The organism is Curtobacterium sp. AC268 (assembly GCF_979258745.1).
Window position 1 is genome coordinate 1,659,697 of record NZ_OZ409878.1, and the last position, 54,785, is coordinate 1,714,481.

General features: G+C 69.0%; 57 protein-coding genes and 1 pseudogene (1 of these 58 running past the window's edge). 34 read left to right on the forward strand and 24 right to left on the reverse strand.

Features of this window, described 5'->3' with window-relative positions:
- Positions 1-30: 30 nt before the first annotated feature.
- Positions 31-675 (forward strand): GntR family transcriptional regulator, encoded by a 645-nt coding sequence (locus ACZZ9K_RS07785; RefSeq protein ID WP_463443758.1) that lies wholly within the window; start codon positions 31-33, stop codon positions 673-675.
- An 82-nt stretch (positions 676-757) separates the two neighbouring features.
- On the opposite strand, the gene ACZZ9K_RS07790 is transcribed toward ACZZ9K_RS07785, so the two are convergent.
- Positions 758-1,336: a TetR/AcrR family transcriptional regulator gene (locus ACZZ9K_RS07790; RefSeq protein WP_463443759.1), complete on the reverse strand. Its 579-nt coding sequence runs from the start codon at positions 1,334-1,336 to the stop codon at positions 758-760.
- A gap of 146 nt (positions 1,337-1,482) precedes the next feature.
- Positions 1,483-1,932 carry a hypothetical protein gene (locus ACZZ9K_RS07795; RefSeq protein ID WP_111100403.1) on the reverse strand — a complete coding sequence of 150 codons (450 nt, stop codon included), beginning with the start codon at positions 1,930-1,932 and terminating at the stop codon, positions 1,483-1,485.
- Positions 1,933-2,248: 316 nt separating this feature from the next.
- Here ACZZ9K_RS07795 and ACZZ9K_RS07800 point away from each other — a divergent pair, with 316 nt between their 5' ends.
- The 6 genes from ACZZ9K_RS07800 to ACZZ9K_RS07825 all read left to right on the forward strand — a co-directional run bounded on the left by ACZZ9K_RS07800 (position 2,249) and on the right by ACZZ9K_RS07825 (position 7,805).
- Positions 2,249-3,148 (forward strand): ATP-binding cassette domain-containing protein, encoded by a 900-nt coding sequence (locus ACZZ9K_RS07800; RefSeq protein WP_463443760.1) that lies wholly within the window; start codon positions 2,249-2,251, stop codon positions 3,146-3,148.
- An 8-nt stretch (positions 3,149-3,156) separates the two neighbouring features.
- Entirely contained in the window at positions 3,157-3,870 is a 714-nt protein-coding gene (locus ACZZ9K_RS07805; protein WP_463443761.1) for a hypothetical protein, read from the forward strand.
- Between the two features lie 184 nt (positions 3,871-4,054).
- Positions 4,055-4,354: a hypothetical protein gene (locus tag ACZZ9K_RS07810; RefSeq protein WP_301602200.1), complete on the forward strand. Its 300-nt coding sequence runs from the start codon at positions 4,055-4,057 to the stop codon at positions 4,352-4,354.
- A 226-nt stretch (positions 4,355-4,580) separates the two neighbouring features.
- Positions 4,581-6,047: a DUF6421 family protein gene (locus ACZZ9K_RS07815; RefSeq protein WP_463443762.1), complete on the forward strand. Its 1,467-nt coding sequence runs from the start codon at positions 4,581-4,583 to the stop codon at positions 6,045-6,047.
- Complete coding sequence (locus ACZZ9K_RS07820) at positions 6,044-6,727, forward strand: SDR family NAD(P)-dependent oxidoreductase (protein WP_463443763.1); 684 nt, start codon at positions 6,044-6,046, stop codon at positions 6,725-6,727. Before ACZZ9K_RS07815 ends, ACZZ9K_RS07820 begins: the two co-directional genes overlap by 4 nt.
- Positions 6,728-6,731: 4 nt before the next feature.
- Positions 6,732-7,805 carry a threonine aldolase family protein gene (locus ACZZ9K_RS07825; protein ID WP_463443764.1) on the forward strand — a complete coding sequence of 358 codons (1,074 nt, stop codon included), beginning with the start codon at positions 6,732-6,734 and terminating at the stop codon, positions 7,803-7,805.
- A 57-nt stretch (positions 7,806-7,862) separates the two neighbouring features.
- On the opposite strand, the gene ACZZ9K_RS07830 is transcribed toward ACZZ9K_RS07825, so the two are convergent.
- The gene (locus tag ACZZ9K_RS07830) at positions 7,863-9,359 is read right to left on the reverse strand and encodes a CitMHS family transporter (RefSeq protein ID WP_138801863.1); all 1,497 of its coding nucleotides are present in this window, start codon (positions 9,357-9,359) and stop codon (positions 7,863-7,865) included.
- Between the two features lie 153 nt (positions 9,360-9,512).
- Between ACZZ9K_RS07830 and ACZZ9K_RS07835 the strand changes: the two genes are divergently transcribed.
- The 5 genes from ACZZ9K_RS07835 (at position 9,513) to ACZZ9K_RS07855 (ending at position 13,506) form a co-directional block, all read left to right on the forward strand.
- A complete protein-coding gene (locus ACZZ9K_RS07835; protein WP_463443765.1) occupies positions 9,513-11,234 on the forward strand; it encodes a sensor histidine kinase in 1,722 nt (573 codons plus the stop codon).
- Positions 11,231-11,893 carry a response regulator gene (locus tag ACZZ9K_RS07840; protein WP_138801865.1) on the forward strand — a complete coding sequence of 221 codons (663 nt, stop codon included), beginning with the start codon at positions 11,231-11,233 and terminating at the stop codon, positions 11,891-11,893. The genes ACZZ9K_RS07835 and ACZZ9K_RS07840 overlap by 4 nt, the downstream gene beginning before the upstream one ends.
- 40 nt (positions 11,894-11,933) lie before the next feature.
- Positions 11,934-12,611: a ribonuclease FAU-1 family protein gene (locus tag ACZZ9K_RS07845; RefSeq protein ID WP_301600021.1), complete on the forward strand. Its 678-nt coding sequence runs from the start codon at positions 11,934-11,936 to the stop codon at positions 12,609-12,611.
- A 46-nt stretch (positions 12,612-12,657) separates the two neighbouring features.
- Positions 12,658-13,071, forward strand: a complete 414-nt coding sequence (locus tag ACZZ9K_RS07850; RefSeq protein WP_138801867.1) for a hypothetical protein — start codon at positions 12,658-12,660, stop codon at positions 13,069-13,071.
- A gap of 96 nt (positions 13,072-13,167) precedes the next feature.
- A complete protein-coding gene (locus tag ACZZ9K_RS07855; RefSeq protein ID WP_138801868.1) occupies positions 13,168-13,506 on the forward strand; it encodes an SdpI family protein in 339 nt (112 codons plus the stop codon).
- 60 nt (positions 13,507-13,566) lie between these two features.
- Here ACZZ9K_RS07855 and ACZZ9K_RS07860 read toward each other — a convergent pair whose 3' ends face one another.
- Positions 13,567-14,814: an endo-1,4-beta-xylanase gene (locus tag ACZZ9K_RS07860; protein ID WP_463443766.1), complete on the reverse strand. Its 1,248-nt coding sequence runs from the start codon at positions 14,812-14,814 to the stop codon at positions 13,567-13,569.
- Between the two features lie 457 nt (positions 14,815-15,271).
- Here ACZZ9K_RS07860 and ACZZ9K_RS07865 point away from each other — a divergent pair, with 457 nt between their 5' ends.
- Positions 15,272-15,706: a hypothetical protein gene (locus tag ACZZ9K_RS07865; protein WP_138801870.1), complete on the forward strand. Its 435-nt coding sequence runs from the start codon at positions 15,272-15,274 to the stop codon at positions 15,704-15,706.
- Between the two features lie 110 nt (positions 15,707-15,816).
- Here the strand turns inward: ACZZ9K_RS07865 and ACZZ9K_RS07870 are convergent, their stop codons facing one another.
- The gene (locus tag ACZZ9K_RS07870) at positions 15,817-16,323 is read right to left on the reverse strand and encodes a hypothetical protein (RefSeq protein WP_463443767.1); all 507 of its coding nucleotides are present in this window, start codon (positions 16,321-16,323) and stop codon (positions 15,817-15,819) included.
- A 253-nt stretch (positions 16,324-16,576) separates the two neighbouring features.
- Between ACZZ9K_RS07870 and ACZZ9K_RS07875 the strand changes: the two genes are divergently transcribed.
- Together ACZZ9K_RS07875 and ACZZ9K_RS07880 are read left to right on the forward strand one after the other, a co-directional pair.
- On the forward strand, positions 16,577-17,086 hold the full coding sequence (locus tag ACZZ9K_RS07875) for a hypothetical protein (protein WP_138801872.1): 510 nt from the start codon (positions 16,577-16,579) through the stop codon (positions 17,084-17,086).
- A gap of 189 nt (positions 17,087-17,275) precedes the next feature.
- Complete coding sequence (locus tag ACZZ9K_RS07880) at positions 17,276-18,109, forward strand: ornithine carbamoyltransferase (protein WP_138801873.1); 834 nt, start codon at positions 17,276-17,278, stop codon at positions 18,107-18,109.
- 121 nt (positions 18,110-18,230) lie between these two features.
- Here ACZZ9K_RS07880 and ACZZ9K_RS07885 read toward each other — a convergent pair whose 3' ends face one another.
- Positions 18,231-18,746, reverse strand: a complete 516-nt coding sequence (locus ACZZ9K_RS07885; protein ID WP_463443768.1) for a GNAT family N-acetyltransferase — start codon at positions 18,744-18,746, stop codon at positions 18,231-18,233.
- 218 nt (positions 18,747-18,964) lie between these two features.
- On the opposite strand from ACZZ9K_RS07885, the gene ACZZ9K_RS07890 reads away from it, so the two are divergent.
- The 4 genes from ACZZ9K_RS07890 (at position 18,965) to ACZZ9K_RS07905 (ending at position 22,317) form a co-directional block, all read left to right on the forward strand.
- Positions 18,965-19,390, forward strand: a complete 426-nt coding sequence (locus ACZZ9K_RS07890) for a hypothetical protein (RefSeq protein ID WP_143882736.1) — start codon at positions 18,965-18,967, stop codon at positions 19,388-19,390.
- Between the two features lie 155 nt (positions 19,391-19,545).
- Positions 19,546-20,172, forward strand: coding sequence for a hypothetical protein (locus tag ACZZ9K_RS07895; protein WP_138801875.1), 627 nt, complete (start codon positions 19,546-19,548; stop codon positions 20,170-20,172).
- Positions 20,173-20,222: 50 nt separating this feature from the next.
- A complete protein-coding gene (locus tag ACZZ9K_RS07900) occupies positions 20,223-20,747 on the forward strand; it encodes a hypothetical protein (RefSeq protein WP_463443769.1) in 525 nt (174 codons plus the stop codon).
- A 250-nt stretch (positions 20,748-20,997) separates the two neighbouring features.
- Positions 20,998-22,317 carry a family 20 glycosylhydrolase gene (locus ACZZ9K_RS07905; RefSeq protein WP_463443770.1) on the forward strand — a complete coding sequence of 440 codons (1,320 nt, stop codon included), beginning with the start codon at positions 20,998-21,000 and terminating at the stop codon, positions 22,315-22,317.
- Between the two features lie 65 nt (positions 22,318-22,382).
- Here ACZZ9K_RS07905 and ACZZ9K_RS07910 read toward each other — a convergent pair whose 3' ends face one another.
- Positions 22,383-23,324 carry a LysR family transcriptional regulator gene (locus ACZZ9K_RS07910; RefSeq protein ID WP_463443771.1) on the reverse strand — a complete coding sequence of 314 codons (942 nt, stop codon included), beginning with the start codon at positions 23,322-23,324 and terminating at the stop codon, positions 22,383-22,385.
- A gap of 120 nt (positions 23,325-23,444) precedes the next feature.
- Here ACZZ9K_RS07910 and ACZZ9K_RS07915 point away from each other — a divergent pair, with 120 nt between their 5' ends.
- Together ACZZ9K_RS07915 and ACZZ9K_RS07920 are read left to right on the forward strand one after the other, a co-directional pair.
- The gene (locus ACZZ9K_RS07915; RefSeq protein ID WP_463443772.1) at positions 23,445-24,404 is read left to right on the forward strand and encodes a putative oxygenase MesX; all 960 of its coding nucleotides are present in this window, start codon (positions 23,445-23,447) and stop codon (positions 24,402-24,404) included.
- A gap of 37 nt (positions 24,405-24,441) precedes the next feature.
- Positions 24,442-25,491, forward strand: coding sequence for a methionine synthase (locus ACZZ9K_RS07920; protein ID WP_071245101.1), 1,050 nt, complete (start codon positions 24,442-24,444; stop codon positions 25,489-25,491).
- 121 nt (positions 25,492-25,612) lie between these two features.
- Here ACZZ9K_RS07920 and ACZZ9K_RS07925 read toward each other — a convergent pair whose 3' ends face one another.
- From ACZZ9K_RS07925 to ACZZ9K_RS07950, 6 genes are all read right to left on the reverse strand, one after another.
- Positions 25,613-26,083 (reverse strand): DUF1648 domain-containing protein, encoded by a 471-nt coding sequence (locus ACZZ9K_RS07925; RefSeq protein ID WP_463443773.1) that lies wholly within the window; start codon positions 26,081-26,083, stop codon positions 25,613-25,615.
- Positions 26,083-26,931 carry a serine hydrolase domain-containing protein gene (locus tag ACZZ9K_RS07930; protein ID WP_463443774.1) on the reverse strand — a complete coding sequence of 283 codons (849 nt, stop codon included), beginning with the start codon at positions 26,929-26,931 and terminating at the stop codon, positions 26,083-26,085. Before ACZZ9K_RS07930 ends, ACZZ9K_RS07925 begins: the two co-directional genes overlap by 1 nt.
- Positions 26,912-27,883 (reverse strand): HTTM domain-containing protein, encoded by a 972-nt coding sequence (locus tag ACZZ9K_RS07935; RefSeq protein WP_463443775.1) that lies wholly within the window; start codon positions 27,881-27,883, stop codon positions 26,912-26,914. Before ACZZ9K_RS07935 ends, ACZZ9K_RS07930 begins: the two co-directional genes overlap by 20 nt.
- On the reverse strand, positions 27,880-28,479 hold the full coding sequence (locus tag ACZZ9K_RS07940) for a DUF5819 family protein (RefSeq protein ID WP_463443776.1): 600 nt from the start codon (positions 28,477-28,479) through the stop codon (positions 27,880-27,882). The genes ACZZ9K_RS07935 and ACZZ9K_RS07940 overlap by 4 nt, the downstream gene beginning before the upstream one ends.
- A gap of 52 nt (positions 28,480-28,531) precedes the next feature.
- Positions 28,532-28,864 carry a hypothetical protein gene (locus ACZZ9K_RS07945; protein WP_071405895.1) on the reverse strand — a complete coding sequence of 111 codons (333 nt, stop codon included), beginning with the start codon at positions 28,862-28,864 and terminating at the stop codon, positions 28,532-28,534.
- 433 nt (positions 28,865-29,297) lie between these two features.
- Positions 29,298-29,795, reverse strand: a complete 498-nt coding sequence (locus ACZZ9K_RS07950) for a hypothetical protein (protein WP_214521892.1) — start codon at positions 29,793-29,795, stop codon at positions 29,298-29,300.
- Between the two features lie 699 nt (positions 29,796-30,494).
- On the opposite strand from ACZZ9K_RS07950, the gene ACZZ9K_RS07955 reads away from it, so the two are divergent.
- From ACZZ9K_RS07955 to ACZZ9K_RS07970, 4 genes are all read left to right on the forward strand, one after another.
- Positions 30,495-31,406, forward strand: a complete 912-nt coding sequence (locus tag ACZZ9K_RS07955) for a CPBP family intramembrane glutamic endopeptidase (protein WP_463444744.1) — start codon at positions 30,495-30,497, stop codon at positions 31,404-31,406.
- A 124-nt stretch (positions 31,407-31,530) separates the two neighbouring features.
- A complete protein-coding gene (locus ACZZ9K_RS07960) occupies positions 31,531-31,956 on the forward strand; it encodes a hypothetical protein (protein ID WP_463443777.1) in 426 nt (141 codons plus the stop codon).
- Positions 31,957-32,372: 416 nt separating this feature from the next.
- Complete coding sequence (locus ACZZ9K_RS07965; RefSeq protein ID WP_463443778.1) at positions 32,373-33,608, forward strand: acyl-CoA dehydrogenase family protein; 1,236 nt, start codon at positions 32,373-32,375, stop codon at positions 33,606-33,608.
- 220 nt (positions 33,609-33,828) lie between these two features.
- Positions 33,829-34,701 carry a carboxypeptidase-like regulatory domain-containing protein gene (locus ACZZ9K_RS07970; RefSeq protein WP_463443779.1) on the forward strand — a complete coding sequence of 291 codons (873 nt, stop codon included), beginning with the start codon at positions 33,829-33,831 and terminating at the stop codon, positions 34,699-34,701.
- A 165-nt stretch (positions 34,702-34,866) separates the two neighbouring features.
- On the opposite strand, the gene ACZZ9K_RS07975 is transcribed toward ACZZ9K_RS07970, so the two are convergent.
- The 5 genes and pseudogenes from ACZZ9K_RS07975 to nrdH all read right to left on the reverse strand — a co-directional run bounded on the left by ACZZ9K_RS07975 (position 34,867) and on the right by nrdH (position 39,164).
- Positions 34,867-35,043 carry a hypothetical protein gene (locus tag ACZZ9K_RS07975; RefSeq protein WP_463443780.1) on the reverse strand — a complete coding sequence of 59 codons (177 nt, stop codon included), beginning with the start codon at positions 35,041-35,043 and terminating at the stop codon, positions 34,867-34,869.
- Between the two features lie 155 nt (positions 35,044-35,198).
- Positions 35,199-36,174, reverse strand: a pseudogene (gene nrdF, locus ACZZ9K_RS07980) (class 1b ribonucleoside-diphosphate reductase subunit beta).
- A gap of 90 nt (positions 36,175-36,264) precedes the next feature.
- Positions 36,265-38,370 carry a class 1b ribonucleoside-diphosphate reductase subunit alpha gene (gene nrdE, locus ACZZ9K_RS07985; RefSeq protein ID WP_110864196.1) on the reverse strand — a complete coding sequence of 702 codons (2,106 nt, stop codon included), beginning with the start codon at positions 38,368-38,370 and terminating at the stop codon, positions 36,265-36,267.
- 17 nt (positions 38,371-38,387) lie between these two features.
- Complete coding sequence (nrdI, locus tag ACZZ9K_RS07990) at positions 38,388-38,804, reverse strand: class Ib ribonucleoside-diphosphate reductase assembly flavoprotein NrdI (RefSeq protein ID WP_027465945.1); 417 nt, start codon at positions 38,802-38,804, stop codon at positions 38,388-38,390.
- 126 nt (positions 38,805-38,930) lie between these two features.
- On the reverse strand, positions 38,931-39,164 hold the full coding sequence (gene nrdH / locus ACZZ9K_RS07995; RefSeq protein ID WP_017886897.1) for a glutaredoxin-like protein NrdH: 234 nt from the start codon (positions 39,162-39,164) through the stop codon (positions 38,931-38,933).
- Between the two features lie 355 nt (positions 39,165-39,519).
- Here nrdH and ACZZ9K_RS08000 point away from each other — a divergent pair, with 355 nt between their 5' ends.
- Positions 39,520-40,725: an MFS transporter gene (locus tag ACZZ9K_RS08000; RefSeq protein ID WP_463443781.1), complete on the forward strand. Its 1,206-nt coding sequence runs from the start codon at positions 39,520-39,522 to the stop codon at positions 40,723-40,725.
- Between the two features lie 220 nt (positions 40,726-40,945).
- The gene (locus tag ACZZ9K_RS08005; RefSeq protein WP_463443782.1) at positions 40,946-41,764 is read left to right on the forward strand and encodes an aldo/keto reductase; all 819 of its coding nucleotides are present in this window, start codon (positions 40,946-40,948) and stop codon (positions 41,762-41,764) included.
- 5 nt (positions 41,765-41,769) lie between these two features.
- On the opposite strand, the gene ACZZ9K_RS08010 is transcribed toward ACZZ9K_RS08005, so the two are convergent.
- The gene (locus tag ACZZ9K_RS08010) at positions 41,770-42,108 is read right to left on the reverse strand and encodes a hypothetical protein (RefSeq protein WP_463443783.1); all 339 of its coding nucleotides are present in this window, start codon (positions 42,106-42,108) and stop codon (positions 41,770-41,772) included.
- 118 nt (positions 42,109-42,226) lie between these two features.
- Between ACZZ9K_RS08010 and ACZZ9K_RS08015 the strand changes: the two genes are divergently transcribed.
- From ACZZ9K_RS08015 to ACZZ9K_RS08030, 4 genes are all read left to right on the forward strand, one after another.
- Positions 42,227-43,051 carry a hypothetical protein gene (locus tag ACZZ9K_RS08015; RefSeq protein ID WP_463443784.1) on the forward strand — a complete coding sequence of 275 codons (825 nt, stop codon included), beginning with the start codon at positions 42,227-42,229 and terminating at the stop codon, positions 43,049-43,051.
- 63 nt (positions 43,052-43,114) lie between these two features.
- On the forward strand, positions 43,115-43,636 hold the full coding sequence (locus ACZZ9K_RS08020; RefSeq protein WP_138801891.1) for a ribonuclease H family protein: 522 nt from the start codon (positions 43,115-43,117) through the stop codon (positions 43,634-43,636).
- A gap of 58 nt (positions 43,637-43,694) precedes the next feature.
- On the forward strand, positions 43,695-43,895 hold the full coding sequence (locus ACZZ9K_RS08025) for a type II toxin-antitoxin system VapB family antitoxin (RefSeq protein ID WP_111232839.1): 201 nt from the start codon (positions 43,695-43,697) through the stop codon (positions 43,893-43,895).
- Positions 43,895-44,299 (forward strand): PIN domain-containing protein, encoded by a 405-nt coding sequence (locus ACZZ9K_RS08030; protein ID WP_027465940.1) that lies wholly within the window; start codon positions 43,895-43,897, stop codon positions 44,297-44,299. Before ACZZ9K_RS08025 ends, ACZZ9K_RS08030 begins: the two co-directional genes overlap by 1 nt.
- A gap of 7 nt (positions 44,300-44,306) precedes the next feature.
- Here the strand turns inward: ACZZ9K_RS08030 and ACZZ9K_RS08035 are convergent, their stop codons facing one another.
- Both ACZZ9K_RS08035 and ACZZ9K_RS08040 read right to left on the reverse strand, forming a co-directional pair.
- On the reverse strand, positions 44,307-44,558 hold the full coding sequence (locus ACZZ9K_RS08035) for a DUF6458 family protein (protein ID WP_027465939.1): 252 nt from the start codon (positions 44,556-44,558) through the stop codon (positions 44,307-44,309).
- Positions 44,559-44,622: 64 nt separating this feature from the next.
- Positions 44,623-47,193 carry a DEAD/DEAH box helicase gene (locus ACZZ9K_RS08040; protein WP_463443785.1) on the reverse strand — a complete coding sequence of 857 codons (2,571 nt, stop codon included), beginning with the start codon at positions 47,191-47,193 and terminating at the stop codon, positions 44,623-44,625.
- Positions 47,194-47,315: 122 nt separating this feature from the next.
- Here ACZZ9K_RS08040 and ACZZ9K_RS08045 point away from each other — a divergent pair, with 122 nt between their 5' ends.
- The gene (locus tag ACZZ9K_RS08045; RefSeq protein ID WP_301600815.1) at positions 47,316-48,329 is read left to right on the forward strand and encodes an LLM class flavin-dependent oxidoreductase; all 1,014 of its coding nucleotides are present in this window, start codon (positions 47,316-47,318) and stop codon (positions 48,327-48,329) included.
- Positions 48,330-48,840: 511 nt separating this feature from the next.
- On the opposite strand, the gene ACZZ9K_RS08050 is transcribed toward ACZZ9K_RS08045, so the two are convergent.
- On the reverse strand, positions 48,841-51,321 hold the full coding sequence (locus ACZZ9K_RS08050; RefSeq protein WP_463443786.1) for a glycoside hydrolase family 3 protein: 2,481 nt from the start codon (positions 51,319-51,321) through the stop codon (positions 48,841-48,843).
- Between the two features lie 176 nt (positions 51,322-51,497).
- On the opposite strand from ACZZ9K_RS08050, the gene ACZZ9K_RS08055 reads away from it, so the two are divergent.
- Together ACZZ9K_RS08055 and ACZZ9K_RS08060 are read left to right on the forward strand one after the other, a co-directional pair.
- Positions 51,498-52,088: a TetR/AcrR family transcriptional regulator gene (locus tag ACZZ9K_RS08055; RefSeq protein WP_027465935.1), complete on the forward strand. Its 591-nt coding sequence runs from the start codon at positions 51,498-51,500 to the stop codon at positions 52,086-52,088.
- A 113-nt stretch (positions 52,089-52,201) separates the two neighbouring features.
- Positions 52,202-53,065, forward strand: a complete 864-nt coding sequence (locus ACZZ9K_RS08060; protein WP_071245140.1) for an NAD-dependent epimerase/dehydratase family protein — start codon at positions 52,202-52,204, stop codon at positions 53,063-53,065.
- Positions 53,066-53,068: 3 nt separating this feature from the next.
- Here ACZZ9K_RS08060 and ACZZ9K_RS08065 read toward each other — a convergent pair whose 3' ends face one another.
- Both ACZZ9K_RS08065 and ACZZ9K_RS08070 read right to left on the reverse strand, forming a co-directional pair.
- Entirely contained in the window at positions 53,069-54,655 is a 1,587-nt protein-coding gene (locus ACZZ9K_RS08065) for a DUF7059 domain-containing protein (protein ID WP_463443787.1), read from the reverse strand.
- Positions 54,652-54,785 carry the 3' end of an ArsR/SmtB family transcription factor gene (locus tag ACZZ9K_RS08070; RefSeq protein ID WP_071245119.1) on the reverse strand. It continues 232 nt past the right edge of the window, so 134 of the gene's 366 nt are visible here — the last part of the coding sequence; its start codon lies beyond the right edge, outside the window; the stop codon is at positions 54,652-54,654. Before ACZZ9K_RS08070 ends, ACZZ9K_RS08065 begins: the two co-directional genes overlap by 4 nt.

Consider the following 54,785-nt stretch of genomic DNA (forward strand, 5'->3'; position numbering starts at 1 on the left):
ACAAACGCCACCCGTGCCAGGATCGGTGCCATGACCCGAACTGTCGGCGGCGCTGACTCCACGGCCACGCGGTTGCGCACCATGATCGCGTCGGGCGGGTTCTCCCCCGGGGCGCAGCTGTCCGAGGAACGGTTGAGCGACCAGCTCGGGGTCTCACGGAACACCCTGCGCGAGGCCTTCCGGCTGCTCGCCCGCGACCGTCTGGTCGAGCACGTGTTCAACCGCGGGGTCTTCGTCCGCCGGCTCTCCGCCGCCGACGTCACCGATCTCTACGCGGCTCGGCGGGTGCTCGAGGAGGCAGCCGTCCGCGCCTGCACCCCCGACGCACCGGCACTCACCGAGGCCGCCGCAGCGGTCGCCGACGCCCGGGCAGCAGCGTCCGCGGGTGACTGGGGTGCGGTCGGGACCGCCGACATCCGCTTCCACGCCGAGCTCGTGCGCGCGGTGCCGAGCGAGCGGATCCACGCCCTGATGGACGGCCTGCTCGCCGAGATGCGGCTCGCCTTCCTGACCACCGCGGACCCGGCCTCGTTCCATGCCGACTTCGTCGAACGCAACGACGCGATCGTGTCCGCGTTGCGCGGTGGCGACCAGGACGCCGCCTCGGCGCTGCTCGCCGACTACCTCGACGACGCGGAGCGGACGCTGCGGGTCGCCGCCGGCGCAGCCGACTGAGGGGCGGCCAGGAGGCCCGGTGCGGCCCTGTCCCGCACGCTCTGTCCCAGCGCGCTCATGCTGGTGCTCGCGGACCTCTCGGTCAGGACTTCCCGCCGAGCAGGGCGGCGACCGCGTCCACCACGACCTGGCGACGCCGCGGCGGCGTCACGGCCTGCACCAGCGGCTCGTACTCTGGAGCGGTCGCGCTCCAGAACGCCGCGGTGTGCAGCACGAGTCCGAGCAGCACCGCCGGACGGAACGCCCGCGGCAGGACCCCGGCGCGCTGCGCGTGCTCGACCTCGGCCACCGCGTCGGCGTAGCTCGTCGCGACGGACTCGAGCGGGATGTCGGCACGCTCGAGCCGGTGCCACGTCGCGAGCCGCTGGGCCCAGGGGCGACGGACGTACGAGTCGTGCACCCGGCCGGCCCAGGCGGCGAGGTCGGCGGTGTCGAGCGGGGCCTCGGCGAACGTCTCGGTCACGGTGTCGGCGACGAGGGCGTCGAACAGCCCCTCCTTGCTGCCGAAGTAGTGGAAGACCTGCGCCTTGTTGCTCGACGCTGCGGCACCGATCCGTTCGACCCTGCCAGCGGCCAGTCCGACCGCGGCGAACTCGTCCCGCGCGGCGAGCAGGAGGCGGGCGCGCATCGCGTCAGCGGCTGGGGGCGTGAATCGGGCCATGGCGACCACCGTACCGAGCGATGAGCGCGTTGGTCATATTTCAAAACTTTGCACATCAGCAGGTGAAACGTTGGTAACGTGCTGCCCGTACAGCGTGCCGGTCGACCAGGACCGGCACATACGGATCGCGAAGGAGCAATCATGTATCAGCGCAAGCGGCGGAGCTGGGCAGCGTCGACAGGAGTCGTAGCCTGCGTCACGGCAGCAGCTGTCCTCGGCACATCCGTGCCCGCGACGGCTGCGGTGGCCCCGGCATCGACGCCGGTCTCCGCGTCGAGCAGCGCACCGACCCACGGCCCGACAACCACTCGCAGCGCGGCCGCGACCGGTGCCCCCGCTTGGGCGCGGCCCCTCTCCAAGACCGCAGCACCGGCGGGGTCATCCGATCGTGTCGGCGAGACCGAGCGGAGCTGGATATCGCTCATCCGCACTGCGATCAATGCGTTGAAGAAGGTCCCCGCGCTGTGGAAGAAGCTTTCGGACGGTGTCAAGAAGTCGTTCGCAACCTTCCAGCGCACTGCGTGGCCCGCGATCAAGGCTGCCGTAGGGACGATCAGCACGCTCATCACGGCCTGGGACATCTGGAAGTACTTCAACTGACCCAGCTTCGAAGGGGTGGTGACTGCACCACCCCTTCGAAGCCCCAACGTAAGGAGGGGTTGTGGCTGCAAGGAAATCTCGTTTACGACCACTGCTCAGCGCTGGACTCGCAGCGACGGCCGTCCTGCTCGGGGCCACCTGTGTCGTCCTCGTTGCCGCCGGGTGGCCGCTCTCGGTGGCGGCCGGAGCGGCCGGCCTCAGCGCAGCGGGCTTTGCTGGCATCGTCGAACCGAGGAGCAAGGTGGCACCAGCCGCCTTCTTGGTCTGCGTCGGAGCGATCGGGGCAGCACTTCTGCTCGATCAGCTGATGTCGTGACCGATCCGATCGAACTTCGTCGGGTCGGTAAGACCTACGGCAAACGCATCGTGCTCGATGACGTCTCCTTCTCCTGTCCCGAGGGGACGATCACAGCGTTCTGTGGGCCGAACGGCGCCGGCAAGTCCACCGCCTTGAAGATCCTCACCGGAATCACCCGAGCCGATGTCGGAGCCGCGTTCGTGAACGGGCGGGAACTCCAACAGCTCTCCGATCCGGCCCGCTTCCTCGGTTGCCTGCTGGACGCGTCAGCCTTCCACCCAGGTCGATCCGTCCGCGAGACTCTTCGGCTCACAGCTTTCACGATCGGCGAGCCCTTCCAAAGGGTCGATCAGTGTCTCGAGATGGTTGGCCTGTCAGAGGTTGCCGCCAGACGAGTCGGGAAACTCTCCCTTGGCATGCGTCAGCGACTCGGTTTGGCGCACGCGCTACTCGGGCACCCGCGTGCCCTCGTGCTGGACGAACCGTCCAACGGCCTGGATCCCGAAGGAATGCGTTGGCTCGACAACCTGCTGCTCCACTTCGCGGAGCAGGGAGGAACAGTCCTCGTCTCCACTCATCAACTCGCGGCAGTGGAACGGACCGCCGACCGCCTGGTAGTGATCTCCCGCGGACGGATCGTGGATGAAACCCGACTCGATGATCTTCGGACACAAGCCGGACGCACCTTCGTCGTCGCTGAAGATCTTCCGCGCTTTGAGCAGGCACTCCGACGCGTCGGCAGCCACCCCTTCCCCACAGGAGCAGGCTTGCTCGTGGACCTTGCACCAGAGGAGGTCGGTCGTGCTGCGCGGGATGCACGAATCGCGCTCCTCGAGCTCAGGAGCGAGGACATCCGGCTCGACGCGTACCTGGCATCCCTCACCGCCACGGAGTACGAGGGGAGGATGGCGTGATCCGTTTGGTGCTCGTCGAGATGCGACGCGCTCTCGACACACGCGGCCCCCGATGGGCATTCGCAGTCGCAGCTGTCAGCGGAGTGGTGCTGTCCTTCCTTATCGGGTGGGAAACGAAGACGTTCGTCGCTTTCGTGGCGGGACTCAGCGTGGCTCTTCCCCTGCTCATGGGTCTCCTGGCTGTCATGGCGTTCACGGCCGAATGGACCACGCGTGCGGCGTTGACGACGTTCTCGATCACGCCACGACGCCAGCGGATCCTCGGCGCCCGCTACGTCGCGGTCTTGATCCTCGGCGTCTCGACGCTCGTCGTCATCCACCTCCTCGCTGCCGTGGTCTTCGCCGTCACACGGCCCACCTCAGCCGCTTCTGTCTTCGACATCGCGGTCTTCCGGCAGTTCTGGGAGATGCTCGCGACGACGATCGCCGCGACGCTCACCGCGACGGCTGTGGCGGGCCTGGTGCTACGAACAGCGCCCGCACTCGTCATCGCTGTGTTCGGTCCGTTGTTCCTCACGATCGGCCTCGCGTTCACACCAGCCCTCCTCAATTGGCTGAATCCATACGCCTTCGCGTCGTGGCTCGCGGCGCCTGGGCTCGACTGGACGATCGCCTCGGAAACCCGCGTCGGCGTCGGCCCCGCAATGACGTCGTTCGTCGTTTGGACCGCGCTTCCACTCGCGCTCGGGTGGTTCCGACAGCTCCGCGCAGAACCGCGGTGATGCATCTCCCGGCGGCCCACACCGGGCCAACACCCAGGAACTCGCTCGGCGGCGTCACGAAGGCAGTCCGGATCATCTGGGGCGCGTCCTTCAGCTGGGAGAAGATCCGGGCCCTCGGCGGGGCTGCGGCTGCGCTGGGGGCTGAGATCCTCGGCATCGCGGCAGTGAAGCGAGGGTGCTTCCGATGAGGCGCCGGGCGCCAGCCTTCATCGTCCTCTTCGGGATCGTGTCGACGGTCGGCGCCTGGCTCTCGCTCGATCTGCTCTACGCGTGTTTGGCAGCGCTCGCGACGATCACGTACGCCGCCTTCGCTCCGAGCATCGTCGGGAGTACGCCGATCCCCCCGGGGTCAGCACCAGACCCGGCACAGGTGCGGAGCTGGCGTGAGACCCATCCGGACTCGACGGTGAGCGAAGCGATCTATGCCGTCACCAAGCGTGAGCACATCGACTCGGCGACCCGTGGGGACATCGACTCCGGGTGAACCGCCCAGCGCCGCTGACTCCGACCTCGCTGACCGCCCACGCACGGCTGGCGACGGATCCGTGTGCGCAGCAGTCGGATCCACGCGCGAGCACCGCGACGACGCACGATTCCACCGGAGATGGGCAACTTTGCGTCCCCCGAACTTCCCTAGGCTCGAGACGATCCGGTAACGCGCACCACTCGTCCGCAGATCCGCGGCCGACCCCAATGACGGGAGGTTCGACATGTCCCAGTTCGTCCAGAAGATCTCGCAGGACGCCATCGTCGGAGAGCCCGAGGTCGTCGAGGACCACCTGTCGGTGCGCGAGATCGCCGCCCACCCCGCCTGGCTCCGGCTCAAGCGTGCAGTCGTCGCCCTGCAGGCCCTGCAGACGCAGGACGGCTCCGTCCCCGAACCGTCCGACCACGCCGCTGCCGCCGGCCACGTCGCGGTGATCGTGCCGGCCGTCGCCGAGCTGGCGCCGCACTTCCCGCACGACGCCGCGTTCCTGCAGGTGCTGCAGCTCGACTTCGCTCGCTGGCAGGAGCAGGGCTTCGGCGTTCCCGACTTCCTGGACTCCCTCACCGCGTTCCAGCCGCAGCAGCACCGCGTCGACGGGCTCGGCCACCTGGTCGTGTTCCCGATGGTCACGCAGAACGGCAGCACCTCGCGGTTCGTCGAGGCGGTCCTGGTCGAGGTCATCTGGCCGGAGTTCATCGCCGAGCTCGAGGCCGGCGACCACGGCAACGCGTTGTTCGTCGCGCTGCGGTTCGTCGACTTCACCCCGGGGTACGACACGAACTCGGCGGTGCTGTTCCCCGAGACCGTCGCGATGCGCACGGTCCCCGCCTTCACGTGGGGCGCGATCTTCCAGGACCGCGAGGCCGCCCGCTACCGCCGGGTCGTCCGTACCGCCGCCGACGTCACCAAGCTCGAGCTGCCGGCCGAGGCCGCTGCGATGCTCGACGACCAGCAGCTGACCGAGCGGGTCTTCGTGATGTGGGACATCATCCACGACCGTTCTCACATGCGCGGGGACCTGCCCTTCGACCCGTTCATGATCAAGCAGCGGATGCCGTTCTTCCTCTACTCGCTCGAGGAGCTCCGGTGCGACCTGACCGCGTTCCGCGAGTCCGTGCGTCTGGAACGCGAGCTGTCCGCCGGACCCGACACGGGCCTCCAGGACGCGCAGCGCGCCATCCGCGACCACGCGCGCCTGGTGCAGTACGCGGTCGTGTTCGACCGCATCTTCCGCTTCGCGATCACCGGCAGCCGCGTCCGCAACTACGACGGACTCGGCGGCCAGCTGCTGTTCGCCTGGATGCACCAGCACGGCGTCCTGCACTGGACGGACACGCAGCTGACCATCGACTGGCCCGAGGTGCCGGACGTGATCATCGCCCTGAGTGACGAGATCAACGAGCTCTACCGGCGCTCGATCGACCGGCCGAAGTCGGTGCACTGGCTCGCCGCGTACGAGATGCTGACCCGCACGCTCACGCCGCACCCGGCGTCGAAGTGGGCGCGTGGCCTGCCCGACGAGACGCTCGCCGGACCGCCGCGCGGCTACACCGACGCGGTGCTCGACGACGAGTTCCCGCTGTCGATGTTCTACGAGGCCCTCGACAAGAAGATGGCGACCGTCATCGCGTCCACCGCCGGCATCACCGGCACCACGGACGCCGAGCTCGTCGGCGAGGCCGCCGCGTGACCGACGACTCGGTGGCCGGTCGCCTGGTGCTGATCGCCGGCGCGACCAGTGCCAGCGGCGCGGCCGTCGCGCGCGCACTCACCGCCGCCGGTGCGTCCGTCGTCGCGGTCGGCACCAGACCCGACGCCCTGGAGGCCCTGCGCGCGTCCGTCCCGGGCGTCACGACCCGCACGTGCGACCTGTCGGACCTCGGTGCGGTCACCGCGTTGGCCGACGACGTCCACGCGGACGCCGGCCGCGTCGACGGACTGGTCCACCTGGTCGGCGGGTGGCGCGGCGGTGGCAGCATCGTCGGCCAGTCCGACGCGGACTGGGACTTCTTCGACCGTGCCTTCCGGACCCTGCGGAACACGACCCGGGTCTTCCACGACGACCTGGTGGCGTCCCCTGCCGGGCGGCTCGCGTTCGTGTCGTCCACCGCGGTCGACTCCCCCACCGCCGGCGCCGCGAACTACGCGGCGGCGAAGGCCGCGTCCGACGCCTGGGTCCGGGCCGTCGCCCAGGGGTTCCGGAAGGAGGCGCCGGAGACCGCCGCGGCCGCCGTGTTCGTCGTCGGTGCGCTGTCCGGCCTCGAAGCGCAGCTCGGAGCCGAGGTCGTCCGGCTCTGGGACACGCCACCGGCCGACGTCAACGGTGCCCGCATCCCGCTCACGGCGCCTGATCCCTCGAACCTAGGATGAACGAGTGACCCTCCGACTGCACGACCTGGACCTGCGGGGCTTCGCCTCGGACAACTACGCCGGCGTCCACCCCGAGATCCTCGCCGCCATCGCCGCGGCCAACGACGGCCACCAGATCGCCTACGGCGAGGACGCCTACACCGCACGTCTCAACGAGGTGATCCGCGAGCACTTCGGGTCGCAGGCCGAGGCGTTCCCGGTGTTCAACGGCACCGGCGCGAACGTCGTCGGCCTGCAGTCGATGCTGCCGCGGTGGGGAGCGGTCGTGTGCACCGCGACCGCGCACATCCACACTGACGAAGCCGGTGCGCCCGAGCGCGTCGCCGGCATCAAGCTCCTGCCGGTCGAGGCGCCCGACGGCAAGCTGACGCCCGAGCTCATCGACCGCGAGGCCTGGGGCTGGGGCGACGAGCACCGTGCCCAGCCGCTCGTCGTGTCGATCACGCAGACCACGGAGCTCGGCACCGCCTACGCGGTGGACGAGGTCCGGACGATCGCCGACCACGTCCACTCGCTCGGCATGAAGCTGCACATGGACGGCGCCCGCATCTCGAACGCCGCGGCGTCCCTCGGGGTGCCCCTGCGCGACTTCACCACCGACGCCGGTGTCGACGTGCTGAGCTTCGGCGGCACGAAGAACGGCATGCTCTACGGCGAGGCGATCGTCGTGCTGAACCCGTCGGCGTCTGAGGGGTTGCACTACCTGCGCAAGATGAACATGCAGCTCTCGTCGAAGATGCGGTTCGTCTCCGCCCAGCTGATCGCCCTGCTCAGCGACGACCTGTACCTGCGCTCCGCCGGGCACGCCAACGCCATGGCCGCTCGACTGCGCGGTGCGCTGGAGGCCGGCATCGCCGACGGCAGCATCCGCGGTGTCGGCTTCAGCCAGCTGACCCAGGCGAACGGGGTCTTCGCGACCCTGCCCGCCGGGGTGGCCGACCGGCTGCGGAAGCACTTCCGGTTCTACGACTGGGACGCCAGCCGCAACGAGGTGCGGTGGATGTGCGCGTACGACACCTCGGAGCAGGACATCGACGACTTCGTCGCGGCCCTGACGCGGGAGCTCGACGCCGCCTGAGCCGCCCCGGCGCGCGCTGGGCCGGCTCCGACCGCCGGACCGGCTCCGACCGTCGCGTCACCCGAACGGGATGACCCGCACGACGATCGCCACCACGAGCATCGCCATCGCGACCACGGCGGCCCGCCACAGCACCTTCCGGTGGTGGTCGCCGAGGTTCACGTTGGCCAGCGACACCAGCAGCAGGATCGCGGGGACCAGCGGGCTCTGCATGTGCACCGGCTGCCCGACGACCGACGCGCGCGCCATCTCGGCCGGCGTGATCCCGTACGCCGCGGCGCTCTCGGACAGCACCGGCAGGATCCCGAAGTAGAACGCGTCGTTGCTCATGAAGAACGTCAGCGGCATGCTCAGCACACCGGTGATGCCCGCCAGGTACGGGCCCATCGAGTCCGGGATCACCGCGACGAGCCAGTCGGCCATCGCCGCGACCATCCCGGTGCCGTCGAGCACCCCGATCAGCACCCCGGCGGCGAACACCATCGACACGACGCCGACGATGCTCGGGGCGTGCGCGACGATCTGCGCGGTCTGCTGCTTGAGTTGCGGGAAGTTCACGAGCAGGGCGATCGCCGTGCCGATCATGAACACGAAGTGCAGCGGCAAGAGCCCCAGCACGAGCGCCACCATCACGGCGACGGTCAGCACCAGGTTGAACCAGATCCGCTTCGGCCGCAGGGTCGGACGGTTCGGGTCGAGCATCGTCTCGGCCATGGTGCCGGTGCCCGCGCCGCCCTCGTCCCCCGGCCCGGCGCCGTCCACGCCCTCGCCGTCCGCACGTCGACCGTCGGCCTTCCCACCACGCAGCCCGAGCGCGACCGTGGGGCTCGTGAACATCCCGCCGCCGGTCCCGCCGACCGCCGCGAGCACCCGTGACCCCGCTCGGGCGTTCGCCCGCTCCGGCACCGGCGCGCCCCGTGAGGCCTCGGTGAACTCGATCAGCCCGAGGCGCTTGCGCTCCCGCAGGCCCATCGTCCACGCGAACGTGAAGCACAGCAGCAGCCCCACCACGAGCGACGGCACGAGGGGCACGAAGATGTCCGTCGGGTCGATCTTCAGCGCGGCGGCGGCACGGGCGGTGGGACCGCCCCACGGCACGATGTTGAGCGTGCCGTTCGTCAGACCCGCCACACACGTCATCACGACCGGGCTCATGCCGAGCTTCAGGTAGATCGGCAGCATCGCCGCCGTGACCACGATGAACGTCGTCGAGCCGTCCCCGTCGAGCGAGACCGCACCGGCCAGCAGAGCAGTGCCGAGCACGATCTTCGCCGGGTCGTTGCCGGTCACCCGCAGGATGAACCGGACGAGCGGGTCGAACAGGCCGACGTCGATCATCAGCCCGAAGTACATGATCGCGAACATCAGGAGCGCGGCCGTCGGCGCCAGCGTGCCGATCGCCTCGGTCACCATGTCGCCGAGTCCCAGACCCGCCCCGGCGAACAGTCCGAACACGGTCGGCACGATGATCAGCGCGAGCATGGGCGACATGCGCTTGGTCATGATCAGGACCATGAAGGTCAGGACCATCGCGTACCCGAGGATGACGAGCATCAGGACTCCTTCGTCCGTGTCTGGCAGTCCGGGCACGCTACGACCCGGCCTGGAGGCGCGGCGCGCTTCTGCACATTGGCGCACCATCGCGCGTTGACCGCTTTCTGCGCATTGTGCGCAGGCAGGTCGGCTCGCCCTCCGTACGCTGGGGTCGTGACCGACGACCGTTCACGGCGCCCCAGGCTCCGCTTCGCCACCGAGGTGCTCGTGCTGCAGCTCGCCGTGGTGGTCGCCGTCGTCGCCCTGACCAGTGCCGTGTTCGTCCGGATCGAGGTCACTCGGCTCGAGCGCGCTGCCGAGGGGACCGCACTCGCGATCGCACAGAGCGTCGCCGCGCAGTCCGACGTCCGGGCAGCGGTCGCCCGGCTCAGCGTCGACGGCACCGACCTCGACCCCGCGGTCCTCGCCGACGGGCCCGTCCAGCGTGCGGCACTCGCAGCCCAGCGCCGGACCGGGGCGCTCTTCGTCGTGGTCACCGACGACCGGGGCATCCGCCTGGCCCACCCCGACTCCGACCGGATCGGCGAGATGGTGAGCACCTCCCCCGACGCTGCACTCGCCGGCCGCGAGACCGTGTCCTGGGCGCGCGGCACCCTCGGTGAGTCGGCGCGGGCGAAGGTGCCCGTCTCCGCGCCCGCAGCCGACGGGGCGGAGACGAGCCGGGCCTCCCGGCAGTCCGCCGTCGTCGGCGAGGTGAGCGTCGGCTTCAACCGGGCACGCGTCTACGACACCCTGGTCGAGGACAGCATGCCGGTGATCGGTGCCGGGCTGGCGGCGGTCCTGCTCGCGGTGATCGCCTCGGTGCTGATCCGGCGGCGACTGGTGCGCCTGACGCTCGGGCTGCAGCCCGAGGAGCTCGTGACGCTCGTGCAGAACCAGCAGGCCGTGCTCGGCGGCGTCGGTGAAGGCGTCATCGCGATCGGGCCGTCGGAGATCGTCACCGTCTGCAACCCCGAAGCCGTGCGACTGCTCGGACTGGCCGACCCGGTCGGCCGTCCGGTGGCCTCCCTCGACCTGCCCGCGCCGCTCGGGTCGATGCTCGGCGCTTCGTCGTCGACTGCTGCTCACACCCCGGCGAGCGCCACGATCGTCGCCGGGCACCGGGTGCTGCTCGTCGACGTCCGCACCGTGTTCCGCGACGGACGCGACCTGGGCCGGGTCGCCGTCCTGCGCGACCGCACCGACGTCGAGGCCCTGACCCGACGGCTCGACGCCGTCGGGGCGATGAGCACGGCGCTCCGCGCGCAGCGCCACGAGTTCGCGAACCGGCTGCACGCGATCTCAGGGCTGCTCGACATCGGCGAGACCGCCCGGGCGCGCGCGTACCTGGCGGACGTGCAGGAGCGCGGGCCGCTGCGCTACCCGGTGCAGCACGCCGACCGGTTGACCGAGCCGTACCTGCAGGCGTTCCTCGGGGCGAAGGGCGTCGAGGCCGCCGAGCGCGGGGTGCTGCTGCGGATCGGGGCGGAGACGCTCGTTCAGGGGACGATCACCGAACCGGGCGACGTGACGACCGTGCTCGGCAACCTGGTCGACAACGCGGTCTCGGCGGCCCTCGACGGGGACGAGCGGTCGCGGGACGGCCGTTCCCCGTGGGTGGAGGTCGAGGTGCTCGACGACGGCACGACCCTGCACCTGTCGGTGGTGGACTCCGGGCCGGGGGTGCCGGTCGACGCCGCGGACTCGCTGTTCGTCCGCGGGCCGGCGGCGGCTCCTGCGTCGGAGGACGTCTCGCAGGTGCACGGGCTCGGGATCGGGCTGCCGTTGTCGCGGGAGATCGCCCGGCGGCACGGTGGCGACGTGTGGCTCGCCTCCCCCGGCGGTGACGACCACGGCGCGGTCTTCTGCGCCCGACTGGAAGGAGTGGTGTCGTGAGTTCCGTGTTCACCGTGCTGGTGGTCGACGACGACTTCCACGTCGCCGACCTGCACCGACGGCAGGTCGACGAGGTACCGGGGTTCCAGGCGCTCGAACCCGTCGGGACCCTCGCGGCCGCCCGCTCCGCGCTGTCGAGCGGGACCGTGGACCTGGTGCTCGTCGACGTGTACCTGCCCGACGGCAGCGGGCTCGACCTACTGCGGTCCATCGACACCGACGCAGACGCCTTCGTGCTGAGTGCTGCGTCGGACTCGGGCACCGTTCGGCGGGCGATGCGGAGCGGGGCACTCGCCTACCTGATCAAGCCGTTCGCGGCCGGGGTGCTGGCCGAGCGGCTGCAGGCGTACGCACGGTCGCGGAACGTCCTCGACGAGCGGTCGACCCTCGATCAAGAGGCCGTCGAGCGGGCGTTCCGGATCCTGCACGCCGGCGACAGCGGTGGGGCGTCGCCGTCCCGGGCGGCCACCGCGGCGCTGGTGCTCGAGCAGCTCGTCGCCGGTGAGGAACGATCCGCCGCCGAGGTGGCTGCGGCGATCGGGGTGTCGCGGGCGACGGCGCAGCGGTACCTGGCGCAGCTCACGGCGGACGGGACCGTGGCGATGCAGTTGCGGTACGGGGCTGCTGGGCGGCCGGAGCACCGGTACGTGCGACGGTGAGCCATCGGTCCCGGAGGCCGCGCCGTGGCAGCATCGGTGGATGACCGACGCCGCGCGATCCGACACCAGGACTGATCCGTTCCCCTCCGGGACTCCCGTTGCGCTCCGGAGCATCAACCGCTTCGGCGAGCACGGCGAAGCAGTCGGCTTCGCGGTCGCCGCCCGGGTCCTGGTGGACGACGACGAACTCGCGGTGGTCGCCACGACCGTCGGCTCAGCCGTCCGTCGACGTGCGGGCGTCGGGAGCGGCCCCAACGGACGCCTCGTGCTGCCCGAGGACTGGGACGGCTCCTACGTCGATGACCGGTGGGTTGGATCCAGTGTCGTCCGCGTCCACCAGAAGGGGACCCCCTGGTCCGTCTGGCGCTGGCACGACGGGTCCGATTGGCTTCCCGACTGGTACGTCAACCTCGAGCTGCCGTGGCTACGGACACCGATCGGGTTCGACAGTCAAGACTGGACACTCGACGTGGTGGCGACCACCGAGCCCGACGGTTCGTGGTCTGTCCGGTACAAGGACGAAGACGAGCTCGAGTTCTACGCCGCCGGCGGGTACTGGCCGGCGGCGATGCGGGCGGTCATCGAGCGTGCTGGCCGAGAAGCCACCGAGGTCGCGAGCGCGCGCCGCTTCCCCTTCGACACCGATTGGTCGGGATGGGTCCCCGACCCGGCGTGGGGCACGACTGCACTTCCCCAGGACTGGAGCGCCCTGCAGTGATCCGCGGATTCGGTGCAGCGTTGCGCGGCCCCGGACGCTCCCTGTCGTGAGCGAGTTCATCAGGTACCAAAGCGCCGTCCCCAACCGCCGCGGGCGGTTCCCGGGGGTCTTCGCCCTCGCGAACGGCCTGCAGCGGGGCGGCCGGCTGAGCGACGCCGAGACGGGATGGCTCCGGGAAGCGAACACGCGCGGGACCGCGTCGTACCCAGACCCGACCACCACGAGGCCCGACTGCTACGACCAGACCCGCAACCCCGGGGCACGGGCGTGGTTCAGCGCGGACGCCGTCGCACTGCTCGAGATGGTCGGCCCGTACCTGGAACTCCTCGACCACCACGGGATCCCGTGGATGCAACTCGTGACCAGCTCGCCTGGTCGGATCGTCTACCGGGACGCCGTCCAGGTCGTCGCGGTGCCGCACACGCATGCCGGCGACTGGCCGTTCCGGTCCCCTCGGTAGCGCCGCTCACCTCGACATCCTGCTTGCGTATTTCACCGGATACCGGCAGGTTTGGTCTGACATGCTCCGCGCAGCTTCACTGCGCGCACGAGCGCGATGACCGACCCAGAAGGAGACCACGTGATCGCGATCGAGACGGCGGCCGCCGTCCTGACCATCGTCCTCGTCGCACTGCCGGCGCGGGGCCTCATCGGCAGGAACGGACTCGTGGGCATCCGCACCCGGGCGACCATGCGCAGTGACGAGAACTGGATCCTCGGCCACCGAGCAGCGGTCGTCCCGACGAGCATCGCCGGCGGCGCGACGGTGGTCGTGAGCCTGGTCTACATCGCACTCGGACGCGCCGACGACGTTCCCGCGTTCGTCGCGTGCGCCGCGATCCTCGTCGGTGGAGCCGTCTGGGGCGTGGAGGCCGCACGACGCGCGACCAGGTGACGGACGGGAGGCGCGGGGCGGGGCCGCACCGGGCCTCCAGTCCGTCAGGTGGTCAGGTGGTCACGCGACGATCTGCACATGCGTGGGCACGTCGGTGACGGCGAACGCCGTGGACGCGCCACGCACGTCGACGCGGTAGTCGCCACGGAAGCCGCGGATCTGCACCCGACCCCGGTCGTCGGTGCGCAGCGCCGTCGGGCCGAGCCACCACTCCTCCTTGACCAGCCGACGGAGGGCCTCGTACGACGGCTTCGGGGTGCCGTCGGCGCGGACGAGTCCGATCGGGGCGCCGAGCCAGGCGCCGGCGTCGGTGATCCCCCAGTAGGTGATCGCTTCGACAGAGGGGTGCCCCACGAGGCTCCGGTAGTGCCGCTCGAGGTCGTCGGCCTGGCGCGCCTCACCCTCGGGCGTCGACGGCCACGAGGCCACCTGGTGGTCGTTGAGGTCGACGATGTGCGCGGGCATGAGGTCACCGGAGACGAGCGAGGTCTCGGTCAGGTGCAGCGGCAGGCCGTAGCGGGCGAACCGGTCGACCATCGCGAGCATCGTGTCCTCGCCCCAGTAGCCCTGGTGCATGTGGGTCTGCAGCCCGATGGCGTCGATCTGCACGCCGGCTTCGAGCACGCCCTCGATCAGGCACTCGTACGCGCTCGACAAGTCGAAGTCGTTGAGCAGCAGGGTGGCGTGCGGGTTGGCGGCGCGGGCCTCCTCGAAGGCCATCCGGATCGTCGGGATGCGGCCCTTGGCCCGGGCGAGCGGGGTGATCGCATTGTCGCCGTTGTCGAACACCGGCATGATGACCACCTCGTTGATGGCGTCCCAGGTGTCGATCGTGCCGGCGAAGGCGGAGACCTCGCGGCGGATGCGCTCGCGCTGGAGCCGCTCGACCTCGTCCAGCGGGAGCCCCAGCAGCCAATCGGGTTGCACGGTGTGCCAGACGAGCGGGTGGCCCTTGAGGGCGATGCCCCGGTCGCGGAACCACTGCGCCGTCGTCCGGAGTCTGGCGGTGTCCGGCGTTCCGCGCTCGGGCTCGAAGCGGCCCCAGTAGAACGGGAGCGTCGCGGTGTTGAAGACGTCGGTGTAGAGGTCGGCGAGGTGCTCGGTGCCTGCTTCCTCCTGCGCTCCGGCGTTGGCTTCGCCGGTCGCTTCGCCGTTGGCCATTCCGATGAAGTCGAAGCCGATGTTGCCGAAGGCGAAGGCATGGCGGGTCTGCTCGACGGTGATGTCGGCATCGGGGATCGGGTTGCCTTCGGCATCGACGACCGTCAGGGTCGTCTCACCGAAGCGGTGCTCTGTTGCGTGCGTCATCGCGCGTCCTCCGACATCGTCGTCCGGGATTTGTTGTGCGCGCAAACATAGCAGCGGAGGGCGTGGGCGTCACGCCGTAGATTGATGGTGTGGACTCGCAGAAGCATTGCGCTCGACGCACCTCACGGTGGACGCCGGTGCTCGTCTGCGCGTTCGGAGCCACGCTTGTGCGGGTCGCCGGCCAGATGCTCCTTGGCCAAGGGTCAGACTCACCGGAGCCGGGACTTCTGATGCCGACCAGAGGGGCGATGAGCAGGGCCAACGGAATCCCGTGATCGATCCGGAGCGTGCAGACTCACCCTTCTTCCGGGCCCCCGACGGCCGCGTGTACGTCGATCGCGACGGCCCCGCTGCCGACACCGCGTCTCGGTGGCGCCGACTCCACGATCCCGCTGGCGTGCGCCGTCAAGACCGGCTCGCAACAGCGTCCGTCTTGGCGGTCTTTGCGATCGGGTACATGGCAGGCGGCGCATTCGGCTTCGTGGTCGCGCCGCCGCTGCTGCCCGGAGACGAGCCAGTCGTTGCCCGGCTCATCGGCGTGGTCCTCGGCGGAGGCGTCGTCGCCGTCCCCGCGATGCTCTTCGCCTTCTTCCGCAGCGCCGCCCCCGACCGTCGAGTGATCCCAGTACCGGACGAGGTGCTGCAGCATGCGCCCCCGGCTGCGTCGACTTCCGACATCTGGCGGTGGTCCGTAGCGGTCATTGACGAGGCCGCGGAGCGCCGGACGATCGGGTACGAGACGAACGTCGAGCGCCCGACGGACGTCGCTCGTGCGGATCGCGCGACCGCTCGGTACGGCGAGGTGTACCGCGCCTACCTCACGGCTGCTGCCGAGCTCGGGTTGCGGCCGAGGGAGCCTGCCATCAACCTGCCGCCCGCTTCTTCCGACTGACCACACCGATAGCGTGCCCTTCGCGCAGGACACGGTCATCTCGGACATGCAGCAGCCGGAGGATTGCGCACGAGCTGTGGTCGAGCGGAGGTCCGTTGATGAACCCCTGATCAGCTGGTCGAGCCGCTCCCGGTCATCTCTCCGTAATCGCCGTCGGCACCTTGCGATTCAGCGTCGATGCTGTAGCCACCCACTGTGGAAGCGAGGAATTCGATCGTCTCGATCGGACCACCGCGGCCCCGGACCCCGAGATCAGGATCGTCGCCGCCGCTCCGATACCGCTCGGTCGTGATGCCGAGGCTCTTCCACAACGCCTCGACTTTCCGGAGATCGTCCCTCGGGTCGGCCGCGCCCTCGCGCTGCTTCACGTACACCCAAGTGACTCCACCACTGTCGTCCGCACGCCCCGAGCCGTCAGATCCGGGACACAGGCCGACTCGCGGTCCACTGATGACCTTCCAAGGGCCGCCGTCCACGGCACGAGCCGTTTCATCGACGAGATCCACCACGGTGCGCTTGGCTGCATCGGGCTTCACGGTGTGGTTGGTCGAGGGACTTTCCATCGGTTTTCCTCCTGCGCATGCTGTCAGCAGAGACATCGTCACGATCGCGGCCACCGCCGCACCCGACCACCGCGCCGCGGGTCGTCTCCGCGCCGCGCTCCTTGCAATCGTGGAACCGTTCATTCGTTGGTCGCCAGGCCTCCTCGTGATCGTCCGGTCGGGTCACCTTGTCCCCCTGACCGGCGATGGACGGTGTGTTCGACGTGTTCGGCTGCGAACCCGCACCCTTTGGTCCTCCTGGGGAGCGCGGAGTCCCACGAACGGGAGGATGCGGTGGGCTGCCGATCTCCGGAACACTTGCCACGACATGCGCACACCGTTCCTCCACGCCCGCCGCGACCTTCGACGCAGCACGCTGGTCATCGGCGTCGCCGTCGTGGCCCTCGTGGCACTCACGGCCTGTTCTGATCACCCGACGCCGGAGGAGAACGACAAGGCGTACTCCCGCTGGATGCAGCGCGTGCAGGACCGATGGGCAGGACAGCCCGGCGAGCTGGGCAGCGGTGCCGGCACGAACGACTCGTCCAGCCGGCTCTCCTTCGGCGATGACGGGGCCGGGGACCGTGCGCGGATCCGCGTCTCGGTCACATGCCAGGGCGGCGGAACCGTGCAGATGGCCGTGTGGGCAGGACGCATCGGTGCGAACGGGTCGGAGACGGGCAAGCGACTCACGTCACGTTCCGTTCACTGCGGACACGACGAGGACCTGTTCGTGGTCACGTCGAGCGCGGCGATCACGATCGGCCCGACCGCCGGAGACGGCACCGTCGGCTGGTACGCGGCGGCGTACGGCGATCTCGCTGCGCGCACGCGCTGAGCGAGCACCGCAACAGCGGAGCAGCGAGCGCAGCGCTTCCCGCCAAGAGCGCTGGCCGATCCTGCGACCGGGCCGGTTTCCGGCCACACCACACGGCGGCCTGGAGGCGCGGAGCGGCGCCGCCACGCGCCTCCAGGCCGTCATCCGGTCGCGTCGAGGGTGCACGCGACCCGTCCCTAGGGTGGTGGGATGCGATCGCTCACCAAGCTCGATGACTGGAGCAGGTTCGACGTCGACTCGGTCTTCACCCTGGCCGACGACTACCGCCAGGGCCGAGGACCAGCGACGGCAGGCTCCGCGGTGATGTTCTTCCCGTCCACGAGCCTGCGGACCCGGGTCACGTTCGAACGGGGCGCCTCCCTGATGGGCCTGCAGCCGATCGTGTTCCCGGACACCACGCTCGACAAGCCGGAAGCGTTGACGGACGTCGCGCAGTACCTGGCGGCTTGGGCTGACATCCTCGTCGTGCGCCATCACGACCTCGCCGTCGTCGAAGGCCTGGCTGCAGCAGCAGCACTGCCCGTGGTGAACGCGATGACCGACGAGAACCATCCCTGCGAGGTGCTCGCGGACCTGTACGCCCTACGGCAGCGAGGAGACATCTCGTCGCTCCGCTACCTGTTCGTGGGCGCAGACGGGAACATCGCCAGAGCCTGGCAGGAAGCGGCTCGGGTCCTGCAGCTCGATCTGGTCCAGTGCTGCCCCGCCGATCTCGCTTCCCCGGGTGCGGTGTGGACGGACGTCCTGGAGACCGCCGTCCGGTCAGCAGACGTGATCCTCACCGACGGCCCCGGTCAGCACGCCCGAGCGCTCGAACCGTTCCGGATCACCGCGGCTCTCCTCGACCTCGCACCGAAAGGGGCGGTGCTCGATCCCTGCCCGCCGTTCGTGCGTGGCCGGGAGGTCAGCGCCGATGCGCTCGAACACCCTGCCTTCGTCGGGCACGCCTTCAAGGCCGCGCTGCTGCCGGTCCAGCAAGCCGTCATGGCGCACTGCCTCGGGCTGCCGTCCGCAACGCCGTAGGTTGGCGGCGAGGAGCCGCAGCGGCAGTTCTCATCGTCTCGTGCACGGACCAGGAGTGCGATCCGGCCCCTCCGGCCCCTCGGTTCCACAGGCCGCAGCGGAGCGCTCGGCCGATGGTCGGTCACCGGAAGAGCTTGCGTTCGTAGAGACTGGAAGCGAGTTGCCGCCCGCCGTCGAGGGCGGGCACCGTCACGTCGTGAACGTGCCGGAACCCTTGCTGTTCGTAGAAGCGCCGCAGTCCCGGGTTGTCCGTCGCGCAGTCGAGCCGCACGAAGGCTGCCCCGCTGTCGGCAGCTCTTGTCTCGACCCACGCGAGCAGTCGTTGCCCGAGTCGGCCGCCCCGGTGTGTCTGGGCCACGGCCAGCCGATGCACGTAAACCGCGGCGCTGCCGTCCACGCTCCATGTCTCTGAGTCCGATTCGGACACCGTGACCATCGCCACGACCACCTGGTCCTGGCGCACCACGAAAAGATTTCCCTGTTCTGCGTCGCGCCGGAGAACGGCGTCCGGCACTGGATCCTGCCACTGGTCGATCCCTTGCCAGCGGAGCCACCGCCTCGCACCATCGATGAGCGCTTGAGCCGCGGGGACATCAGCAATCGTGGCCGTTTCGACCGTCAGCACGTCTCGATCCATGAGGTGACGCTACGGGAGCGGCCTCTCCGGAGACGTGCTGTCTGATGGCGATCGTTTCTCGAAGTGAGGATCGCACCTGCAAGGTTGTGCTTTGTGTTGATATGCAGCATTCTGATCGAGTTCGCCGTGATCACGGTGACATCTCGGGGAGAAGACACGTGAAGAAGACCCTTTCGGTCGCATCCACAGTCACGACCGTCGCAGTTGCGGCGGGACTCTTGATCGCCGCACCCGCCCAGGCTCAGACCACGACGCCGGTCGAGATGCCGACGAACGTGGTCGTGGACGAGAGCTTCGATCCCGCCGGGGAGGTCGTCGTCGCCAACGACGGGCGCTCCACCCGATCGGGGAACTGCAAGGATCGAGCGTTCGCCGTCGTCGCCAAGATGACCCAGTCACTCAACGGCTGCAGCGTCATCGGTTCGAAGGCTTCGACCCAGGTGCAGTACAAGTGGTACAAGCACCAGGGCAACTCGAATCCCTGCATCTGGGGGAAGTCGTTCAACTCGCGGCACGCTCCGACCTGGACGACCCTGAACTGCGGGACCGGGCGCTCGAAGTTCGTCCCGTGGGGCAACGTGGCCGCCACCAAGAAGATGAAGGGCCTCACGGGCACTGGTTGGGCCGGCGTGCAGTGGCAGTGACGCCCCACCGATCGCGGCGACGCAGCATCGAGGCCGTTGCCTCGGTCTGCGTCGCCGCAGCCGCTTTGTCCGCATGCTCGTCAGACCTCGATGATCGGACGCCACGGGCTCAGCCACCGACACAGACCCCCGCACCCGCACTCGGCGTGGCTTCGATGCAGATGATCGCCGATGAGCTCCGCGCAACAGTGCCGTGCGAACGGGCAGATGCACTGTACGACGACCTCGCGTTCTGGGACAGCATGCGTGGCTTCGACTGTTTCGACGGGGACTCACCAACCTTCATCCGTGTCTACGCGCATGCGGTGTCGGTGCCGCAGACCCTCGCGGACTGGGACGGCACGTTCGGTGCCGGTCGAGCAGTGACAAGGGGTGAGCACTGGTACGTCATCGGAGCTCCCGCCACCGTCTCGGCCGTGAAGCCTCCGAAGGGAACACCCCGCATTGCGGACGACGTCGGAGTGCCCGTGCCCCTCACTCCCGAGCAGGACTACATGACGACCTGCGTGCTGTTCGTCTCGAGCGAGGGCCAGCGGTACGTGCAGCATCCGAAGCGGCGCAGCACATCGGCGGATCAGTACAGCGCGCTCTTCCCAGGGGTCACTGCCGAGGTGCACGCGGCGATCGAAGACCTCGGTCGGAGCCGCATTCTCGGGATCGCAGATGAGGATCGATGGATTGCGGCACTGTCGCCGATGGGCCCACGGCTCAAGCGGCAGTGCGCGACCGCGTACCGGGCGGTCGGCGACACCGTGCGCCCGCTCAGTGGAGACGAGCGGTGAGCGCGTCAGGCACCCGGCCCTCCGCGCGCAGAGCTGCCACCGCAGCCGGGATGATCGCCACCACCGGCGCCTCACTGTTGGCGGTCGACAACCTGCTCGGTTTCATCGGAACGCACACGATCACAGCAGGCTCAGTGCCGATGGTCGCAGCACTCACCGTGTCTGCAGGAATCGTGGCCACTGCCGGTGCTGCGCTCGCTCGCGACGCTGCGTGTCTGGTCATCGCTGTCGCCGTCGTCTGCTTCGTGGCGACCCTCTCCCCCGCGACCAGCAGTCACCTGTGGCTCTCCATCGCGGTCGTACTGCAGGCGCTCGTCCCGTTGACCTTCGCAGCCGGCGGGCTGCTGGTCCTTCGTGGTCCACAGAACTTCGCCGCCGTGCGGGTCCTCGCGGTGATGCTCGTGGGGTTCGCCGCCGCCTGGATCGTCACCGCGTTCATCCCGGTGGCGCTCGTGGCGTTCCTCCTCACACAGGCCGGCACGCTGGTCGTCGGGGCTGTCCTCAGCCTGCAGCCGATTCTTCGCGGAGGTCGGAATCTTGCGCGCGAGCTGTGGTCGAGCGCGGAGGTCCGCTGAGGAGTCCCGTTGCACGCCGCTGGGCGGTGTGCGTTCGACGCGGTCCGGATACGATCGTGCGCGCATCCTGATCCAGCGAGGGCAAGGGGTGTTCGAGGGGGAGAACATCGTGGTGCGTCAGCAGGGGAACGTGGGTCCCGGATCGTCTGCCAGACGCACGCTTGCCGTCGGTCTGGCGATCGCCCTGTCGGCGGCAGCTCTGGTCGGCATCCGTGCAACGGCAGGATCAGCGGACACCGCAGCCTCGACGATGACGGTCACGAAGGTCACCGCGTCCACCACCGGCACCGCCGTGCGCACCACGCTCAAGGTCAAGAACACCGCCTCGGTGCGGAAGCCGGCTTCCTCAGCTTGGCTGTACCTGTCCGCCGGCACCGAGAAGTACACGCTCGGCCGGGTCGCGGTGAAGTCGCTGTCGGCTGGTTCGAGCACCTCGGTCATCGCAGTCCGCACGACGCCGTCCCGTGCCGCAGCCGGCAAGTACTCGGTCCTCGCCTGCGCCGGTGCGTACTCCGCGAAGCAGTGCCGCACGTCGACCGCGACCGTCACCACCAAGCCCACGAAGCGCGCGCGTCCGGAGACGGGCGTGATGCTCGACGTCGCTCGCGCCTACTACCCCGTGGCGTTGATCAAGCGGTACATCGACCTCCTCGCCGACGACGGCGGGCGCTTCCTGCATCTGCACCTCACCGATGACCAGAACGTCGGGATCGAGAGCACGGTCCTCGGCCAGACCCCCGCGAACGCGGATCTCGACCACGGCGTCTACACCAGCCGCGTGACCCATCGCCCGTTCCTGAGCGCCGCGCAGGCACGCACGCTCTCCGCGTACGGGGCGGAGCGAGGCGTCGCGATCGTGCCGGAGATGGACACTCCCGGACACATGGCCGCCGCGTTCGCGCTGCTCGAGGCACAGCACGGCACGAAGTGGGTCGACCGCATCCGTTCGGGCGAGAACGAGCTCGACACGTCGGCGCCCGAGAGTCTCACCCTGGCGACGAAGCTGTACGCAGAGGTGCAGCGGACCTTCCCCTCCAGCCGAACCGTGCACATCGGCGGTGATGAATGGGGCGACGAAGTCACCGCGGCCCAACGCGTCACCTGGATGAACGCGATGGCTTCCGCACTCGGCGACCGCGAGGTGTGGGCCTGGAACGACGGGATCGATCGGGCCGCGGTCGGGCGACTGGACCCGCGCATCCACGTCACGTACTGGAGCTTCGACGGCGACACCGAGGACGCAGCGGAACGGCGCGAACGCCGAGCGCGGCGGGCGAGTGCGGTCGACCTGCAGCAGGCCGGGATCGACTTGCTCAACTACAACTCGTACTACCTCTACGAGGTGCCGACCGACCTCGACCCGGCCGACAGCGAGTACACCGTCGCCGATCTCCGCGAGAACTGGTCGCTCCGGGCGTGGGACGGCGACTCCGGTTCGCTTCTCGCGGCTCCGATGTCGGGCGCCGCCGTCGCGATCTGGGGTGAGGACCTGGAGGATCCACCTGCTGACGCGCTCCTGCGGTGGAGCGCGCCGCACGTGACGGCGATGATCGAGACCGCAGCCTCCTGACGGACGCATGTCGTGCCTCCAGGCCGATCGCGGGAACCACCGGAACCGCCGGATCCGCCGCCTGCCTACCCGAGCGGCTCGACGCCGTAGCTGGTGACCACCGCGCGCAACTCGTCCAGGTACGTCTGCGCCTGCACGGTGAGGGGAACCGAGGCGTGCGCGATCCAGCCGATCTCGATGCGCTCGTCGACGTCGAGTGGGATGGCGACGATCTCGGGGTCGAGGTCGTCGCTGATCAGCCCGGTCGAGATCGTGTACCCGCCCAGGCCGATCATGAGGTTGAAGATCGTCGCCCGGTCCGACACACGGATCTCCCGCTTGCTCGACATCGTCGACAGGATCTCCTCCGCCAGGTAGAAGGAGTTGTTCGCGCCCTGGTCGAACGTGAGCCGCGGCAGGTCCGCGAGGTCTTCGAGGGTCGCACGCGCCCGCGACGCGAGCGGGTTCCGCTTGGCCACGAAGATGTGGGGCTGCGCGACGAACAGCGGCGTGAAGACGACCCCGGCGTCCCGCAGCAGCTTGCCGAGCACCTGCTTGTTGAAGTCGTTGCGGTAGAGGATGCCCACCTCGCTGCGCAGCGTGCGGACGTCCTCGATGATGTCCCAGGTGCGTGTCTCACGCAGCGAGAACTCGTACTCGTCCGCAGCAGCCGCTTCGACCATCCGGACGAAGGCCTCCACCGCGAATGAGTAGTGCTGAGCGGACACCCCGAGCAGCCGACGCGACCGCTGGCCGCCGACGTACCGCTGCTCGAGCAGGGAGACCTGCTCGACGACCTGCCGGGCGTACCCGAGGAACTCGACGCCGTCGACGGTGGGCACGACGCCTCGGGCCGAGCGGGTGAACAGCGGGCGCCCGATCCGCGTTTCCAGGTCCTTCATCGCTGCGGACATCGTCGGCTGCGACACGTAGAGCAGGTCGGCCGCTGCGCTGATCGAGCCCTCCGTCGCGACCTCGATGAAGTACCGGAGCTGCTGCAGGGTGATGTCGTTCGCGACCCGGGCCATAGGCCGAGGCTATACCGGTGCATAGCGTCTCGGTATTACCTGATGGCTCACCATTCCCGCCATGATCGATGCATCCTTCCCATCGTGCCCACGGGCCGCTCGACGAACAGATTGCCGACCATGGCGAACGACCTCACCTTCAGCATCACCCGGACCCGGTTCGACGAGGACTACTCCCCCGCCGACAGCTCCCGGCTGACCACGAACTTCGCCAACCTGGCGCGTGGCGAGCACCGTCAGCAGAACCTGCGTGCTGCGCTGGCGATGATCGACGGGCGCGCGAACGAGCTGGCCGCGGCGCACGACCGCTACCAACTGCAGCTCGACATCGTCTCGGTGGCGCTGGAGTTCTCAGACTGCGGGTCGGACGCAGAGTTCCCGTTGCTCGAGATGCTCGACGTCACGATCCTCGACCAGCACACCGGCGAGCGCCACCAGGGGATCCTCGGCAACAACTTCTCGTCGTACCTGCGCGACTACGACTTCTCCGTCCTGCTGCCCTCGGCGTCGTCCGGCATCCCGTCCGACTTCGGCCAGCTGCACGGGGCGCTCTTCCAGCGCTTCCTGGAGTCGTCCGCGTTCCACTCGAGTTTCAGTGGCGAGCCCGTCGTCTGCATCAGCGTCTCGACGAGCCAGACCTACCGCCGGAACGGGTACGTCCACCCGGTCCTCGGGGCCGAGTACGAGCACGAGCACTCCTCGCTCACCGACGACTACTTCGGCCGGATGGGCATGCGGGTCCGGTACTTCCAGCCCGCCGGAGCGTCGGCCCCGCTCGCGTTCTACACGCGCGGCGACCTGACCGCCGACTACACGGACCTCCAGCTCATCGGCACGATCGCCACCATGGAGACCTTCCAGAAGATCTACCGCCCGGAGGTCTACGCCGCGGACACCCCGGCCGGCAGCACCTACCGCCCCACCCTCGACCACACCGACTTCACGCCCACCCCGGTGACCTACGACCGCGAGGAGCGCAGCCGCCTCGGGATCACGCAGGGCCGGTGGACCGAGGAGCACCTGGTGCGGCCGCACCACGCACTCCTCGCCCGGTGGGCTGACCCCGCCCTCGCGCGCTGACTTCCTCTGCCCTTCGACTGACTGGACCGTCACTCCCATGCGTTCTCTCCTCCCCACCTCGATCGTCGGCAGCCTGCCGAAGCCGTCCTGGCTCGCCGAGCCCGAGCGACTGTGGTCCCCCTGGCTGCTCGAGGGTGCCGCCCTGACCGAGGGCAAGCAGGACGCCCTGCGCTCCGCCGTGCACGAGCAGGAGCGCCGAGGCATCGACATCGTCAGCGACGGCGAGCAGACCCGTCAGCACTTCGTCACGACGTTCATCGAGCACCTGGACGGCGTCGACCTCGACCGCAAGGAAACCGTCCGCATCCGCGACCGGTACGACGCGGCCGTCCCGACCGTCGTCGGCGCCGTGAGCCGTCGGAAGCCGGTCTTCGTCGAGGACGCTGCGTTCCTGCGCGCTCAGACCGACCGGCCGATCAAGTGGGCGCTCCCCGGCCCGATGACCATGATCGACACCCTCTCGGATCAGCACTACAAGAGCCGCGAGAAGCTGGCGTGGGAGTTCGCCACGATCCTCAACCAAGAGGCCCGCGAACTGCAGGACGCCGGCGTCGACATCATCCAGTTCGACGAGCCCGCCTTCACGGTCTTCCACGACGAGGTGCAGGACTGGGGCGTGGCCGCGCTCGAACGCGCAGCCGAGGGCCTGCACGCTGAGACCGCCGTGCACATCTGTTACGGCTACGGCATCGAGGCGAACAACAAGTGGAAGGAGACGCTCGGGGCGGAGTGGCGGCAGTACGAGCAGTCCTTCCCGCTCCTGCAGCAGTCCTCGATCGACATCGTGTCGCTCGAGTGCATCCACTCCCACGTTCCCCTCGAGCTCGTCGAGCTGATCCGCGGCAAGAAGGTCATGCTCGGAGCGATCGACGTCGCGACCGAGACCGTGGAGACCCCGGAGGAGGTCGCGGAGGTGCTCCGTCGAGCGCTCGAGTTCGTCGATGCCGACAAGCTCATCCCCAGCTCCAACTGCGGGATGGCGCCCTTGGCGCGGGGTGCCGCGCTGGACAAGCTCGGTGCGCTGTCGGCTGGTGCGGACATCGTGCGTGCTGAGCTGGTCGGCACGGCGGTCCCATCGGCCCGCTGATCGCCGCGAAACACCACGGCGGCTCTCTTCCGGAAGGAGGAGGGCCGCCGTTCGTGTTGCGTCCGCCGCGTGGGCGGCTCTCGATCCGGCCTGGAGGCGCGGCTGCGCTCCGGCTGGCAGGTCACGCCGGCAGTGGCGTCACCTTCCCACCGCCCCTCGCGGGGGAAAGCAACCAGTACGGGACAAACGCCCACACGGGCGCCGAAGCGAGAAGCCACCAAGCCGTCGGACTCAACGTCGATGACGCCAATCCCACGACGATCAGCCAGCTCATCGCGAGAGCTGCAACGAACCCTGCGGTGACCGCACACGAGATGCGACCTCTGCGCCGGTCTTGAGCAAAAGCGGAGCCGACGGCCGCCACGAGGAACAGCGCCTGTACCGCCGCGATCAGGATCGCGGTTCCCAACGGTGTTCCGTACCCGCTCGGGCTGCCGTCGGGGCCGAATGACGTCGCGATCCGTTCGGGCAACCGATCCCACCAGGCGCTGGTGATCGCGACCACGATGACGACGGGGAACGCAGCAGCGGTGGCAGCGACGACCCCCTCTCGCTTGCGTCGGCCGCTGCCGCTGGACATCGGTGCGTTCATCAGCGGTTGCATGTCTCCCGCACTTCCCGCTCGATGAGCGCCGTGGCGATCGCGTCGGCCGCGCGTGGAGCCTTCGCGAGCGTGTGGACCACCGCGGTGAGCCCTGCCGCGTTGGCGATGACCGCTCCTGCCACTCGCACCTCTCCGTTGATCCACGTCGATGCCCCTTCCCGCTGCCAGCTCACGGTGCGAGAGTGCCCAGCTCCGGGTTCGAACGCCCAGTCGGCGTAGCGACAGAGATCATCGAACGTGGACCAGACGCCCCCTGCCGCCGCGAACGACGACTCCCCGAGCGCCCACGGCTTGATGGCACGACCGAAGAGCTTCGGCACCACCCGGTCTGCTGGAGCTGGCACGAGCGCCGCAGAGCTGATCCCCGCCGGCTCGAGGACGTGCTGGCACACAGCGGCGAACCAGTCGCCGTGCACCTCGTCGAGTACTGCACCGAGGAGGGCGTACCCCAGGTTCGAGTACTCGAACTGCCCTCGGGGTGCGACCGGCACTGCGACTGCTGGTTCCAGCGGAACCCCGACGGCCTCTCCGTACGGGTCGCCGAACAGGCGGTCGCGCATCGCGGCCGGAAGCCGTGGAAGACCCGAGGTGTGGTGGACGAGGTCAGCAACGGTCATCTCGGCGTCGGGAACACCGGGGAGGTAGTGCACGACCGGTCGCTCGACTTCGAGTGTGAGCCAAGCCGTCGTGCCCACGAGCCCCTTCGTGATGCTCCCCCACTCGAGCATCGAAGCGGCGGCGTACGGCCCACGGGGCTCGCGGACGGTTCGCCAGCCGCCGGCCCTGCGAAGACTCGCGCGCCAGTGTCCGGAGCTCTCAAGCGGATTCCGAGCCACGTGTCCCTCCTTGAAAACGGGCCGAAAGGCGGGCCACTGCGCCTTCCCACAACGACCGAGCTCGGCGGTGGAGCGTCACGACGTGCGCATTCACGAAGAGGAGGTCGTACGCGGCCATCACCAGGGCAAACGACGTCAGGCCCATGAGCAGGGCAATCGCCAGGTGGAATGTGAGCATCGCCGTGACAGCCACAGGCCTCCCCGCGCGGAAGAAGACGAGTACGGGGAAGAACACCGATGTCAGGACAGTGGCGTAGGCACCGATCACCATCAGCCAATCGGACTGCACGAGCAATGGGGTGATCCCCGGGAGGAAGAACTCCGGGACGTTGAGGATGTAGTACAGCGCCGTGCCGTCTTGCCAGAGCTCACCCTGCACCTTGTACAACCCGGCCATGAGGTAGACGACAGTCACCTGAGTCACCAGGAGCAGGAGCCCCGTGTTGTTCAGGACCGACGCGCCCGGGCCCGCCTCGCGCTTTCGACGTCCTTTGACGAGGGTGAACGCCGAGTAGCACCTGGTCAGCAGGAGGAAGAGCACTGCTGTCGCGGCCAAGGCATCACCACCGTCCATGAACGCCGGGTTCGCCATGTAGAGCGACCAGAGGAGCACGTAGTGGGCAGCGAGGACCAGACGGCCACCCACACCGAGCGTGACAAGCACCGCGACCACCAGGCCTATGTGGAAGACGACCTCGAAGTACACCGCCGAATCCGTCGCGGCGTAGAGGCTCCAGGTCCCGATACCTGCCGTGTAGTCGCGGATGCCCTCGAGCCCGTAGACACCGTCCGGGCCGAAGAACGTTGATCGCCCCGCGTACTGCCTGATGTAGAACGCCGTCGACACCACTCCGACGACTGCCCTGAGCAGGCTCAGTGCAGTCGTTGCACGAGGCGCGTCAACCATCCAGTCGACAATGACGCCGACTCGGGAACGGAGCGTCCGACTCACAACGGGATCCATTCGGAGTCCGTGATGCGGGGCTCTGCACGAGCTGACCTGTCGCCGCGCTTCGACCACGGCGTCAGCGGTTGGACGACGTATCGAAGCTGCACGGCGGACGGTTCTTCATCAAGATCACGCGCAGACGGGCATGGGACCCGTTGCGCCGCGTAGCGAGCCAGCACCCGCTCGGCACGTCGCTGTGCGCTGACGTCGGGAGGCACGAGGTCTTCCTTGTCTCTCGCCTCAAGCCGCTTGCTGATGTCATCCTGCGCAAAGCGCTCGACGAGTGCGTTGCTGACGATCCGGCTCTCGCGATCCGGGAAGAACCTCGACGACTGGGCCCGCGCGACGGCGGACGAAGAGATGTCGGTCCATTTTGTCGTCGTGCCTTGGCAGCGGATGCGAGCAACCACGCCGCGTTCGTCGCTGATCGGATCTGGCGCGAAGAGCTGCCAGTTCTGGGAGAGGTGCGGATTCAGCAGGGAAGCTACCGGACCAACGTCGAACTTCACCGGCGTGACCGGACCAGCCAGCACGAGCGCGCACGCGCCGAAGATTCCGGCGACTACCACTCCAGCAGCTGCAATCAAGGTCTTTTGCATTGTTCCCCCGGAGGGAAGGGGCCCGCCGCAGCGACGAGCCCCCTCGTACTCGTCAACGATCGAAGTAGGCGGATTCGAGCTGCGCCGAAGGCTGCGGCGCCTCCGCGGCGAAACCGAGGATGCTCGCGAGACGAGCGACGTTCCCCGCCGCCTGCGGCGCAGTGGCCGCCTTGAACCCGGCTGCCAGAGCCTTCGCCACGCCCACCACTCCGCGCTGCTCTGGCTGAGAGTCCATCGACTGCGCACCCTGGTTCGCCACGACCTCCGCCATCGCGCTGGACTGCTCGTAGGACGTCTGCGCAGCCTGCGCTGGCGCCGCCAGCAGGAACGTGCTGCCGATCACAATCGCTGCGGCCGAACCGGCGAGCTTCGTATTGAGCTTCATCTTCGAACTCCAATCTGTTGTGTGGAGTACCTGTGTACCAGTTTCGAACCGACCGGTCTACCTCGCAGATGTGATGCCATCGCGGGCTCGTTCGGCCGCTATTCCCGAAGGGGATGAGGACCGCCGGCATCGACATCATCCAGTTCGACGACCCCGCCTTCACCGCCTTCCACAACGGGGTGCAGGACTACCGCGTGGCACCACACGCACGGAGACGGCGCTCGGGAAGCTCGGCGCGCTGCCCGCTGGTGCGGACATCGTGCGAGCCGAGCTCGCCAGCGTCGCCGTGCCGGTATCGCGCTAGCGCCCCGGCTGCACAGGACGGCTCGCCTCGGCAACGAGGCGGGCCGCCCTTCGTGTCGCGTCCGGCAGGCGCCCGGGTCCCGGGCCGGACTGGAGGCGCGGCTCGGTTCGGGTGGTCCGCCCGCGGTCGTCACTCTTGACTGTCGAGGCTCATCTTCTCGAAGTCCCCCGCAACGCACTGCGAGCTGCCGTCGATCGTGTACCCGCGGGGATCCGCGCGGAAGTCGGAGGAGCTCACCGGACCGCCCCTGCCCCGGACGCCGAGGATCGGGTCCTCGCCGCCGGTCTGGTAGCGCTCGGTCGTGACCCCGAGCTCCTTCCAGTGCTGTTCCACTGCCTCGACGTCGGCCTTTGGATCAGCGCTGGCAGCGCGGACCTTCGCGTAGACGTACTGGACGCCGCCCGTCCCGAGGCCGAGCCCGCACTTCCCCAGCCGTGGACCGTCGTTCGGTTCCCAACCGTCACCGACAACGTCCGTCGAACCCTCGACGAACGTGACGATGGACTGCTTCGCCCGCTCCGGGGTCTTCCCGAGCCCGGAGCTGCAACCGGTGAGGACGGCGACGGTGAGCAGTACGGCTCCTGCCCTCCGGAGGACGGAGACGGCTTTCCGCCGAGGTTGATTCACTTAGGAGCCCCACCCTGTTCGCTCTGCTTCTCCGATGTTCGCATGATCATCTCGTGAGTCGTTCGGCTGGCCGGTCGTGGCGTACGTGCACATGTCGGACGACACGAGCTCTCTCGGCCGCGATACGCAGTCGCTCCGTGATGTCGCTGACGCCCCCACGGATCACGACAGGAACCTCACGAAGTGAACCCACAGCATCAGCAAGTCCCTCGAACTCGTCGATCACGAGCAGCGATTCGGCTCGGCGCGTGATCCAACCGACTCCCCAGCTGTTGGGGGTTCGACTGTCGGCCACGATCGCCGTGGTCGTCGCAGCGGACGAACTCCAGCGCAACGGGGAGTGAACGAGGAAGCGCGGGAGCTCGAAGCCGCCGGCGTCGACAACGTCCAGTTTGACGAGCCCGCCTCCCGCGGCTGCAGCAGTCGTCGATCGACGTCATCTCGCTGGAATCGATCCGCTCCGAGATGCCGCTCGAGTTCGTCGAACTGATCCGCGGCAAGCGGGCCTGGGGCACCCCTAGGGGCATTCATAGTTTGATATGTTGCCTCTCAGATGACTGCTTCAGTAAGGGGTCCGCGGCGCTGAGGCTCCTCCGTCCCCGCAAGGGAGCGGGTCGCCATGATGCACGGCACACTCGAGCGAACCGGAGGGGGAACATGTTGAGGAGCCCGCGGGGTGTCCACTGGAGCACGGTCGGCATGTTCGTCCTGCTGGCGTACGGTGCTCCGTGGGTGCTGCTCTGGCCAGCCATCCAGGTGAGCGCGGACCTCTCAGACCCAGCCGGGAACCCCGGTGCGTACATCGCAACCGTGGCCATGATGTTCACACCAGGCCTGGCAGCGCTGCTGGTCGCGGTCACGCTCCAACGTCGCCGTGGAAAAGCGATTCTGGTTGAGCTTGGGCTGACGGGGTTCTTCACGCGTCGAAGCTGGCGCTTCGCCCTCGCCGGCATCACCGGAGCTGCTGTGCTGATCTCCGGCAGCTGGGGCTTCGGGATGCTGTTCGGGTGGGTGCAGCTCGACCCCGAACACTCCGTCGCGAAAGAACTCATCGTTCGAGTCACGGGCGAGCAACCGCCGATGCCGATGGCGCTCCTGGCGCTGCTGCAGCTGCTGAACCTCCCGATCGGGATTGCCATCACCGCGATCGCTGCGATCGGCGAAGAAGTCGGTTGGCGCGGCTGGCTCCTCCCGAAACTGCTGCCGCTCGGCACTGGATGGGCGCTGTGCGTGAGCGGCGCGATCTGGGGTCTCTGGCACGCTCCCGCGATCCTGCTCGGCCTGAACTACGAGGAACGCAATCCCCTCGGGATCATCATGATGATGATCGGCTGTGTCGGCGCGGGCGTGCTGATCGGCTGGCTCCGGCTTGCGAGTGGATCGCTTCTGCCCTGCGTGCTCGCCCATGCGGCACTCAACAGCTTCGCCTCGTACCAGTCCATCCTCTTCCCGCCTTTCGACGAACGCCTTGTCGGGCCGCTCGCCATCACCGGATGGGTCGTCATGGCGCTCTTGATCGCGGCGTGCGTTTTGCGGGCAACTCGACTTCGCCAGCGACACGGGTCGCAACTGGGCAGCCCCGAGGTCTGCAACACGGAGCTGTCCCCGTAGTCAGCCGAGCGTCCGAGGAACCGACCGGACGGCCGCCGCCTCGGACTCCGAGGGTCGGCTCCTCACCGCCGGCCTGGAGGACGGCGTCTGCGAAGCGTCAGACTCGAGGGCGTTGACTACGTTCATGATCACCAAGGGCGTCATCCACCAGGTCGAGAGTGCGACTGTCCGGGATCGCAACGGCGTATCAGTCGGCAAGGTCGTGCAGGTGTTCCCCTCCGACGAGGACGGCAGTGCGGCCTACGTCTGTGTCGCAACCGGCCTGCTCGGGCGACACCAGGCGCTCGTCCCCGCCGACGACGCCACGTTCGACGGGACGGACGTGCACGTCGGGTACACGAAGGACGCGATCAAGGGCGCGCCGTCCCTCGGAGCCGGACGCACCTTGTCCCCCGCCGAGGCGAACACCGTCCGCAAACACTTCGGGCTGTCCCGCACCGGCGCTGCGACCGGAGACATGGGCGACCCCCACGAGAACCTCGACCAGGCCGGAACAGGTCTTGCCGGCGCAGACGACACCGAGGGCGCAGGGACGACCCCGCCGGCCTGAACGTCACCGGAGTGAACGACGCCGAAACCGAGGCTTTCGCCCACGCCCAGCCAGGCAGTGGCCGGTCCTCTGGCTGGTGCGTGCTCCCTCGTTGATGCGCGCTCCTCTGAGCGTGGCCGACGCGGGTCTCTCGGAGGAGCATTCCCGTCTTCGTCCTACCGGCTCCGCAGCCATCGCACACGCGCAGCACCGCGAAACTTCTGCTGCGAACGCCCACGGGGCCGCAGCGTGGTCACGTGTCATGGGAAGTCACCCTCCGACACACATCGACACAACCCTTCTCGCGGGCGTTCGGCGATGCCACAGTCTCGCGATGGCGCACATCTGGTCGGGCTGTCCGCCCACACCGGACGAATCGACACCACACGACGCCACACCACGCGACAGGTAGCAGTCCAGACCACGAAGGAGTCCTCGTGACCATCAGCAACCAGACCGCCGACAGCAGGATCGACGAGGGCGCCGACGACGAGCTCCTCGCCCGCTTCCGTCCGATCTTCGACCGCATCGCTGCCGGCGCCTCTGAGCGCGAACGCGACCACCGCCTCCCGTTCGAGGAGATCCGCGAACTCGCCGCCGCAGGATTCGGCGCCGTCCGCGTCCCCGTCGCCCACGGCGGAGCCGGGGCGACCCTGCGCCAGCTGTTCCGCCTGCTGACGGAACTCGCCGCCGCTGACAGCAACATCCCCCAGGCGCTCCGCGGCCACTTCGCACTGGTGGAGGACCGGCTGGTCGCCCGGTCCGGGGAACGTGAGGGGTGGTTGGACCGCTTCGGCCGCGGTGAGATCGCCGGCAACTCGTGGACCGAGGTCGGATCGGTGCAGGTGGGCGATGTGATCACGAAGGTGACCCCGCAGCCGGACGGGACGTTCCGGACCACCGGGCAGAAGTACTACTCGACCGGCAGCATCTTCGCCGACTGGATCGACACCTACGCCGAACGCACGGACACCGGCGAGCGGGTCATCGCGATCGTCGACGCGCACCAGCCCGGAGTCACCCACACCGACGACTGGGACGGGTTCGGGCAGCGCACCACCGGGTCCGGCACCAGCACCTTCGACGACGCCGTCGTGCAGGCCGACGCGGTGATCCCCTTCGACGAGCGGTTCAAGTACCAGACGGCGTTCTACCAGGGCGTGCTGTTGAGCGTCCTCGCCGGGTCCGTCCTCGCAGCCGAACGAGAGATCGCGCGCGAGGTCCGCAACCGCACCCGCGTCTTCTCCCACGGCAACGCCGACACGTTCGCGGCAGACCCGCAGATCCTGCAGGTCGTCGGCGAGGTGTCGGCGGCCGGGTTCGCCGCCACGGCGATCGTCGACCGGGCCGCCGCGGCCCTGCAGGGCGCGTACGAGGGAGCCGGGCTCGACACAGCCGAAGACGAGCGCCGCAACGACCGCGCCGAACTCGCGACCGCGCAGGCCCAGGTGGCGCTGACCACCCTGGCGACGACGGCGACCTCGCACCTGTTCGACGCGCTCGCGGCGTCCGGGGTGAGCACGACGAAGAACCTCGACCGGCACTGGCGGAACGCTCGCACCGCCGGCAGCCACAACCCGTGGGTGTTCAAGGCTCGGATCATCGGTGACCACGCCGTCAACGGTGCCGAACCGCCCCGCGTCTGGGCGATCGGTGCGACCCGCACCTCGTGACGCCTGTCGAAGCCGAGACGGCTTCCTCGTGACCGCTGCTGCGATGTGCCTGCCCCACGCCCGCCCGCCCGCGTACAGTCCCTGGCAACGCACGGCTGGCCGACGATCGGGGAACACGATGCGACTGATCACGGGGACGACGCTGGTCGTTGCGCTGGCAGCAGGCGCGCTGATCGGCCTCGTGCCACCAGCGACTGCGGCCGGATCCGGAACGATCACCGTGCAGCTCGCAACGCCGGACGGCACCGCGATCCGGCTGGCGGACGTCGAACTCGCAGCGATCGGCACCGACGTCGTCGTCGGGAACGCCACCACCGAGGATGACGGCACCGCGACGTTCACCGGCATCCCCGCACCGGACACCGTCACGGTGACGACGCGGCAGCTCCCACCGCACGGAACGGAGACCTACGCCCCCGGACTCCGCTCGGGCATCGCCGTCCGTGGCGGTTCCACAGTCGCGGTCACCGTACCGCTCGTGATCGGCGCCACCGTGCAGGGCGGTGTGGTCGGCCCCACTGGACCCGCCGCTGGGCGCCTGATGTACGCCTGGAACGAGGACACCTCGCAGGTGTTCCGGACGACCTCGGACCGCGCGGGCCAGTACCGGTTCGTCGGGTTGAGCACCGGGAAGTACCGCATCGAGGCCTACGCCAGTGGAACGGCGTCGCCCGCCGTCTGGAAGACCCGGGTGTACGAGCAGCGAGGAACGCTCCCGGCTTCCCGAGTCACCTTGTCACGGCACTACGCACACAGCGACTACGACCTGGTCGTCTACGCGGCCTCGGCGTCCCGCAGCCCGTCGGCGCAACTGAGCGGTGCGACCGTCACGGTGACGAACGCGACGACCGGTGCGTCGTTCTCGACCCGGTTTTCGACGCTGCTCGACAGCGAGCAGACGGCGCAGTTCCAGATCCCCTCCGGGCAGTACGTGGTGGAACTCCGGACCGTCGCGACGACCGCAACGACCGCGCAGGTGCTGTGGCTCGGACGTCCGGGCGGCGTCTACCGGTACGTGACCGACCGAGCGCAGGCCGTGCCGGTGAAGGTCGTGTTCGGCGGTGGCAACTTCTGGGGCGGCGCCCTCGGGTGATCCGGCCCCAGCACCATCCCCAGCCCAGGGCTGGCCGGACGCGGTTGGCTGCGCGACTGCAAGCGGTCGTGTGAGCAGCAACGGACAGGAGGCGCGGTGCCAGCTGGCACCGCGCCTCCTGTCTGGCACACGGTCGCGGACACGCGACGGTGGCGTCACCACCTTCTACATGTCGGCGATGAGACGGAGTTCGGTGAGGTCGTGGTCACGGCCGACGATGTAGAAGCCGTACTCCCCGTCGTCCTCGCGACGGCGCAGCTCCACGCTCATCTTCTCGGCGGTACCACCGGCCTGCAGGTACGAACCCCCGTACTGCTCCTCAGCCTTGTCGGGGTTGAACATCCAGTCAGCGTCGTCGGGACACCACCAGATCCTCTGACCGAGGTGATCTTGATGCGTTGTCAACCGCAAGTCGGCCACATCGCCGACGGTTCCCTTCAACTGAGAACGCCCCGCCAGCCGAAGCCAGCGGGGCGTCCCCATGAGTCAGACCGGGATCAGAAGTCCCAGTCCTCGTCCTCAGTGTTCACGGCCTTGCCGATGACGTACGACGAGCCGGACCCCGAGAAGAAGTCGTGGTTCTCGTCCGCGTTCGGCGACAGGGCGGAGAGGATGGCCGGGTTCACGTCGGTGATGTTCTTCGGGAACATCGGCTCGTAGCCCAGGTTCATCAGCGCCTTGTTGGCGTTGTAGTGCAGGAACTTCTTGACGTCCTCGGTCAGGCCGACCTCGTCGTAGAGGTCCTGCGTGTACTGCACCTCGTTCTCGTACATCTCGAACAGCAGCGAGAACGTGTAGTCCTTGAGCTCGTCGCGCTCGGCCTGCGTGAGGGTCTCGAGGCCCTTCTGGTACTTGTACCCGATGTAGTACCCGTGGACGGCTTCGTCACGGATGATCAGGCGGATCAGGTCGGCGGTGTTCGTGAGCTTCGCGCGCGACGACCAGTGCATCGGCAGGTAGAAGCCCGAGTAGAACAGGAACGACTCGAGCAGCGTCGAGGCGACCTTGCGCTTCAGCGGGTTGTCGCCCTGGTAGTAGTCCATCACGATGGACGCCTTCTTCTGCAGGTTCGGGTTTTCCTCGGACCAGCGGGAAGGCCTCGTCGATCTCACGCGTCGACGCGAGGGTCGAGAAGATCGACGAGTAGGACTTGGCGTGCACCGACTCCATGAACGCGATGTTCGTGTAGACGGCTTCCTCGTGCGGGGTGATCGCGTCGGGGATGAGCGACACGGCGCCGACGGTGCCCTGGATGGTGTCGAGCAGGGTCAGACCGGTGAACACACGCATGGTCAGGGTCTGCTCGGCCGGCGTCAGCGTGTTCCACGACTGCACGTCGTTCGACAGCGGAACCTTCTCGGGCAGCCAGAAGTTGTTGACGAGACGGTTCCAGACCTCGACGTCCTTGTCGTCCTGGATGCGGTTCCAGTTGATGGCCTGGACCCGATCAATGAGCTTCAGCTTCTCGACCAACGTGTGTTCCTTACAGAGATGGTGACTAAGTGACGGACTGGAGGCGCGGTGCGGGTTGGCACCGCGCCTCCAGGGAGCAGAGCGGCAGCTCTACAGCATGCAGCTGACGCAGCCCTCGACCTCCGTGCCCTCCAGCGCGAGCTGGCGGAGACGGATGTAGTAGATCGTCTTGATGCCCTTGCGCCATGCGTAGATCTGCGCCTTGTTGATGTCACGCGTGGTGGCGGTGTCCTTGAAGAACAGCGTCAGGGACAGGCCCTGGTCCACGTGCTGCGTCGCCGCGGCGTACGTGTCGATGATCTTCTCGGCACCGATCTCGTACGCGTCCTGGTAGTAGTCCAGGTTGTCGTTCGTCATGAACGGCGCCGGGTAGTAGACGCGGCCGAGCTTGCCTTCCTTGCGGATCTCGATCTTCGACGCGATCGGGTGGATCGACGACGTCGAGTGGTTGATGTACGAGATCGAACCGGTGGGCGGGACGGCCTGCAGGTTCTGGTTGTAGATGCCGTGCTCCTGGACGGACGCCTTCAGCGCCTTCCAGTCGTCCTGCGTCGGGATCGTGATGTTCGCGTTGTCGAAGAGCGAGGCAACACGAGCGGTCGCGGGGGTCCACGTCTGGTCGGTGTACTTGTCGAAGAACTCACCCGACGCGTACTTCGAGTCGCGGAAGCCGTCGAAGGTCTCGCCGGTCTCGATCGCGATCTTGTTCGACGCACGAAGGGCGTGGAACAGCACCGTGTAGAAGTAGATGTTCGTGAAGTCGATGCCCTCTTCGGAGCCGTAGTAGACGCGCTCACGAGCGAGGTAGCCGTGCAGGTTCATCTGGCCGAGGCCGATGGCGTGCGACTTGTCGTTGCCGTCCTCGACGGAACGCACCGAGGTGATGTGCGACATCTGCGAGACCGAGGTCAGGCCGCGGATGGCGGTCTCGATGGTCTTGCCGAAGTCGGGCGAGTCCATCGTCAGCGCGATGTTCAGCGAGCCGAGGTTGCAGGAGATGTCCTTGCCGATCTCCTTGTAGGACAGGTCCTCGTTGAAGGTCGTCGGGGTGTTGACCTGCAGGATCTCCGAGCACAGGTTGGACATGTTGATCCGACCCTTGATCGGGTTGGCCTTGTTCACCGTGTCCTCGAACACGATGTACGGGTAGCCCGACTCGAACTGGATCTCGGCGATGGTCGTGAAGAAGTCACGCGCCTTGATCTTCGTCTTCTTGATGCGCGAGTCGTCGACCATCGCGCGGTAGTTCTCGGAGATCGGGACGTCGCCGAAGGGGACGCCGTAGACCTTCTCGACGTCGTACGGCGAGAACAGGTACATGTCCTCGTTGTTCTTCGCGAGCTCGAACGTGATGTCCGGCACGACGACGCCGAGGGACAGCGTCTTGATGCGGATCTTCTCGTCGGCGTTCTCGCGCTTGGTGTCGAGGAACTTCATGATGTCCGGGTGGTGGGCGCTGAGGTAGACCGCGCCGGCACCCTGACGCGCACCGAGCTGGTTCGCGTAGGAGAAGGAGTCTTCCAGCAGCTTCATCACGGGGATGATGCCCGAGGACTGGTTCTCGATCTGCTTGATCGGGGCGCCGGCCTCGCGGATGTTCGAGAGGAGCAGGGCCACGCCGCCGCCGCGCTTCGAGAGCTGCAGCGAGGAGTTGATGCCGCGCGAGATCGACTCCATGTTGTCCTCGATGCGGAGCAGGAAGCAGGAGACGAGCTCGCCGCGCTGTGCCTTCGCCGTGTTGAGGAACGTGGGGGTCGCGGGCTGGAAGCGGCCGGCGACGATCTCTTCGACCAGGTCGATGGCAAGCTGCTCGTTGCCCTGGGCCAGGCCGAGGGCGGTCATGACGACGCGGTCCTCGAAGCGCTCCAGGTACCGCTTGCCGTCGAACGTCTTGAGCGTGTAGCTCGTGTAGTACTTGAACGCGCCGAGGAACGTCTGGAACCGGAACTTCTTCGAGTAGGCCAGGTCGTTGAGTCGCTGGATGAAGTCCAGCGAGTACATGTCGATCGTGGCTTTTTCGTAGTACTCGTTCTCGACCAGGTAGTCGAGCCGCTCCTTCAGGTTGTGGAAGAAGACGGTGTTCTGGTTGACGTGCTGCAGGAAGAACTGCTTGGCGGCCTCACGATCCTTGTCGAACTGGATGTTCCCGTCCGCGTCGTAGAGGTTGAGCATCGCGTTGAGGGAGTGGTAGTCCATCCCCGTCTGCGGCGACGTCAGATCGACGTCTGCAACTGCTGCGTCCAAAATGCATCCAATCCTGAGTTGACCGCCGACACGTCGTCAGGGGTCCCGAAGAGTTCAAACCTGTACAGAAGGGGGACGTTGCACTTCTGCGCGATGACGTCCCCTGCGAGGCCGTACGCCTCGCCGAAGTTCGTGTTGCCACCCACCACCACGCCGCGGATGAGCGAGCGGTTGTGGGCGTCGTTGAGGAACTTGATGACCTGCTTGGGGACTGCACCCTCGCCGTTGCCGCCACCGTAGGTGGGCAGGACCAGGACGTAGGGCTCGTCGACGTGCAGGAACGGTTCGCTCGGGTAGAGCGGGATCCGGTCCGCGTCGCGGCCGAGCTTCTCGACGAAGCGCGCGGTGTACCCGGACACGCTCGAGAAGTAGACCAATCGGCTCATGGTGCGCTCCTCTGGAGAAGGTGCGGAACAGGCGGACCGGGGGTGTCCTGCGGGCGGTGAGCCGGCGGTGTTCAACCAGCACAGGCTGAACGGGACCGGGGTGACCGTCCGCAGGACGGAAGGCGACTACGCCAGTTCGGCGCTGAGGGTCGCGATCTTGTCGGGGCGGAAGCCCGACCAGTGGTCGTCGTCCGTGACGACGACGGGGGCCTGCATGTAGCCCAGGCTCTTGACGTGCTCGAGCGCTGCTTCGTCCGTGGAGACGTCGTGCACTTCGTACTCGATGCCCTTGTTGTCGAGGGCCCGGTACGTCGCGGTGCACTGGACGCAGGACGGCTTGGTGTAGACGGTGACGGCCATGTTCTCCCCTGGTTCCTACTGGTTTCTGCTGTGCTGTGGAGGTGGTGCTGATGTCTGTCCGCAGTCGTGTCCGGGAGGGGCCGCTGCGATGCCTCCACACTACATCTAGTGGCTAGCCGCAGCACCGACCACAAGAGGAAGTGTTACAGCCGTGTAGTTCTCCACAACGTCCTCCACAGTCTGTGGATTCCCGGGAGGCCCGAGTTTCCGCCAGTCTGCGGCCGACCACCGACACTTCCCCACACCCGTGGACAGTCCCGATCCACAAGTGTGGAATCAGCGCATCGGCGTGTCGCGAACCGCCCCTCCCCAGGACGGGGGACGCCCCCGTCCGGCCGGTCCGTACACTCGTCTCGTGAGTACGTACGGGCCCCTCCTGAAGACCCCTGGCGTGGGTCGTGTCATCGCCGCACAGCTCACCGCGCGGTTCCCGTTCGGCATGCTGTCGCTGGCCTACCTGCTGCACGTCGAGCACGTGTTCGGCTCCTACGGCGCGGCCGGTCTGGTGCTCGCGACGACGAGCATCGGGCAGGCGCTGGCCGGCCCCCTGACCAGCCGGTGGATGGGCAGCTGGGGCATGCGCCCCGTCCTCATCCTGACGAGCATCGTCGCGCTGATCAGCATGGTGGTCATCGCGTTCGTGGTCATGCCGCTCTGGGGCTACGTGGTGGTCGGCTTCCTCGGCGGCCTCGCGGTCCCGCCCGTGCAACCGGCGGTGCGCACCATCTACCCGAAGATGGTGACGTCGGCGCAGCTCACACCCCTCTTCTCGCTCGACGCCAGCGCGCAGGAGCTCATCTGGGTCGCCGGCCCGGTCATCACCACCTTCGTCGCCACCCAGGTCGGCACGGTCGAAGCGATCGTCGTCGCGATGGTCTTCCTGGTCGTCGGCGGCGCGTGGTTCATCGCCTCCCCCGAGCTCGGTCGCGTCCGCATCCCCCGTTCCAAGCGCGCCTTCGGTGTCGTGCTGAAGCGCCCCGCGGTCGTCGTCGCCACCCTGACCGGTCTGCTCCTGATCGGGGCCTGCGCCGCGGTCGAGGCGAGCGTCACGAGCGTCTTCGGCGAGGGCAGCCCGAACGCCGGCATCGTCCTCGCGGTGTTCGCGGTCGGTTCGCTCGTCGGCGGCCTGGCGTTCGGCCACCGCCCGATCTCCCGCAACACCCTGTGGACGCGCATGGCCGTCGTGTTCGTCGGCCTCACCCTGGCCCTCGGCGGCACGGGGTTCTGGTGGCTGTGCCTCGCCCTGGTCGTCGCGGGTGTGGGCATCGCGCCGGCCCTCGCGGTGATGTTCGGTTCGGTCTCCGCCACCGTCAAGTTCTCCGACACGGCCGAGGCCTACGGCTGGATGGGCACCGGCCAGCTGATCGGTGCCGCCGGCGGTTCGGCGATCGCCGGCTTCCTGATCGACGGCAGCGGCCCCGTCGGTGGTTTCACCGTCGGCGCCGTGATGGCCGGCCTGGGCGTGCTGCTCCCCCTGGCGATGCGCAGCTGGCTGCCCGACCTGCGCGGCCGTGACGCCAGCCCCCTCCCTGACACCGAGCCGGTGCACCTGCCGACTTGAGCGCGCGGGCGGCGGCGGGAGTCGGGCGGGCGGCGTGCGGTTTCGGGCGTACCTGGTCGAAACGGGCGTACCTGGTCGGGAGTTCCGACCAGGTACGCCCGTTTCCACTTGCCATCGCAGCCGGTGTGGGAAGGAACGTGCGCCCGGGACGCGGGTCGCGTTCTCCACAGATGGCCTGGAGGCCCGGCGCACGCCCGCCAGGCACCGGCAGGATGGGTGCATGGTCACCTCAGTCCCCCTGCGCGACGGCCGCGCGATCCCCGCGATCGGCTTCGGCGTCTACAAGGTCGACGATGCCGAAGCGGAGACGGCGGTCGGTCTCGCGCTCGACGCCGGCTACCGGCACGTCGACACCGCCGAGATGTACGGCAACGAGACCGGCGTCGGCACGGCGATCCGGGCCTCCTGGCTCGATCGTGACGACGTCTTCGTGACGACCAAGGTGTGGAACGACCACCAGGGGCGCGACGCGACCCTGCGGGCGTTCGACGGCAGCCTCGAGCGGCTGGGGCTCGACGCCGTCGACCTCTACCTGATCCACTGGCCGGCCGCCGCGAACGACCGCTACGTCGAGACCTGGCGGGCGCTGGTGGAACTGCGCGAGTCGGGGCGGGCGCGGAGCATCGGTGTCTCGAACTTCCAGGTGCCGCACCTGCAGCGACTCATCGACGAGACCGGCGAGGTACCGGCGCTGAACCAGGTCGAACGGCACCCGTGGCTGCCGCAGCGCGAACTCATCGCGTTCCACGAGCAGCACGACATCGTGACCGGGGCATGGTCGCCGCTCGGCCGCGGGCGACTGATCGACGAGCCGGTGCTGACCGGCATCGCGGACACGCACGGTGTGAGCGTGGCGCAGGTGCTCGTGCGGTGGAACGTGCAGCAGGGCGTGGTGGTGCTGCCGAAGTCGGTCACGCCGTCACGGATCCGGTCGAACCTCGACGTCGACGGCTTCGAGCTCACCGCCGACGAGCTCGCAGCGATCGGGACGCTCGAGTCCGGGCAGCGGACGGGCTCCCACCCGGACTCGGTGTCGTAGCCGGATCAGCTCCGGCGGTCCTCCTCGGACTGCCACGGCAGGTGCAGGTCACCCGGTTCGGGCTCCACATCGCCGGCGTCGTCCGCGCCGCCCGTCCCGGGGGCCGCGATGACCTTGGACGGGTCGATGCCGTCTTCACGCAGGTCGGCGTCGTCGCGCTGCTTCGTCTGGGATGCGTCCATCTCACGCTCGCTCGACGGGCTGTACGACGTGTCCGCCGCTCGCTGCTCGCGGCCACTGACCCCGTCGACGTCGTCGCTGTGAGCGGCGTCGCGGAGCGCGTCGTTCCGAGCTCGGTCGTCCGACGGCTCGGGGCCGGGGGCGTTCGGGATGCTGTCGCTCATGGTGTCTCCTCCTGCAGCGGACGGTAGTCCTCGGCCCCGTGTAACGAGTCTGGCTCGGTCCGCTCCCCGCACTCCGTGACGCCCCTCGCCCCCGCTACGATGCCGACGAGGGGGAACGATGGGACGAACACGGACCGCGACGACCGCGGTGATCGGCTCCGCACTGGTGGGGCTGCTGCTCACCGGGTGCACGGCGTTCGGCGGCGACGACACCATCCCGACGCCGACGCGACAGGCGGCCGAACGCACGACTGAACCCACCCCGGACCCGACGTCGGCGGCCGATGCGGTCGAGGTGGAGCAGGCCCTGCCCACCGGCACCGTGGCGGCGGAGACCGACGTCGTCTCACCGAGCGGCGACACGAGCATCCACGTCCGCGTCGTCGCGAACGACCGCGGCACCTTCGACGCCCAGCTCTCCGGGTACCGGACGACCAATCCGCAGCCGATGCGTCTGGAGTTCCGACACCGGCCCGCGAAGCCGCTCGACGGCGCGGACGGCGCGGTGCGCGAGACGGTCGAGTGGGCCGCCGCGGTTGCTCCTCCGGCCTCGTTCACGATGGGTCAGGCGGGTCCGCGCCCCGACTACCTGCGCAGTGTCGTCCTCGTGCCGGCGACGGTGGCGGACGAGGACTCGTCGGCGCGCCCGTGGGCCGGATCGGTGCTCGCCGCCGCTGACCTCACGTGGAAGATCCCGAACCCCTACCCCGACCTCCGGGTCACCGTCGGCAAGGACCGACCGGGCGCCTACGGCATCGTCACCGACGTCGACGGCCGACCGGCGAACTACTTGGTCGCGCACGGCGACGAGCTCTCGACCGTCGCGGAGCGGTTCGGCGTCACGCCGGCGCAGGTGCAGTGGATGAACCCCTACATTGAGCAACGCGACGACGACTGGCTGCTCGAGGGCAGCACGCTCAACCTCGACCCCGCTCGGCGTTGAGACGAGGGGTCGGTCCGGTCCGTTACGGTTGACCAGCACTCGGCACCACCAGGAGGTCCCATCGTGACGATCGTCGCCGCCGCAGACGGCTCAGCCCTCGGCAACCCCGGCCCCGCCGGCTGGGCCTGGTACGTCGACGACGAGCGGTGGGCGGCCGGCGGTTGGCCCCGCGCGACGAACAACATCGGCGAGCTCACGGCCGTCCTGCAGCTGCTCCGCGCCACGAAGGACACCGGCGAGCCGCTGCACATCCTGTGCGACAGCCAGTACGCCATCAAGGCCTGCACCGAGTGGCTCGCCGGCTGGAAGCGCAAGGGCTGGCGGAAGGCCGACGGCAAGCCTGTCCTCAACGTCGAGATCATCAAGGAACTCGACGCGGAACTGCAGGGTCGCAAGGTCACGTTCGAGTGGGTCCGCGGCCACGTCGGTCACGAGATGAACGAAGCTGCCGACGTCCGTGCCCGCGGTGCCGCCACCGCGTTCCAGAACGGCACCGACGTGCCGCACGGTCCCGGCTGGCCCGGCGCCGAGGTCCCCGAGCCGTCCGCGCTGCCCGACGCGACCCCGCCCGCGACCCTCTTCTGACCCTTCCGCCAGCAGCCCACCCGGTTATATACTCCTCTGTATAACGGAGGTGATCGGCATGGCAGTGACGACGATCGATCTTGATCCACGCGTGCTCGATGATGCGAAGCAGCTGACCGGCGCCCGCTCCAACCGCGAGGTCGTGCAGAGAGCACTCGAAACCCTCATCGCGGTGCGGCGACAGCCGGCCGCCGTCGAACGCATCATCGCGCGAGACTTCAGCGCCGACCCTTCCGCGGCTGACGAACTCCATCCCTGATGGCGACGTACATCGTCGACAACTCCGTCTGGTGGAAGGCGCACCGTTCCGCGGGGATCGCACGACGCCTTCGCGAGATCGCAACGCAGGACTTGATCATGACGTGCCCACCTCAGGTCCTCGAGTACTGCCATTCAGCACGCACCGGGCCCGACCACCAGGGACACCGCGATGACATGGACGCCTTCCTCGAAGCATCAGAACACCCGGACGTCCAGGATGTGACGAGCATCCAGAACGCTCTCTGGAACAACGGCCACGTCCGCGGAGCAGGACCGATCGACGTCCACATCGCTGCCTATGCCGTGCGCAACGGGGCAACCGTCCTCAGCTCGGATCGCGACTACGACCACATCGCCGACGCGGTCGCCGATTTCCGGCACGAGTACCTGCCGGAGCACTGACCGCGGGTCAGTAGGTCCCGTCGCGCCGGTCCTGGCGGGTGATCTGCTCCCCCGACGCCGGGTCGACGCCCGAGCGCGTGGTGGTCGTGGTGCGGCGACCGCCGAAGGCCACTGCGAGGCTGATGATGAGCAGCACGACACCGGCTGCCATCAGGATGTAGCCGATCAGGCGGAGGTCGATACCGGCGAGCTGGATGTTCAGCGCGAAGGCGACGATCGCGCCGATGACGATCAGGGCGATGCTGGATCCGATGCGCATGACGCAGTCCTCTCGGGTGGGGGTGGTGCCGGAGACGGTACACGTCCGACAACCCCAGCGCCGGTCAGTCGACGTCCACCTCGGCCCACCCGTCGAACCGTCCGATCTCGGTGACCCGCACGACGGCCTCGCCGACCTCGTCTGAGGCGTCCAGATCGATCGTCGCCGAGAACCCGAAGTCCTTGTCGCCCTCGGGATCGGCGAAGATCTGCCGCGCCTTCCAGACCCGGGGTGATGCGGTGGCACCGCTCTCGTCGAGCACCAGGTACTGCATCGAGCGCGCGTCGGCATCGGTGCCGATGCTGTCGTGCTCCTCGTAGTACTCCTCGAGCACGTTGTCCCACGCCGACCGGTCGAAGCCGACGGTCGCGTCGAGTTCCCCGAGCCCGTCGATGTCGTCGGCCGCGGCGAGCAGCACCCGCTGGAACAGGGCGTTGCGCACGAGCACCCGGAACGCCCGCGGGTTGCCGGTGAGTCGTGCGGGCTGCGGCGGCGCGATCTCCTCGTGCTCCTCGGAGGCCAGCAGGACGTCGCCGTTGAGCAGCGCCTCCCACTCGTCGACGAGCGAGGAGTCGGTCTGCCGGACGACCTCGCCCAGCCACTCGATCAGGTCGTCGAGCTCCTGGGTCCGCTGTTCCTCGGCGATGGTCTGCCGCATGGTCCGGTACGCGTCGGACAGGTAGCGGAGCACGAGCCCCTCGGAGCGGGTGAGCTGGTAGAAGCGCACGAAGTCGCCGAAGGTCATCGCGCGTTCGTACATGTCGCGGACGACGGCCTTCGGGGACAGCTGGAAGTCGAGCACCCACGGCTGTTCCGCGGCGTAGGCCTCGTAGGCGGCGGTCAGCAGCTCGTCGAGCGGCTTCGGCCAGGTGACCTCCTCGAGCAGTTCCATCCGCTCCTCGTACTCGATCCCCTCCTGCTTCATCCGGGCGACGGCCTCGCCACGCTCCTTGAACTGCTGCTGCGACAGGATCGCCCGCGGGTCGTCGAGCGTGGCCTCGACGACCGAGACCATGTCCAGCGCATAGGTGGGAGAAGAAGGGTCGAGCAACTCGAACGCGGCGAGCGCGAACGGTGACAGCGGCTGGTTGAGCGCGAAGTTCGGCGCGATGTCGACGGTCAGGCGGTAGGCGCCGTCGACCTTCTCGATCACCCGCGCGTTGATGAGGGTCCGGGCGATGACGAGCGCCCGCCGGGCCATCGCGAGCTGCCGCGAGCGCGGTTCGTGGTTGTCGTAGACCAGCGACCGGACGTCGACGAAGGCGTCCCCGCCGCGGGCGACGACGGACAGCACCATCGCGTGCGTGATCCGCATGCGCGACACCATCGGCTCCGGCTCGGCTGCGATCAGCCGCTCGAACGACGCCTGACCCCAGGACACGAAGCCCTCGGGCGCCTTCTTCCGCTTGATCTTGTTCTTCTTCTTCGGGTCGTCGCCGGCCTTGGCGACGGCGCGGGCGTTCTCGATGTCGTGCTCGGGTGCCTCGGCGACGACGTCACCCTCGGTGTCGTAGCCGGCACGTCCGGCGCGGCCGGCGATCTGGTGGAACTCCCGCGCGGACAGCTGGCGCATCTTCGTGCCGTCGAACTTCGTCAGCCCGGTGAACAGCACGGAGCGGATCGGCACGTTGATCCCGACGCCCAGGGTGTCGGTGCCGCAGATGACGGGCAGCAGGCCGCGCTGGGCGAGCTGCTCGACGAGCCGTCGGTACTTCGGCAGCATGCCGGCGTGGTGCACGCCGATGCCGGCCCGGATCAGGCGCGACAGGGTCTGTCCGAACCCGGCGCTGAAGCGGAAGCCGGCGATGGCGTCGGCGATCTGGTCGCGGCGTTCGCGCGAGGCGACCTTCGCCGACATCAGCGACTGCGCCCGTTCGAGTGCGGCGGCCTGGGCGAAGTGCACGATGTAGATCGGCGCCTTGCCCTCCTCGAGGAGCCGTTCCACCGTCTCCTGCACGGGCGTCATCACGTACTGGTACTCGAGCGGCACGGGTCGCGAGACACCGGTCACGCGGGCGGTGGGCCGACCGGTCCGGCGGGACAGGTCGTCGGCGATGGTGGTGACGTCGCCGAGGGTCGCGGACATGAGCAGGAACTGCGCCCGCTCGAGCACGAGCAGCGGCACCTGCCACGCCCAGCCTCGGTCGGGGTCGCCGTAGAAGTGGAACTCGTCCATCACGACGACGTCCACGTCGGCGTCCGGCCCCTGCCGCAGCGCCAGGTTCGCCAGGATCTCGGCGGTGCAGCAGACGATCGGGGCGTCGGCGTTGACGCTCGAGTCACCGGTGACCATGCCGACGTTCTGCGCACCGAACAGCTCGACGAGCTGGAAGAACTTCTCGGACACCAGCGCCTTGATCGGTGCCGTGTAGTAGCTCCGCTTGCCCTCGGCGAGCGCGGCGAAGTGCGCGCCGGCCGCGACGAGCGACTTCCCGGTGCCGGTCGGCGTGCTCAGCACGACGTTCGCGCCGGACACGAGTTCGATGACCGCTTCGTCCTGCGCCGGGTACAGCGGCCGGCCGCCCTCGGCAGCCCAGGCCGCGAAGGCCTCGTAGACCTCGTCGGGGTCGACGACGCCGTCCACCGCCGCCGGGATCGCGGCGACGAGCGGGGGCACGGTGGTGACGTCGGTCATGTACACATCCTCCCAGGTGCGCATGTGCCGGACGGGAGGCCCGTGGCGGCGCCGCCACGGGCCTCCCGTCCGCCCCGTCGCTGACTCAGGCGCATTTCGATACGTGCGCATAGACTCGCGACATGCGCGAACTCGGCTTCCTCTCCTTCGTCCCGAACCACGGCGGCACCGACGGCGCCGCCGACGCCCTGGAGGACGGCCTGCGCCTGTTCGAGACCGCCGAGTCGCTCGGCTACGGGACGGGCTGGGTGCGCGGACGGCACTTCGAGCCGTACCTGACGAGCCCGATGACCTTCTTCGCGGCCGCCGCCCAACGCACCAGCACCATCGCGTTCGGCACCGCCGTGCTCGGCATGCGCTACGAGGACCCGGTACGCCTGGCCGAGGACGCCAGCACGGTCGACCTGCTCAGCGGTGGCCGGGTGCAGCTCGGCATCAGCACGGGCATCGCCGGGTACGGCCCGATCCTCGACCCGGTGTTCGGCACGGTCGACCGCAGCTTTCGCGACGAGGCCGAGGCCCGCGCCGCACGGCTGCTCGAGGTGCTGCAGGGTGAGCCCCTGGGCAGTGCCGGCAAGGGCTACGAGAGCATCCCCGCCGGGGCCGACCTGACCCTGCAGCCGCTCAGCCCGGGCCTGCGCGACCGAGTGTGGTGGGGCGGCGGCAGCATGGGCACGGCGGTCCGCACGGCCGAGAAGGGCCTCCTGCTGCACTGCTCGACCCTGAACACCGAGGACACCGGCGCCCCGTTCGCCCAGGCGCAGGCCGACCAGATCGCCGCCTACCGCGAGCGGTTCGCCGAGCTGCACCCGCAGCGCGAGTCCAAGGTCGCCGTGGGCCGGATCGTGGTGCCGCTCCTCGACGACCACGACCGCGCCGTGCACGAGGAGTTCCTGACCGGGTACGCCTCCGGGATGGACGACGAGGGCCGGCCGCTCTCGGGTACCCCGCCGTTCCGGTTCAGCAAGGTCGTGTCCGGCGAACCGGCGGCCATCGTCGACGCCCTGCTCGCCGACCCGGCGGTCACCGCCACCGACGAACTGGTCATCACCCTGCCGGCGAACGGCGACCGTGCGGCACACGAGCGGATCCTGCGCATCGTGGCCGAGGAGATCGCCCCGGCACTGCGGGCCTGAGGGCCGGCACTGCGGGCCTGAGCGCCGGCGCCGCTGGCCCGACCGCCTGCGGTCCCGCCGCCGCACCACCACCGAGAGTCAAGGGCATCCGGCGGGGCTCTGATCGAGTTGGTGAGGCCCGAGAGCCCGGCCGGATGACCATCTCGTCCCTGATCCGCACGAGATGGTGCACCCATCGTTCCACCTACCGAGCGGTTTGTCACACCGTTCCGCGCACCCGGGACGTAAGAAGTTGACCAAGTGTCACTCGTTTTTCCGAACCGGGACGAAGTGCGGGAACCGGTTCACCGGTGCGCATCGCGGCCGGAACGACGAATGCGTCCCCGCGCGGACGCGGGGACGCATTCTGGGACGCACCGGGGAGGCCAGGGCAACAACGGCCGGATCAGGAGACCGAGTCGCTCACCCAGCGACCCCGTAGTCGGTGCGTGCGCGGACGGTAACCAGCCGACTCGCGCACATAGATGCTACTGAACGGAGTTGGGAGCTGCGCGGAAACCGGACGACTTCGTCACTCCAGTTCGAGGGACGCGGTTCCGGCGTCGTCGGTGACCGAGGCGCCGACGTGCAGCGTGAAGGTCCCCGACTCGTACTGCCACGAGCCGTCCCAGTGGGCGAAGGCTCGCGCCGGGACCTCGATCGAGACCTCCGTCGACGCGCCCGCAGCGAGCCGGACCGGGGCGAACCCGACCAGCCAGCGCACCGGGCGGTCGACCGCCGACTCCGCACGGGACGCGTAGACCTGCACGACGTGTTTGCCGGCACGGGCGCCCGTGTTCGCGACGGTCGCCGTGACGATGACGGCGTCGCCCTCGCGCACGGTCGGGGTCGCGGAGACGCCCTCGATCGACCACGTGGTGTAGCCGAGGCCGTGGCCGAACGGGTACGCCGGCTCCGTGCCGGCGCGGAGCCAGGCCCGGTAACCGACGTGGACACCCTCGTCGTAGGCGACCTTCCCGTCGACCGGGGTGACGTCGAGCACCGGGACGTCGGCCATCGCGACGGGCCACGTGGTGGGCAGGCGGCCGCCGGGCTCCTGCACCCCCGTCAGCACGTCGGCCAGGGCGTTGCCGTACTCCTGCCCCCCGAACCAGGTCAGCAGCACCGCGGCGACGTCGTTCCGCCAGGGCATCTCGACCGGCGATCCGGCGTTCACGACGACGACCGTGTTCGGGTTCGCCGCGGCGACCGCGCGCACCAGGTCGTCCTGGTGGCCGGGCAGCGCCAGCGAGGAGCGGTCGTAGCCCTCGGACTCGACCTTGGAGTTCGTGCCGACCACGACGACGGCGACGTCCGCACCACGGGCGGCGTCCACCGCGGCCTCGATGAGCACGGCGGGGTCGTCGTCCGACGGCTCGGTGCCGAACTGGTACGCCAGCACCCCACCGAGCGTCTCGTCCTGCACGATGTCGTACTCGATGCGGATCGCGACCTGCTGGCCGGTGGTCACCGACACCGGCACCGACCGCGCCGGCGGGTTGAGGAACGCGGCACCGAGCTGGTCGCCCTCGAACGGCACGTCCTCGTCGAGCAGCAGTTCGCCGTCGATCCACATGCGTGACCGGCCGGCCGCGCCGATGCCGAACCGCACGGTCCCGGTCGACTCCGCCGTGTAGGTGGTGGTGATGTCGAGCCGGTCGGCTTCGCGGGTCGGGGCGTCGCCGCCGAACCAGAACAGTGCCGTCGCGCGGCGGTCCTCGACGAACAGCTCCTCGCCGTCCTTGACGAAGGCGACCCGGGCTCCGGGCTCCCCGGTGCCGGGGTTCGTGATGGTGGACAGCGGGAACTCCGCGATGCCCTCCTGCACGACGGCGCCGATCGCGTAGTCCACGCTCGCGCCGGGGAAGGCCGAACGGATGCCGTCCAGCGGTGACACGACCTGCGACGGCACGACCGTGGCCGAGCCACCGCCCTGCGTGCGGGCCTGGTCGGCGTTGTGCCCGATCACCGCGATGCGCGACACGGCGGGGGCGTCGAGCGGCAGGACACCGGTGTTGCGGACCAGGACCGTGCCCTCGGCCTCGGCCTCGCGCACGAACGCGATGCCGTCCTCGACGTGCACGGGCGAGGCGGCGACGGGCTCGAAGCCCTCGAGCGCGCCGACGCGGGCAGCCAGGGTCAGGATCCGGCGGACCTTGCGGTCGATCGCCGCCATCGGCACCTCGCCGGACTGCACGGCGGCGAGCAGCGGGCCCTCGCTCCACCACGGGTTCGGCCCGGGCATCGCGACGTCCTGCGACGCCTTCGCGGAGTCCACCGAACGCACCCCGGTCCAGTCTGACACGACGATGCCGTCGAAGCCCCACTCCGAGTTGAGCGGGGCCTCGAGCAGGTCGTTCTCCGACGCCGTCACGCCGTTGATCGCGTTGTACGACGACATGATCGCCCAGGCGTGCGCCTCGGTCACGGCCTTCTCGAACGCCAGCAGGTACAGCTCGCGGAGCGCACGGTCCGACACCTCGGTCGACGCGGTGAAGCGGTCGGTCTCGTAGTCGTTCGCGATGTAGTGCTTCGGGGTCGCGGCGACACCGTTCTCCTGCACGCCGTCGACGTACGACGCGGCCAGGTCACCGGTGAGCACCGGGTCCTCGCTGAACGCCTCGAAGTGCCGGCCACCGAGCGGGGACCGGTGCAGGTTGATGGTCGGGCCGAGCACGACGTCGACGCCCTTCCGGCGGGCCTCCACCGCGGCGGCGGCGCCGTAGCGCTTCGCGATCGCGCGGTCCCACGAGGCACTCAGCGCGGTCGCCGACGGCAGGTTCAGGGACGGGTCGCGCTCGTCCCACACCTCGCCGCGCACGCCCGACGGGCCGTCCGACATCAGGATCCTGCGCAGCCCGATCTTCTCGATGGGCCAGGTGGTCCAGAAGTCACGTCCGGTGAGCAGCTGCACCTTCTCGTCGGTGGTCAGCTGGCCGAGGAGCGCATCGATGCGCTCGGTCAGCGGCGTCGACGGACTGGAGGCGGTGCTCGCGTCGTTCACGGTGGTCACGGTGGTCGGTCCTCTCGTTCAGGGCCGCGGGGCGCCGCCTGGACGGCCGGGGCCTCGTCGCCCACACCCACCATCCACCGGGTTCGCCGCCCGCGCTGGCAGCTCCTGCACCGTACCACCGAAAACCAACCGTTGCTTGGTTTCTCCGGGTCTCCTGCGGGCGGTACAGTCTGGCCATGGCACGACGGGGTTCGTACGCAAAGGGCATCGCGAAGCGCGAGGAGATCCTCACGGTCGCGCTGGACCTCGTGGCGTCACAGGGCTTCCGGCGGACGAGCATCAAGGACATCGCCGACGCCGTGGAGCTGACCCAGGCCGGCCTGCTGCACTACTTCGACTCGAAGGACGAGCTCTGGGTCGAGATCCTCCGCCGCCGCGACGAGCTCGACCTCGCGCACGACTGGCAGGCCGCGGACCCGGCAGCCCTGCTCGCCGCGATCGTGCGGCACAACGCCGAGGTCCCGGGCCTGGTGCAGATGTTCGTCAACCTGTCCGCCGCGGCCGCCACCGACGCCGAGCACCCGGCGCACGAGTACTTCCGCGAGCGCTACGACCGCAGCCGCCGCGACCTGTCCGCCGACTTCCGGGCCATGCAGCAGGACGGCCGACTGCGCACCGACATCGACCCCGACGAACTGACCAGCGTCCTGCTCGCGGTGTCCGACGGCATGCAGATCCAGTGGCTCTTCGACCCCACCCGCGACATGGCCGAGCACGTCGAACTCGTCGCCCGCCTCGCGATCGCCCAGGTCACCCCCACCGCCTGACCACCGCCCCCGACGCTCCGGGGTACGGACAGGGCCTGGTCGCGTCAGGTGCGGCGGGGCAGGATGGTCGTTGCCCGCCAGGGTGTGTTCCGACGACGATGTGGAGTGACGCGATGACGCGTGTAGTGGTGACCGGTGGCAGCGGCAAGCTCGGACGAGCGGTGGTGCGCGACCTCGATGCGCACGGGTACGACGTGGTCCTGCTCGACCGTGTCCCCTCGCCCGACAAGCCCGAGCGAGTCCCGTTCGTGCGGATCGACCTGACCGATCACGGCCAGGTCCTGAACGCGCTGCTCGGCATCGACGATCGGTACGACCACGTCGACGCCGTCGTGCACCTCGCGGCGGTGCCGGCCCCGGGGCAGGTCCCCGACGTGGCCCTCATCACGAACAACGTGACCTCGTCGATCAACGTCTTCCACGCCGCACGTGCCGCGAAGATCAAGAACGTCGTGTGGGCGTCGAGCGAGACCCTGCTCGGCATCCCGATGGGCGAGCACCACCCGCCCTACCTGCCGGTCGACGAGGAGTTCGCGGTCCGCCCGCAGTCGTCGTACTCCCTCGGCAAGGCGGTCGAGGAGGAGATGGCCCGCCACTTCACCCGCTGGGACCCGGAACTGAAGATGATCGGCCTGCGCTTCTCGAACGTGATGGACGAGACCGACTACCCGGCGTTCCCGTGGGACGCCACCCCCGAGGCGAAGACGTTCAACCTGTGGTCGTACATCGACTCCCGCGACGGGGCCCAGGCCGTCCGCCGGGCACTCGAGGCCGACCTCACCGGGTTCGAGGCGTTCGTCATCGCGAGCCCCGACACGGTGATGGACACCCCGACGATCGAGCTCGTCGAACGCTTCGTGCCGGACATCGAGCGCCGCGCGGACATCGACGGCGTCAGCTCGCTGCTGTCGTCGGAGAAGGCCCGCGAACTCCTCGGCTACACGCCCGAGCACAGCTGGCGCGACCACCGCGCCTGATCGTCAGGCGGCGGGGACGAGCAGCCCGTCGAGCACCAGGTCGCGCGCCGCCGGCAGCAGGTCGGCGGCGAGCGCCTGCTCGTCCACGCCGGTGATCTGCGCGAGCGCGCCGATGATCGCGGCCACGGACAGGTCGCCGTCGCACGCACCCACGAACGCCGCGAGTGCGGTGTCCGCGTCCACCCGGCGCCCGAGCCCGCCACCCTGCACCAGGGTCATCACGGTGGGGTCGTCGTTGCCCGGCCAGTAGTACCGCTCCTCGGTGACGTCACCGGCCACCGACAGGTGGGCGGCGGCGAGCGCGGCGTCGTCGTGCACGGCGAGCCAGGCGGCCGCGTCGAGGACGCGGGCGACCGTCGCGCCGAGACCCGCGGGGTTGGAGCCGAGCGTCTCGGGGACGCGCTCGAACCGGCGGAGGCCGGACGGGCCTCCCGGCAGGGGTCGACGCACCACGACGTAGCCGAAGCCGACGCCGGTGACGCGACGGTCCGCGAAGTCGTCGAGCCAGGCGCTCATCAGGGTGTCGAACTCGGCTGTGCCGGGCTTCGTCCCGCCGTCGCGGATCCAGGTCTCGGCGTAGGACGTCGGGTCCTGCCGCTCGCGCTCGATCACCCACACGTCGAGGTCGGTGTCGGCGAACCAGGCGCGCACGCGGTCCAGGCCGTCGACGCCCCAGTGGTACTCCCAGTTGCCGAGGAGCTGAGCGGTGCCACCGGGCTCCAGGTGGGCCTCGAGGCCGCGCAGCACCGTCTCGACCAGGGCGTCGCCGACCATGCCGCCGTCGCGGTACTCGTACGACGGGACGCCCTCGCGACGGGGTGTGATGACGAAGGGCGGGTTCGAGACGATCCGGTCGAAGCGCTCCCCCGCGACCGGCTCGAACAGCGAGCCGAACCGGAAGTCGATGCCGTCGATGCCGTTGAGCCGGGCGTTGAACCGGGCGATGTCGAGGGCACGGCGCGAGATGTCGGTGGCGACCACCTGGTCGGCGAAGCGCCGCGCGTGCATGGCCTGGATGCCGCACCCGGTGCCGAGGTCGAGCACACGCTCGACCGGGACGGGCACCTGCAGGCCGCTCAGCGTCGTGGTGGCGCCGCCGATGCCGAGGACGTGCGCCTCGCTGATGGCGTGCCCGAGGGCGAGCTCGCCGAGGTCGGAGACGATCCACCAGCTGCCGGCACCGAGGTCGTCGACGAAGGCGTAGGGGCGCAGGTCGACGGTGGGGTGCACGAGCGCGTCGGCACTTTCGCCTTCGCTGCGCAGCAGACCCGCGGCGATGACGGCGTCGAGCCCGGCGGTCGGGAACGCCGCGGAGGCCTCGGCCCGCGCCACCGGCAGGCCGAGCACGAACAGCGTCGCCAGGGTGCCGAGCGGCGTGGTCTCGCGGGCGGCGAGCGCGCGGAGCGCGGCGACCCGCGAACCGCGGTGCAGCGATGCGGCGGCCTCGGCGCCCCACAGCGAGTCGAGCCGCTCGACGGTGAAGCCGGCCGCCGTCAGGTCGGCGGCGAGCGCCGTGGTGACGGCGGGGTCCGCGACGATCGACGGCAGCGTGTGCACAGCGTCCACGCCGGTGCCCGCGCCGGCGCTCACGAGGCGATCCCCTCGCGCAGCAGCGCCGCTGGGACCTGCCAGTCGAGCACCAGGTCGAGGAGCCCGGGGAACCGCTGCTGCACGTCCTCGACGCGGACGCGGCTGACGCGGGTCAGGCCCTCCAGGTGCT

Bases quoted from the DNA above. Each gene is read 5' to 3' on its own strand.
- ACZZ9K_RS07910 (WP_463443771.1), bottom strand. From the start codon at position 23,324: ATGGCCCGGGTCGCGAACGACATCACCCTGCAGCAGCTCCGGTACTTC.
- ACZZ9K_RS07960 (WP_463443777.1), top strand. From the start codon at position 31,531: ATGATCACCAAGGGCGTCATCCACCAGGTCGAGAGTGCGACTGTCCGG.
- ACZZ9K_RS07830 (WP_138801863.1), bottom strand. From the start codon at position 9,359: ATGCTCGTCATCCTCGGGTACGCGATGGTCCTGACCTTCATGGTCCTG.
- ACZZ9K_RS07975 (WP_463443780.1), bottom strand. From the start codon at position 35,043: ATGTTCAACCCCGACAAGGCTGAGGAGCAGTACGGGGGTTCGTACCTG.
- ACZZ9K_RS08005 (WP_463443782.1), top strand. From the start codon at position 40,946: ATGGTCACCTCAGTCCCCCTGCGCGACGGCCGCGCGATCCCCGCGATC.
- ACZZ9K_RS07875 (WP_138801872.1), top strand. From the start codon at position 16,577: ATGCGCACACCGTTCCTCCACGCCCGCCGCGACCTTCGACGCAGCACG.
- ACZZ9K_RS08045 (WP_301600815.1), top strand. From the start codon at position 47,316: ATGCGCGAACTCGGCTTCCTCTCCTTCGTCCCGAACCACGGCGGCACC.
- ACZZ9K_RS08030 (WP_027465940.1), top strand. From the start codon at position 43,895: ATGGCGACGTACATCGTCGACAACTCCGTCTGGTGGAAGGCGCACCGT.
- ACZZ9K_RS08025 (WP_111232839.1), top strand. From the start codon at position 43,695: ATGGCAGTGACGACGATCGATCTTGATCCACGCGTGCTCGATGATGCG.
- ACZZ9K_RS07815 (WP_463443762.1), top strand. From the start codon at position 4,581: ATGTCCCAGTTCGTCCAGAAGATCTCGCAGGACGCCATCGTCGGAGAG.
- nrdI (WP_027465945.1), bottom strand. From the start codon at position 38,804: ATGAGCCGATTGGTCTACTTCTCGAGCGTGTCCGGGTACACCGCGCGC.
- nrdE (WP_110864196.1), bottom strand. From the start codon at position 38,370: ATGGACTACCACTCCCTCAACGCGATGCTCAACCTCTACGACGCGGAC.
- ACZZ9K_RS08040 (WP_463443785.1), bottom strand. From the start codon at position 47,193: ATGACCGACGTCACCACCGTGCCCCCGCTCGTCGCCGCGATCCCGGCG.
- ACZZ9K_RS08055 (WP_027465935.1), top strand. From the start codon at position 51,498: ATGGCACGACGGGGTTCGTACGCAAAGGGCATCGCGAAGCGCGAGGAG.
- ACZZ9K_RS07940 (WP_463443776.1), bottom strand. From the start codon at position 28,479: ATGCAAAAGACCTTGATTGCAGCTGCTGGAGTGGTAGTCGCCGGAATC.
- ACZZ9K_RS07945 (WP_071405895.1), bottom strand. From the start codon at position 28,864: ATGAAGCTCAATACGAAGCTCGCCGGTTCGGCCGCAGCGATTGTGATC.
- ACZZ9K_RS07915 (WP_463443772.1), top strand. From the start codon at position 23,445: ATGGCGAACGACCTCACCTTCAGCATCACCCGGACCCGGTTCGACGAG.
- ACZZ9K_RS07920 (WP_071245101.1), top strand. From the start codon at position 24,442: ATGCGTTCTCTCCTCCCCACCTCGATCGTCGGCAGCCTGCCGAAGCCG.
- ACZZ9K_RS07790 (WP_463443759.1), bottom strand. From the start codon at position 1,336: ATGGCCCGATTCACGCCCCCAGCCGCTGACGCGATGCGCGCCCGCCTC.
- ACZZ9K_RS07860 (WP_463443766.1), bottom strand. From the start codon at position 14,814: ATGACGCACGCAACAGAGCACCGCTTCGGTGAGACGACCCTGACGGTC.
- ACZZ9K_RS07785 (WP_463443758.1), top strand. From the start codon at position 31: ATGACCCGAACTGTCGGCGGCGCTGACTCCACGGCCACGCGGTTGCGC.
- ACZZ9K_RS07880 (WP_138801873.1), top strand. From the start codon at position 17,276: ATGCGATCGCTCACCAAGCTCGATGACTGGAGCAGGTTCGACGTCGAC.
- ACZZ9K_RS07885 (WP_463443768.1), bottom strand. From the start codon at position 18,746: ATGGATCGAGACGTGCTGACGGTCGAAACGGCCACGATTGCTGATGTC.
- ACZZ9K_RS07895 (WP_138801875.1), top strand. From the start codon at position 19,546: ATGCAGATGATCGCCGATGAGCTCCGCGCAACAGTGCCGTGCGAACGG.
- ACZZ9K_RS08035 (WP_027465939.1), bottom strand. From the start codon at position 44,558: ATGCGCATCGGATCCAGCATCGCCCTGATCGTCATCGGCGCGATCGTC.
- ACZZ9K_RS07810 (WP_301602200.1), top strand. From the start codon at position 4,055: ATGAGGCGCCGGGCGCCAGCCTTCATCGTCCTCTTCGGGATCGTGTCG.
- ACZZ9K_RS08015 (WP_463443784.1), top strand. From the start codon at position 42,227: ATGGGACGAACACGGACCGCGACGACCGCGGTGATCGGCTCCGCACTG.
- ACZZ9K_RS07855 (WP_138801868.1), top strand. From the start codon at position 13,168: ATGACCGACCCAGAAGGAGACCACGTGATCGCGATCGAGACGGCGGCC.
- ACZZ9K_RS07955 (WP_463444744.1), top strand. From the start codon at position 30,495: ATGTTCGTCCTGCTGGCGTACGGTGCTCCGTGGGTGCTGCTCTGGCCA.
- ACZZ9K_RS07900 (WP_463443769.1), top strand. From the start codon at position 20,223: ATGATCGCCACCACCGGCGCCTCACTGTTGGCGGTCGACAACCTGCTC.
- ACZZ9K_RS08060 (WP_071245140.1), top strand. From the start codon at position 52,202: ATGACGCGTGTAGTGGTGACCGGTGGCAGCGGCAAGCTCGGACGAGCG.
- ACZZ9K_RS07905 (WP_463443770.1), top strand. From the start codon at position 20,998: ATGACGGTCACGAAGGTCACCGCGTCCACCACCGGCACCGCCGTGCGC.
- ACZZ9K_RS07865 (WP_138801870.1), top strand. From the start codon at position 15,272: ATGGCAGGCGGCGCATTCGGCTTCGTGGTCGCGCCGCCGCTGCTGCCC.
- ACZZ9K_RS07925 (WP_463443773.1), bottom strand. From the start codon at position 26,083: ATGAACGCACCGATGTCCAGCGGCAGCGGCCGACGCAAGCGAGAGGGG.
- ACZZ9K_RS08010 (WP_463443783.1), bottom strand. From the start codon at position 42,108: ATGAGCGACAGCATCCCGAACGCCCCCGGCCCCGAGCCGTCGGACGAC.
- nrdH (WP_017886897.1), bottom strand. From the start codon at position 39,164: ATGGCCGTCACCGTCTACACCAAGCCGTCCTGCGTCCAGTGCACCGCG.
- ACZZ9K_RS07845 (WP_301600021.1), top strand. From the start codon at position 11,934: ATGACCGACGCCGCGCGATCCGACACCAGGACTGATCCGTTCCCCTCC.